The organism is Micromonospora sp. NPDC048839, assembly GCF_040649915.1.
Taxonomy (GTDB): domain Bacteria; phylum Actinomycetota; class Actinomycetes; order Mycobacteriales; family Micromonosporaceae; genus Micromonospora.
Genome location: NZ_JBEZGL010000024.1, coordinates 1 through 57,671, shown reverse-complemented (window position 1 = coordinate 57,671; position 57,671 = coordinate 1). Strand labels below are relative to the sequence as shown.

General features: G+C 71.6%; 47 protein-coding genes and 1 pseudogene. 15 read left to right on the top strand and 33 right to left on the bottom strand.

Annotation, left to right across the window (positions count from 1 at the left end):
• Positions 1 to 426 precede the first annotated feature (426 nt).
• The 9 genes from AB0C25_RS31755 to rimP all read right to left on the bottom strand — a co-directional run bounded on the left by AB0C25_RS31755 (position 427) and on the right by rimP (position 8,415).
• Positions 427 to 636 carry a DUF6186 family protein gene (locus AB0C25_RS31755; RefSeq protein WP_357248036.1) on the bottom strand — a complete coding sequence of 70 codons (210 nt, stop codon included), beginning with the start codon at positions 634 to 636 and terminating at the stop codon, positions 427 to 429.
• On the bottom strand, positions 636 to 1,043 hold the full coding sequence (locus tag AB0C25_RS31750; protein WP_357378125.1) for a hypothetical protein: 408 nt from the start codon (positions 1,041 to 1,043) through the stop codon (positions 636 to 638). The genes AB0C25_RS31755 and AB0C25_RS31750 overlap by 1 nt, the downstream gene beginning before the upstream one ends.
• Positions 1,044 to 1,146: 103 nt before the next feature.
• Positions 1,147 to 2,148, bottom strand: a complete 1,002-nt coding sequence (locus AB0C25_RS31745; RefSeq protein ID WP_357378206.1) for a bifunctional oligoribonuclease/PAP phosphatase NrnA — start codon at positions 2,146 to 2,148, stop codon at positions 1,147 to 1,149.
• A 53-nt stretch (positions 2,149 to 2,201) separates the two neighbouring features.
• Positions 2,202 to 2,702 carry a 30S ribosome-binding factor RbfA gene (gene rbfA, locus AB0C25_RS31740; RefSeq protein ID WP_357378123.1) on the bottom strand — a complete coding sequence of 167 codons (501 nt, stop codon included), beginning with the start codon at positions 2,700 to 2,702 and terminating at the stop codon, positions 2,202 to 2,204.
• Positions 2,703 to 2,828: 126 nt separating this feature from the next.
• Entirely contained in the window at positions 2,829 to 3,125 is a 297-nt protein-coding gene (locus AB0C25_RS31735) for a DUF503 domain-containing protein (protein WP_030489481.1), read from the bottom strand.
• Between the two features lie 91 nt (positions 3,126 to 3,216).
• Positions 3,217 to 6,243: a translation initiation factor IF-2 gene (gene infB / locus AB0C25_RS31730; protein ID WP_357378121.1), complete on the bottom strand. Its 3,027-nt coding sequence runs from the start codon at positions 6,241 to 6,243 to the stop codon at positions 3,217 to 3,219.
• Between the two features lie 93 nt (positions 6,244 to 6,336).
• Positions 6,337 to 6,669, bottom strand: a complete 333-nt coding sequence (locus tag AB0C25_RS31725; protein WP_357378119.1) for a YlxR family protein — start codon at positions 6,667 to 6,669, stop codon at positions 6,337 to 6,339.
• Positions 6,670 to 6,685: 16 nt separating this feature from the next.
• On the bottom strand, positions 6,686 to 7,729 hold the full coding sequence (nusA, locus tag AB0C25_RS31720; protein WP_357247291.1) for a transcription termination factor NusA: 1,044 nt from the start codon (positions 7,727 to 7,729) through the stop codon (positions 6,686 to 6,688).
• Positions 7,726 to 8,415, bottom strand: coding sequence for a ribosome maturation factor RimP (rimP, locus tag AB0C25_RS31715; RefSeq protein ID WP_357378204.1), 690 nt, complete (start codon positions 8,413 to 8,415; stop codon positions 7,726 to 7,728). Before rimP ends, nusA begins: the two co-directional genes overlap by 4 nt.
• Positions 8,416 to 8,570: 155 nt before the next feature.
• Between rimP and AB0C25_RS31710 the strand changes: the two genes are divergently transcribed.
• The 7 genes from AB0C25_RS31710 (at position 8,571) to AB0C25_RS31680 (ending at position 15,098) form a co-directional block, all read left to right on the top strand.
• On the top strand, positions 8,571 to 9,083 hold the full coding sequence (locus tag AB0C25_RS31710) for a hypothetical protein (RefSeq protein WP_357378117.1): 513 nt from the start codon (positions 8,571 to 8,573) through the stop codon (positions 9,081 to 9,083).
• The gene (locus tag AB0C25_RS31705) at positions 9,080 to 9,517 is read left to right on the top strand and encodes a ferritin-like domain-containing protein (protein WP_357378115.1); all 438 of its coding nucleotides are present in this window, start codon (positions 9,080 to 9,082) and stop codon (positions 9,515 to 9,517) included. The genes AB0C25_RS31710 and AB0C25_RS31705 overlap by 4 nt, the downstream gene beginning before the upstream one ends.
• A gap of 52 nt (positions 9,518 to 9,569) precedes the next feature.
• On the top strand, positions 9,570 to 10,172 hold the full coding sequence (locus tag AB0C25_RS31700; RefSeq protein WP_357247285.1) for a PadR family transcriptional regulator: 603 nt from the start codon (positions 9,570 to 9,572) through the stop codon (positions 10,170 to 10,172).
• Complete coding sequence (locus AB0C25_RS31695) at positions 10,169 to 10,903, top strand: ABC transporter ATP-binding protein (RefSeq protein ID WP_357247282.1); 735 nt, start codon at positions 10,169 to 10,171, stop codon at positions 10,901 to 10,903. Before AB0C25_RS31700 ends, AB0C25_RS31695 begins: the two co-directional genes overlap by 4 nt.
• Complete coding sequence (locus AB0C25_RS31690; protein ID WP_357378113.1) at positions 10,900 to 13,683, top strand: FtsX-like permease family protein; 2,784 nt, start codon at positions 10,900 to 10,902, stop codon at positions 13,681 to 13,683. Before AB0C25_RS31695 ends, AB0C25_RS31690 begins: the two co-directional genes overlap by 4 nt.
• Before the next feature lie 84 nt (positions 13,684 to 13,767).
• Positions 13,768 to 14,268, top strand: a complete 501-nt coding sequence (locus tag AB0C25_RS31685) for a nitroreductase/quinone reductase family protein (protein WP_357378111.1) — start codon at positions 13,768 to 13,770, stop codon at positions 14,266 to 14,268.
• 92 nt (positions 14,269 to 14,360) lie between these two features.
• On the top strand, positions 14,361 to 15,098 hold the full coding sequence (locus tag AB0C25_RS31680; protein WP_357378109.1) for a nucleotidyltransferase domain-containing protein: 738 nt from the start codon (positions 14,361 to 14,363) through the stop codon (positions 15,096 to 15,098).
• Between the two features lie 6 nt (positions 15,099 to 15,104).
• Here the strand turns inward: AB0C25_RS31680 and AB0C25_RS31675 are convergent, their stop codons facing one another.
• The gene (locus AB0C25_RS31675) at positions 15,105 to 15,818 is read right to left on the bottom strand and encodes a VIT1/CCC1 transporter family protein (protein ID WP_357247272.1); all 714 of its coding nucleotides are present in this window, start codon (positions 15,816 to 15,818) and stop codon (positions 15,105 to 15,107) included.
• Positions 15,819 to 15,932: 114 nt separating this feature from the next.
• On the bottom strand, positions 15,933 to 16,790 hold the full coding sequence (map, locus tag AB0C25_RS31670) for a type I methionyl aminopeptidase (RefSeq protein ID WP_357378107.1): 858 nt from the start codon (positions 16,788 to 16,790) through the stop codon (positions 15,933 to 15,935).
• Positions 16,791 to 16,885: 95 nt separating this feature from the next.
• On the opposite strand from map, the gene AB0C25_RS31665 reads away from it, so the two are divergent.
• The gene (locus tag AB0C25_RS31665) at positions 16,886 to 17,200 is read left to right on the top strand and encodes an STAS domain-containing protein (protein WP_357247266.1); all 315 of its coding nucleotides are present in this window, start codon (positions 16,886 to 16,888) and stop codon (positions 17,198 to 17,200) included.
• Between the two features lie 31 nt (positions 17,201 to 17,231).
• Here AB0C25_RS31665 and AB0C25_RS31660 read toward each other — a convergent pair whose 3' ends face one another.
• The 11 genes from AB0C25_RS31660 to pcaF form a co-directional block, all read right to left on the bottom strand.
• Positions 17,232 to 20,891 carry a SpoIIE family protein phosphatase gene (locus AB0C25_RS31660; protein ID WP_357378105.1) on the bottom strand — a complete coding sequence of 1,220 codons (3,660 nt, stop codon included), beginning with the start codon at positions 20,889 to 20,891 and terminating at the stop codon, positions 17,232 to 17,234.
• 194 nt (positions 20,892 to 21,085) lie between these two features.
• Positions 21,086 to 21,637 carry a pyridoxamine 5'-phosphate oxidase family protein gene (locus tag AB0C25_RS31655; protein WP_357378103.1) on the bottom strand — a complete coding sequence of 184 codons (552 nt, stop codon included), beginning with the start codon at positions 21,635 to 21,637 and terminating at the stop codon, positions 21,086 to 21,088.
• A 41-nt stretch (positions 21,638 to 21,678) separates the two neighbouring features.
• Positions 21,679 to 22,389 (bottom strand): gamma-glutamyl-gamma-aminobutyrate hydrolase family protein, encoded by a 711-nt coding sequence (locus AB0C25_RS31650; protein ID WP_357378101.1) that lies wholly within the window; start codon positions 22,387 to 22,389, stop codon positions 21,679 to 21,681.
• Between the two features lie 174 nt (positions 22,390 to 22,563).
• Positions 22,564 to 23,331 (bottom strand): 3-oxoacyl-ACP reductase, encoded by a 768-nt coding sequence (locus AB0C25_RS31645; RefSeq protein WP_210784710.1) that lies wholly within the window; start codon positions 23,329 to 23,331, stop codon positions 22,564 to 22,566.
• A gap of 5 nt (positions 23,332 to 23,336) precedes the next feature.
• Positions 23,337 to 24,683 (bottom strand): aldehyde dehydrogenase family protein, encoded by a 1,347-nt coding sequence (locus AB0C25_RS31640; RefSeq protein WP_357378202.1) that lies wholly within the window; start codon positions 24,681 to 24,683, stop codon positions 23,337 to 23,339.
• A gap of 27 nt (positions 24,684 to 24,710) precedes the next feature.
• Positions 24,711 to 26,075, bottom strand: coding sequence for a glutamine synthetase family protein (locus tag AB0C25_RS31635; protein WP_357378099.1), 1,365 nt, complete (start codon positions 26,073 to 26,075; stop codon positions 24,711 to 24,713).
• Between the two features lie 114 nt (positions 26,076 to 26,189).
• Complete coding sequence (locus tag AB0C25_RS31630; RefSeq protein WP_357378097.1) at positions 26,190 to 27,776, bottom strand: amino acid permease; 1,587 nt, start codon at positions 27,774 to 27,776, stop codon at positions 26,190 to 26,192.
• Between the two features lie 310 nt (positions 27,777 to 28,086).
• The gene (locus AB0C25_RS31625) at positions 28,087 to 28,587 is read right to left on the bottom strand and encodes a DUF456 domain-containing protein (protein WP_357247241.1); all 501 of its coding nucleotides are present in this window, start codon (positions 28,585 to 28,587) and stop codon (positions 28,087 to 28,089) included.
• A gap of 40 nt (positions 28,588 to 28,627) precedes the next feature.
• Positions 28,628 to 30,778: an EAL domain-containing protein gene (locus AB0C25_RS31620; RefSeq protein WP_357378095.1), complete on the bottom strand. Its 2,151-nt coding sequence runs from the start codon at positions 30,776 to 30,778 to the stop codon at positions 28,628 to 28,630.
• Between the two features lie 5 nt (positions 30,779 to 30,783).
• Entirely contained in the window at positions 30,784 to 31,596 is an 813-nt protein-coding gene (locus tag AB0C25_RS31615; RefSeq protein ID WP_357247235.1) for an SAM-dependent methyltransferase, read from the bottom strand.
• A 101-nt stretch (positions 31,597 to 31,697) separates the two neighbouring features.
• Positions 31,698 to 32,903, bottom strand: a complete 1,206-nt coding sequence (gene pcaF / locus AB0C25_RS31610; RefSeq protein WP_357378093.1) for a 3-oxoadipyl-CoA thiolase — start codon at positions 32,901 to 32,903, stop codon at positions 31,698 to 31,700.
• 105 nt (positions 32,904 to 33,008) lie between these two features.
• Between pcaF and AB0C25_RS31605 the strand changes: the two genes are divergently transcribed.
• From AB0C25_RS31605 to AB0C25_RS31590, 4 genes are all read left to right on the top strand, one after another.
• On the top strand, positions 33,009 to 33,974 hold the full coding sequence (locus AB0C25_RS31605) for a glutathione S-transferase C-terminal domain-containing protein (RefSeq protein WP_357378091.1): 966 nt from the start codon (positions 33,009 to 33,011) through the stop codon (positions 33,972 to 33,974).
• A complete protein-coding gene (locus AB0C25_RS31600) occupies positions 33,967 to 34,641 on the top strand; it encodes a DUF998 domain-containing protein (protein ID WP_357378089.1) in 675 nt (224 codons plus the stop codon). Before AB0C25_RS31605 ends, AB0C25_RS31600 begins: the two co-directional genes overlap by 8 nt.
• 200 nt (positions 34,642 to 34,841) lie before the next feature.
• Positions 34,842 to 36,134, top strand: a complete 1,293-nt coding sequence (locus AB0C25_RS31595; protein ID WP_357378200.1) for a dicarboxylate/amino acid:cation symporter — start codon at positions 34,842 to 34,844, stop codon at positions 36,132 to 36,134.
• A gap of 68 nt (positions 36,135 to 36,202) precedes the next feature.
• Positions 36,203 to 37,267, top strand: a complete 1,065-nt coding sequence (locus AB0C25_RS31590; protein WP_357378087.1) for an NADH:flavin oxidoreductase/NADH oxidase — start codon at positions 36,203 to 36,205, stop codon at positions 37,265 to 37,267.
• A gap of 47 nt (positions 37,268 to 37,314) precedes the next feature.
• On the opposite strand, the gene AB0C25_RS31585 is transcribed toward AB0C25_RS31590, so the two are convergent.
• Positions 37,315 to 40,923, bottom strand: a complete 3,609-nt coding sequence (locus tag AB0C25_RS31585) for an ABC transporter ATP-binding protein (protein ID WP_357378085.1) — start codon at positions 40,921 to 40,923, stop codon at positions 37,315 to 37,317.
• A 728-nt stretch (positions 40,924 to 41,651) separates the two neighbouring features.
• On the opposite strand from AB0C25_RS31585, the gene AB0C25_RS31580 reads away from it, so the two are divergent.
• Positions 41,652 to 42,215, top strand: a complete 564-nt coding sequence (locus AB0C25_RS31580; protein WP_357378083.1) for a hypothetical protein — start codon at positions 41,652 to 41,654, stop codon at positions 42,213 to 42,215.
• 371 nt (positions 42,216 to 42,586) lie between these two features.
• Here AB0C25_RS31580 and AB0C25_RS31575 read toward each other — a convergent pair whose 3' ends face one another.
• Positions 42,587 to 43,426, bottom strand: coding sequence for a GNAT family N-acetyltransferase (locus AB0C25_RS31575; RefSeq protein ID WP_357378081.1), 840 nt, complete (start codon positions 43,424 to 43,426; stop codon positions 42,587 to 42,589).
• 442 nt (positions 43,427 to 43,868) lie between these two features.
• On the opposite strand from AB0C25_RS31575, the gene AB0C25_RS31570 reads away from it, so the two are divergent.
• Complete coding sequence (locus AB0C25_RS31570) at positions 43,869 to 44,462, top strand: PadR family transcriptional regulator (protein ID WP_357378078.1); 594 nt, start codon at positions 43,869 to 43,871, stop codon at positions 44,460 to 44,462.
• 87 nt (positions 44,463 to 44,549) lie between these two features.
• Here the strand turns inward: AB0C25_RS31570 and ispG are convergent, their stop codons facing one another.
• The 9 genes and pseudogenes from ispG to AB0C25_RS31525 all read right to left on the bottom strand — a co-directional run bounded on the left by ispG (position 44,550) and on the right by AB0C25_RS31525 (position 56,535).
• Positions 44,550 to 45,722, bottom strand: coding sequence for a flavodoxin-dependent (E)-4-hydroxy-3-methylbut-2-enyl-diphosphate synthase (gene ispG / locus AB0C25_RS31565; protein WP_357378076.1), 1,173 nt, complete (start codon positions 45,720 to 45,722; stop codon positions 44,550 to 44,552).
• A 9-nt stretch (positions 45,723 to 45,731) separates the two neighbouring features.
• Complete coding sequence (locus tag AB0C25_RS31560; protein ID WP_357378074.1) at positions 45,732 to 46,982, bottom strand: site-2 protease family protein; 1,251 nt, start codon at positions 46,980 to 46,982, stop codon at positions 45,732 to 45,734.
• Positions 46,982 to 48,193 (bottom strand): 1-deoxy-D-xylulose-5-phosphate reductoisomerase, encoded by a 1,212-nt coding sequence (gene dxr / locus AB0C25_RS31555; protein WP_357378072.1) that lies wholly within the window; start codon positions 48,191 to 48,193, stop codon positions 46,982 to 46,984. Before dxr ends, AB0C25_RS31560 begins: the two co-directional genes overlap by 1 nt.
• Before the next feature lie 258 nt (positions 48,194 to 48,451).
• Entirely contained in the window at positions 48,452 to 49,108 is a 657-nt protein-coding gene (locus AB0C25_RS31550; RefSeq protein WP_357378070.1) for a Uma2 family endonuclease, read from the bottom strand.
• Between the two features lie 246 nt (positions 49,109 to 49,354).
• Positions 49,355 to 50,131: a hypothetical protein gene (locus AB0C25_RS31545; protein WP_357378068.1), complete on the bottom strand. Its 777-nt coding sequence runs from the start codon at positions 50,129 to 50,131 to the stop codon at positions 49,355 to 49,357.
• Between the two features lie 836 nt (positions 50,132 to 50,967).
• Positions 50,968 to 51,078: pseudogene (locus AB0C25_RS31540) on the bottom strand (DUF397 domain-containing protein); the annotation flags it as partial.
• Positions 51,068 to 51,499: a Scr1 family TA system antitoxin-like transcriptional regulator gene (locus AB0C25_RS31535; protein WP_357378198.1), complete on the bottom strand. Its 432-nt coding sequence runs from the start codon at positions 51,497 to 51,499 to the stop codon at positions 51,068 to 51,070. The pseudogene AB0C25_RS31540 and the gene AB0C25_RS31535, both read right to left, overlap by 11 nt.
• A 70-nt stretch (positions 51,500 to 51,569) precedes the next feature.
• On the bottom strand, positions 51,570 to 55,538 hold the full coding sequence (locus AB0C25_RS31530; RefSeq protein ID WP_357378066.1) for a CARDB domain-containing protein: 3,969 nt from the start codon (positions 55,536 to 55,538) through the stop codon (positions 51,570 to 51,572).
• Positions 55,539 to 55,983: 445 nt separating this feature from the next.
• Complete coding sequence (locus AB0C25_RS31525; protein WP_357378064.1) at positions 55,984 to 56,535, bottom strand: GNAT family N-acetyltransferase; 552 nt, start codon at positions 56,533 to 56,535, stop codon at positions 55,984 to 55,986.
• A gap of 51 nt (positions 56,536 to 56,586) precedes the next feature.
• Here AB0C25_RS31525 and AB0C25_RS31520 point away from each other — a divergent pair, with 51 nt between their 5' ends.
• Positions 56,587 to 57,474: a YhjD/YihY/BrkB family envelope integrity protein gene (locus AB0C25_RS31520; RefSeq protein WP_357378062.1), complete on the top strand. Its 888-nt coding sequence runs from the start codon at positions 56,587 to 56,589 to the stop codon at positions 57,472 to 57,474.
• The last annotated feature ends 197 nt before the right edge of the window (positions 57,475 to 57,671 follow it).

The window sequence follows — 57,671 nt, the reverse complement described above, 5'->3', positions numbered from 1 at the left end:
GCTTACGCCCTCGGTGGGCCGCACCCGGATTCGTCGACGCCGAGCGTCACCGCCGGACGGGTTGGCTCACTGCCGGGTGTCCATCGAGGTCTGCAGCGCGCGGCGGGCCTGCTCGCGGGCGTCGTCGGTGGTCTCGGGCTTGGGCTTGTTCGGCATGGTGGTGGTCCTTCCAGGGAGCGAGCCACCGACACGCGGCGGCCCTCGCGGGCGATCGTGCTGCGCGCCCCACGGCGGTCCGGGATTACCGGAGCAGCCGACTGGGCAGCGTGAGCCCGGGTCGATCCGACCCTGGAGGGAGGCAGCACGAGGTGTGGCGCCACCACCCATGACCTGCACCGCTACGCGGCGTCCGGCCTTCTCCCAAGTTATCGTTCAGGTCCATATGCTGCTCTCGGTTCCCGCCATGTGGACAAGCGGCGACCCGGCTCAGCGGGCCAGGAAGTGCCAGCCCAGCCACCACCAGAACCCGAACAGACCGATCCGGCCCACCGGCACCGAGCCGACCTCGTAGCGCATCACGTACGCGCAGACCTCGCCCAGGGTGGGGATCCGGGAACCCTCCCGCCGGGCCATCCACTCGACCACCGCGAAGAGCACCAACGCGGTGAGGAAACCGCCGATGGCGAACGCCCGCATCATCGACGCACCAGCCCCCAGAAGGCGGCCAGCCAGGCGAACCACACCGCCGACCGGGTCAGATGATCCTCCAGGAGAGGATCGGCCAGCCGGGAGAAGGTGGGAAAGTCGTCACCGGCGGCCATCACGAACGTCACGCCCTCGAAGACCCCGAAGACCACCACCGGCACCGCCCACCAGACCGCTCCCGAGCCCAGCCGGCGCGGTGCCGGTCGGCGGGGCACCCGATTGCTCAGACCGAGCCAGATCAGCACCCCGCCGGTGCCAATGGTGAACAGATTCGCCTCGGTGGAGAACGACGCGAACCGACCACCGACGAGCGACAGGCAGACGAGGACGGGAACGGAGACGGCGGGCCGGTCCCAGGCACGGGGGGCCTCCACGGTGAGGTCGTGCGGCTGCTCCATCCCGCAATTCTTCCCGGTCTCACCGAGCGCGGGAAGACCGACACTCCCCGGAGTTGACCCTGATCCTTCCGGACGGGGCTATCGATGAGGACGAACGTAGCCGTCAGGCGTCGGGGTGGAGCAACGCCGCGTCCAGTTGGCCGCGGATCGACTCGACCACCTGCTCGACGGTGCCCCGACCGGTGAACCCCGCCGCGAACCGGTGGCCACCACCGCCCAGCGCCACCGCGACCCGGCTCACGTCCACCGCGCCCTTGCTGCGCATCGACACCGCCCACTCGCCGGGCGTGGTCTGCTTGACCACACAGCTCACATCCGCCTCGGCCGTGCAGCGCACCGAGTCGATCAGCGCCTCCAGGACGTACGGCCGCTGGTCGTGCCGGGCCAGATCCTCGAGCGTGGCGAAGGTCCAGACGAACCCCCGGCCGCCGGCGGCCGCCGGCTCCAGCCGTGCCCGGCCGAGTACCTCACCGAAGAGACGCACCGCACCGAAGGGCCGGGTGTCGAAGACCCGGCGGGAGATGTCTCCGGGCGAGATGCCGGTGGCCAGCAACCGGGCAGCCATCTGGTGCACCGCCGGGGTGGTCGCCGCGAACCGGAACGAGCCGGTGTCCGTGGTCAGGGCCACGTAGAGGCACTCCGCGATGGCCGGATCCACCACGACTCCGAGCCGGGTCAGCAGTTGCTCCGCCACCACCGACGTCGCCGCAGCGCCCGGGTCCACGAGGTTGACAGTGCCGAAGCCCTGGTTCGAGGCGTGGTGATCGAGCACCAGCGCCGCCCCCGCCGACGACAACCGCCCGGCCAGCTCACCCAGGCGCGACTCGCTCGCCGCGTCGAAGCAGATCACCAGGTCCGGTGCCGGGTCGGCGGCGTCCGCCGGGACCAACAGCTCCAACCCGGGCAACCCCCGGAACGGTTCGGGCACCTCCGGCGGCCCGGGGAAGGTCGCCTGCACCTCGCGGAGGCCGAGCTGCCGCAGGCCCAGCCCGAAGCCGAGCATGCTGCCCAGCGCGTCACCGTCCGGGTTGATGTGGCAGATCAGCAGCACCCGGCCACCCGGCGGGACAGCCCGCACCAGCGCCTCGGCCGCAGCCCAGTCCATCTCGGCCGGGCCGACCCCGGCCGCCCCGGCGAGCGGGACGCTGGCGGTGCTCGTCACCGCGTTTCCCCACCCCGCGCGGTGTCCGTCACGTCGGTGGCCGCATCGGCCTCGTCCGCGTCGTCGCCCTCATCGGTCTCGTCGTCGACCCGGTACGGCTGCGCCTCACCCGCGTACTTCGCCTGGGCGGCCAGCCGCTGCACCTCGGCGTCGGCGTTACGGGCGGCGGCGAGCAGGTCGTCGATGTGCTTGACCTGGTCCTGCACGTCGTCGAGGACGAACGTGAGGGTCGGCGAGTGGCGCAGCCCGAGGGCCTTGCCGACCGTGCTGCGTAGCAGCCCCTTGGCGCTCTCCAGCGCCGCGGCGGTGTCCGCCTGGGCCACCGCGTCACCGAGCACGGTGTAGAAGACCGTCGCGTCGCGCAGGTCCGCGGTGATCCGGGCGTCGGTGATGGTGATCATCCCGAGCCGCGGGTCCTTGATCTGGCTCCGCACCACCGACGCGACCAGCTCACGCACCCGTTCCGCGTGCCGGCGTACCTTGGCCGGATCAGACATCTCGCCACCTCCACGGCGTCCTGCTCCCGGTCGACCCGGCGACCCGGGGGTCACCGGCCGACCGGCCAACATCTCGAACACTACCTTCGCGGCCGCACCGGTCGCCCGGCACAGCCGGCTCCGGGGTCAGTCGTCGTCCACGCCGTACAGCCGGCGCCGAACCGACAGCAACTCGACCTCGGGGCGACCGGCCACGAGGCGCTCACAGGAGTCGAGCACCTCGCGGACGTGCGCCGTCTCGGCGGCCACCACGGCCACCGCGAGCTGCGCTCGACCATGCAGGTCGAGCGCACCCACCTCGGCGGCCGACACCTCGAAGCGGCGCAACGCCGCCACGATCGGCCGTACATATGATCTCTTGGCTTTGAGCGACCGGGAGTCGCCCGGCAGCAGCAGGTCGAAGACCGCGGTTCCGGTGAACATCGCCCCGGACGATACCGCCAACCCACCCCGCATGATCAAGGGGTTTACGCCGAAACGGCGTAAACCCCTTGATCAGCGTGTCACTGCCGGATCAGGCGCGAACCTTCTCCCGCATCTCGAAGGTCTCGATGACGTCGCCGACCTGGACGTTGTTGTAACCACCCAGGGTCAGACCGCACTCGAAGCCCTCGCGGACCTCGGTGGCGTCGTCCTTGAACCGCTTGAGCGAGGTGATCGTGAGGTTGTCCGCCACGACCGTCCCGTCCCGAAGCAGGCGAGCCTTCGCGTTGCGTCGGATGACGCCCGACCGGACGATGCAACCGGAGATGTTGCCGATCTTGGACGAGCGGAAGACGTCGCGGATCTCCGCGCTGCCCAGCTCGGCCTCCTCGTACTCCGGCTTGAGCAGGCCCTTGAGCGCTGCCTCGATCTCCTCGATGGCCTGGTAGATGACGGTGTAGTACCGGATCTCCACGCCCTCGCGGTCGGCCATCTCACGGACCTTGTTCGAGGCCCGCACGTTGAAGCCGATGATCGTGACCGGCTCGGACGAGGCGCTCGCGAGCATGACGTTGCTCTCGGTGATCGCGCCGACGCCCCGGTCGAGGACCTTGAGCTGGACCTCCTCGGGAATGTCGAGGTTGAACAGCGCGTCCTCCAGGGCCTCCACCGAACCGGAGACATCACCCTTGAGGATGAGGTTGAGCGACGTCTTCTCGCCCTCCTTGAGCTGCTCCATGAGCGTCTCAAGAGTGGCCCGACCACGGGAGTTGGCGAATGCCGCCGCCCGCCGCCGTGCCTGCCGCTGCTCGGCGATCTGTCGCACCGTGCGGTCGTCCGCCGCGGCGAGGAACGTGTCACCCGCACCGGGCGGCGCGGTCAGACCCAGAACCATGACCGGACGCGCCGGCCCAGCCTCGGAGAGCTGGTTGCCGTTCTCGTCGAGCATGGCCCGGACCCGGCCGTGGGCCCCACCGGCGACGATCGAGTCGCCGGCCCGCAGGGTGCCCTTCTGCACGAGCACCGTCGCCACCGCACCGCGGCCCTTGTCCAGGTGTGCCTCGATGGCCACACCCTGCGCCGGCCCGTCGATCGGAGCGGTCAGCTCCAGCGACGCGTCGGCGGTCAGCAGGACAGCCTCGAGCAACTCCTCGATGCCGATGCCCGGCTTGGCGGCCACGTTGACGAACATGGTCTCGCCGCCGTACTCCTCGGCGACCAAGCCGTACTCGGTCAGCTGCTGGCGGACCTTGTCCGGGTTGGCCTCCGGCTTGTCGACCTTGTTGACCGCGACCACGATCGGCACGTCGGCCGCCTTGGCGTGGTTCAACGCCTCGATGGTCTGCGGCATCACGCCGTCGTCGGCCGCGACGACCAGGATCACGATGTCCGTCACCTGGGCACCACGAGCACGCATGGCGGTGAACGCCTCGTGACCCGGGGTGTCGATGAAGGTCACCGCGCGGTCCACACCATCGTGCGGAACGTGCACCTGGTACGCACCGATGTGCTGGGTGATGCCACCCGCCTCACCGGCCACGACGTTCGCCTTACGGATGGCGTCGAGCAGCTTGGTCTTACCGTGGTCGACGTGACCCATGACGGTCACCACCGGCGCACGGCTGACCAGACGCTCCTCGGCCACCTCCGCGTCGAGGTCGATGTTGAACTGCGCGAGCAGCTCGCGGTCCTCGTCCTCCGGGCTGACGATCTGGATGTCGAAGCCCAGGTGCTCACCCAGCAGCTGCAGGGTGTCATCAGAGCAGGACTGGGTCGCGGTGACCATCTCGCCCAGGTTGAACATCTCCTGGACCAGCGAACCCGGGTTGGCGTTGATCTTGTCGGCGAAGTCCGACAGCGAGGCGCCACGGGAGAGCCGCACGATCTGACCCTGACCCCGGGGAGCACCCGAGCTCATGGTCGGAGCCGACAGGTTGTCGAACTCCTGTCTGCGCTGCTTCTTGGACTTGCGACCGCGCGTCGGCCGGCCACCCGGACGCCCGAAGGCACCCGCGGCGCCGCCGCCACGGCCACGACCACCCGCACCGGGACGACCGCCGCCACCGGAGGGAGCACCCGGACGGAAACCGCCACCGGGAGCACCGCCACCGCCGCCGGGACCGCCACGGTAGCCACCGCCACCGCCGGCACCCGCGCCGCCACCAGGGCCACCGCGGTAACCGCCACCGCCGCCGGCGCCACCGCCGGGACCGCCACGGAAGCCACCGCCGCCGCCACCACCGGGACGACCGGCGCCACCGCCACCGGGGCGACCAGCGCCACCAGGACCGGGGCGACCGGCAGCCGGACGCTGGCTCGGCATGGAAGCCGGGCTGGGCCGCGGAGGCATGGAGTTCGGACTCGGCCGCGGCGGCATGCCCGCCGGGCTGTTGGGCCGGGGACCGCCCGCACCGGCGGCCGGGGGCCGCTGCTGCTGGCCACCCTGGATGCCGAACGGGTTGTTACCGGCGCCGCGCGCCGGTGGGCGACCACCGGGACGCGCACCCGGACCCGGAGCCGGCGTGCTCGGACGAGCGGCCGGCGAACCCGGACGGGGCGGCATCGCGGCGGGACCCGGCCGAGGACCGGGACGGTTGCCGCCGTCGGCCGGAGGCTCCCGGCGAACGGGGTTGTCCCGCTGCTGCTGGCGGGCGGCCTGTGCGGCCTTGACCGCGGCCTCCTGCTCAGCCTTCAGCGCGGCGGCACGCGCCTCGGCGGCCGCCACCTCGATGTCGTGGGCACTCGCCGGCTTGGCGACCGGAGCCGCGGGCTGCGGCGCACCAGGCACCGGGCCCTTCGGCTTCGGGCCGGGAGCCGGCGCGGTCGGCCGCCGGGGCGGCATCGGCTTGGCCGAGACCCGGGGCGCGCCCGGGGTCGGGGACAGCGTCGGGGTCGGGTTGGAAGCCGGCGTCGACGCGGGCGCCGACGGAGCGGCGGCCGGTGCCGGAGCACCAGCGGACGCGACGAATGCGTTACGCAGCCGCCGGGCGACGGGCGCCTCGACGGTGCTCGACGCGGACTTCACGAACTCGCCCATTTCCTTCAGCTTGGCGAGAACGGTCTTACTCTCGACCCCGAGCTCTTTTGCAAGCTCGTGTACGCGGGCCTTGCCTGCCACTGCACTCCTCACTCCGAGGTCGTGCGGGCAGCACCCGCAGCGACCTCACTCGTGCACTTGAAGCCTGGTCATTTCAGGGACTTCATCGTGTGCTCATGTCGGTCGTCCTACCCTGCTAGCGACCCTCGCCCGGTCGGGCTGACCGGACGTAGTGGTTGGCGCATCGACGTGCTCCGCCAGCTCACCGTGGTCAAGGACCTCGGTGATGCGCAGCGCACGCCCGAAGGCGCGGCGACGCACTGCCAGCGCGAAGCAGGCCGGATCCGGGTGCATGTTCGCTCCCCGACCCGGCAGCCTGCGGCGCGGATCAGGTCGGAGACTGAGACCAGCCTCGTCCCGAACCGCGATGATCCGCAGCAATTCGCTGGCCGGCGCACGTTGCCGGCAACCCACACAGGTGCGTTCCGGCGTTGCGCGTCGTACCACTGGAAGAAGTCTACCCCTAGCTGCCCGAGATCGCTCCGCCCGGCTCCCGCACGTGATCAGCTGCCGCACGCGCGGCGGGGGCGGTCTGCTCCGCATCGGACCGAATGTCGATCCGCCAACCGGTCAATCGGGCCGCGAGTCGGGCATTCTGCCCCTCCCGGCCGATCGCGAGGGAGAGCTGGAAGTCGGGAACCGTCACCCGGGCGGCCCGACCGGCCAGGTCGACCACCTCGACCCGAAGCGCCTTGGCGGGCGACAACGCGTTACCGACAAAGGTGGCCGGGTCATCCGACCAGTCGATGATGTCGATCTTTTCGCCGTGCAGTTCGCTCATCACGGCGCGCACCCGCTGGCCCATCGGGCCGATGCAGGCGCCCTTGGCGTTCACCCCGGGGGTGGTGGAGCGGACGGCGATCTTCGTACGGTGACCTGCCTCACGGGCGATCGCCCCGATCTCCACTGTGCCGTCGGCGATCTCCGGCACCTCCAGCGCGAACAGCTTCTTGACAAGCGCCGGGTGCGACCGGGACAGGGTGATCTGCGGCCCGCGCATGCCCTTGGCGACGTGCACCACGACGCAGCGGACCCGCTCACCGTGCGCGTACCGCTCGCCGGGCACCTGCTCGGACTGCGGCAGCACGCCCTCCAGCTTGCCGAGGTCGACGCTGACGATGCCCTTTTCGGTACGCGTCTCGTGGGCCTGCACCACGCCGGTGACCAGGTCACCCTCGCGGCCCACGTACTCGCCGAAGTGCACCTCGTCGGTGGCCTCCCGCAGGCGCTGGAGGATCACCTGCTTGGCGGTCATGGCGGCGATCCGGCCGAAGTCGTGCGGGGTGTCGTCCCACTCCCGCACCAGGCTGCCGTCGGCGTCCATCTCCTGCGCGTACACCAGGGCGGCGCCCGACCTGCGGTCGATCTCCACCCGGGCGTGCGGCTCGGCGCCATCGGTGTGCCGGTAGGCGGTCAGCAACGCGGTCTCGATCGCCGCGAGAATCGTGTCGAACGGGATCTCCCGCTCGCGCTCGAGTGCGCGCAGCGCCGCGAGGTCGATGTTCACCTCTCCTCGTCCTCCACATCATCTTCGTCGTCGATGTCGTCTGAATCGTCGATCTCGTCGGAATCGTCCGCGTCGTCGAACTCCTCGTCCACCTCGCCAAGCTCGGCGAGCCGGGTGAACTCGACCTGGACGCGGCCGGGGCCGAGCTGGGCGTACGCCCAGGATGTTCGGCCGTCCTCGGTCTCCAGCTGCACGCCCTCGTCGTCGGCCGCGACCACCCGGCCGGTCAGCTGACGGTCTCCGGTGGGCTGCTCGCCGCGCTGGCCGGGCAACGCGGCCGCGCCCCGGGCGGTGACCTTGACCAGCCGGCCCACGTTGCGCCGCCAGTGGCGGGGCAGGGTGAGTGGCCGGTCGACGCCCGGCGAGCTGACCTCGAGCTGGTATTCCCCGGCGACGATGTCGCCGCCGGTCTCCTCGGCGGCGTCCAGCGCGGCCGAGACCGCGCGGGAGACGACCGCGACGGCGTCCAGGTCGATCCCGCCGTCGGCGTCGACCATCACCCGTACGACGTGTCGGCGACCGGCCCGGGAGATCGACAGGTCCTCCAGGTCGTAGCCGGCGTCGTTGACCACGGGCTCGATCACGGCCCGCAACCTCGTGCGTCGCGCTGCGAGATCACCACCGCGGGGACCCGCCGCATCGCGGGGTCGCCCCGTCGACCTGGTGGCACGGCCACGCTGCGTCATCTCCGCACCCTCTCCCTGGTCGACGGTGATCGGTCGTCCCGACATGCCGGCGCACCACCGGAGCGGACGCGCCGGTGGCTGCGCAGAGCGTAACGCGCCTGCCCGGCGGCGGGCCGGGCGGCGCACCGACGTCGGTGGTCCCCGGACCGGTGGGGATGGTGTTGACTTGCCGGGTGGGGACCGGCAGAACGACACAGCGCGACCAGGCATCCAGACATTCCCGGCGAAAGCTCCTGCGCGCCGGGGCACTGCTGGCGCTCGGCGGTGCCGCGGTGCCGCTGACCGGCTGTGATCTTTTCGACCGTGACGACGAGCCGGCACCACCACCGGACCCGCTGCGGCCGATGGTAGACGAGGCACTCGGGCTCGCCGCCGCGTACCAGAACCACGTGGCCGCGCATCCCGACCTGGCCGACCGGCTCGGCCCGATCGCCGAGGCACACACCGCGCACGCCACCGAGCTGGCCCGGGTGATCGGCGTCGCCCTGCCCACCGCGGTCGCCGCTCCGGCGATCGACCCGGTGAACACGCTCGCCCCCCTGCGCGCCCTGGAGAAGGCCGCCCAGAAGTCCGCCACCGCCGCCTGCGCCGCGGCCAGCGCGGACCGGGCCGCACTGCTCGGGTCGATCGCCGCCGCCCGCGCCACCCACCAGGAGGCACTGAAGTGAGGCAGCCGTCCGCCGGAGAGGCGCTCGCCGCCGCCCTGTCCGCCGAGTACGCGGCCATCTACGCCTACGGGCGGATCGGGGTCCGACTCACCGCGGCGGCACGGGAGACCGCCCACCAGGCCGAGGCCGCGCACCGCAGCCGACGCGACATGCTCGTGGTGCAACTGAGCGCGGCGGGTGGCGTCGTGCCGCCGGACCGCGCCGGCTACGCGCTGCCGTTCCCGGTCACCGACCGGGCCAGCGCGCTGCGGCTCGCCGCCGAGGTGGAGGAGCGCACGGCCGCGCACTGGCGGGCGGCTCTGGCGTCCACCACCGGCGCCGACCGGGACCAGGCGTTGGCCGCCCTCGTCGAGTACGCGGTACGGGCCACCCGGTGGCGCAAGACGGCCGGGACGACCCCGCTGACTGTCCCATTTCCCGGTCGACCCACCTGAACCGTTGCCCTCCGGTTGCGGAGCGCATACCAGGTATGCATACTCCGTTGCCATGTCCATCCGTCACGGGTTGCTCGCCCTGCTCGAACGCGGCCAGATGTACGGCTACCAGCTGCGCGCCGCGTTCGAGGAGTCGACCGGCTCGACCTGGCCGCTGAACATCGGGCAGGTCTACACCACGCTGTCCCGGCTGGAACGCGATGGTCTGGTCCGCCCGCTGCCGGAGAGCGAGGCCGGGCAGCGCCCGTACGAGATCACCGACGCCGGCCGGGCGGATCTGGCGCTCTGGTTCGCCACCCCGGTCAGCCGCAACGATCGGCCCCGCGACGAGTTGGCGATCAAACTGGCGCTGGCGCTGACCACCCCCGGGGTGGATGTCCGCTCGGTGGTACAGGCCCAGCGCAGCGCGACGATGCGGGCGTTGCAGGAGCTGACCCGGTTGAAGTACGTCAGCAACCGACCGGAGGACCTGCCCTGGCGCCTCGTGCTGGACTCGATGGTGTTCCAGGCCGAGGCGGAGGTCCGTTGGCTGGACCACTGCGAGACAAGTCTGGTGCGGCACCAGCCCAGCGGCGCGGCACCTCCCCCACCCCGGCCGGGTGACGCCGACGCGCGGGACGCGTCCCGGTGGGCCGGCGAGGAGGCGCGACGGTGAGCGGATCGGACGACGCGGTGCTGGAGCTACGCGCCGTCCACCGCACCCACGGCGCCGGACCGGCGGCGGTGCACGCGTTGCGCGGGGTCAGCCTGGTCGTCCGGCCCGGCGAACTGGTCGCCGTGATGGGTCCGTCCGGCTCCGGCAAGTCGACGTTGCTGGCCCTCGCCGGCGGGTTGGACCGCCCGACCGGCGGGGAGGTCCGGGTGGAGGGGCAACCGTTGGGGGCACTGGACCGGCGCGGGCTGGCCCAGCTGCGCCGCCGCCGGATCGGCTACATCTTCCAGCAGCTCAACCTGCTGGGCAGCCTGAGCGCGCTGGAGAACGTGGCGCTTCCCCTGGAACTCGACGGTGCCGGCGGACGCCAGGCCCGGGCGCTGGCCATGGCCGCGCTCACCGAGGTTGGCCTGCCCGCACTGGGCGACCGCTTCCCCGACCAGCTCTCCGGCGGGCAGCAGCAGCGGGTGGCCATCGCCCGCGCACTGGTGGGCGACCGCCGGCTGGTGCTCGCCGACGAGCCCACCGGTGCCCTGGACTCGCAGACCGGCGAGGCGGTGCTGCACCTCCTGCGCCGCCGGATCGACGCGGGAGCCGCCGGAGTGCTCGTCACCCACGAGTCCCGACACGCCGGCTGGGCCGACCGGGTGGTGTTCCTTCGCGACGGCGTACTCGTCGACACGACCGCGCCGCTGGGCAGCGTCGAACAGCTGCTGTCCGGTAGCGAGCGGTGACGGTCCGGCGTACCCGGCGGGCACCTGCCCGACCCGACACCGCCGCGTCGGGACCGGGCGCGCCACCGGTGCGGGTCGGTCGTCGTCGCCTCGCCGAGCTGACCGGCTCGTGGCGGGCGGCGTTGCGGATCGCCCGGCGGGAGTCCCGGCGGGCGCGGCGCCGGACCGCCCTGGTGCTCGCGATGATCGCCCTCCCGGTGGCGGTGCTGGCCTTCCTTGCCGCCAGCTACGACATGGCCACGTTGACTCCCCAGGAACAGGTGGATCGCCGACTCGGCGTGGCCGACGCGGAGCTGTGCTGGATCTCCGACACCCCGGTGGAACAGGACGAGTGGGGGGACAGCTGGTCCACCCGGGACAGCGAGCAGCCACCCGTGGCCCGAGCCACCTCCGCCCAGGTGAGCGCTCTGCTCGGTCCGGGCAGTCGGGTCACCGAGGTGCGCACCGGCATCCCGCTGACCCTGCGGGGCCGACACCGCGACGAGGACGTGCAGGGGCGGGTGCTGGACCTCGGCGACCCGTTGGCCCGAGGGCTGGTGCGCTTCCGGGCGGGCCGGGCGCCCGAGCAGCCCGGCGAGGTCGCGGTCAGCCCGGCGGCGCTGCGCCGTCTGGACCTGCGCCTTGGTCGCGCCGTGGCCCTCGCCGACGGGAGCAGGGCGTTCACCGTGGTGGGGGTGGTCGAGTTTCCCGACGATCTCGGCCCGGTGGTGGCGCTGCATCCGGGTGCGGTGCCACGGACCGGTCCCGAACCGGAGAGCAGCTGGCTGGCGGACGTGCCCGGCACCATCGATGCCGCGCTGGTGTCCCGGCTCAACGACCGGGGTGTGCTGGTCGCCATCCGTCCTCCGACCGACTCGGCCGACGAACGGAAGCGGACCTGGTTCGGCCCCGTCGACCGGGGCGACACCACCGACCTGGGCACCAGCGTGCTGATCGCGGGCCTCGGGCTGCTGGAGGTGGTGCTGCTGGTCGGGCCGGCCTTCGCGGTCGGCGTCCGTCGCCGTCGGCGGGATTTGGCGCTCGTCGCGGTGGCCGGCGGGGATGCCGCCCAGCTCCGTCGGGTCGTGCTGGCCGACGGCGTGGTGCTGGGTGTGCTGGGCGCCGCCACCGGTCTGCTGGTCGGCGTCGGCGCGGCGTTCGCCGGTCGTCCGCTGATGGAGCAGTACGTCTTCGACGCCCGCTTCGGTGGGTACCGCTGCTGGCCGATCGCGCTGCTGCTGCTCGGTGGGGTCGCGGTGCTGGCCGGGGTGCTCGCCGCGCTGGCGCCGGCCTGGACCGCCGCGCGGCAGGATGTCAGCGCCGGCCTCGCCGGGCGACGCACTCCCCCGGTGTCCCGGATCCGCTGGTTGGCCTTCGGGCTGTCGCTGGTGGCCGTCGGGGCCGGGTTGGCGGCGTTCGGGGCAGCCCGTACCTCCACGGTGGTGATCCTCACCGGCCTGATCCTCGGCGAGTTGGGCCTGGTGTGCTGCACGCCCACGCTCATCGGCGCGCTCGCCCGGCTCGGCCGGGTGCTGCCGTTGGCACCGCGCATCGCGTTGCGCGACGCCAGCCGCAACCGCGCCTCCGCCGCGCCCGCCATCTGCGCCGTGATGGCAGCGGTCGCCAGCAGTGTGGCGCTCGGCGGGTTCCTGGCCAGCAGCGACGCGCGTACCTCGCAGGCCTACCGGCCGATGCTGCCGACCGGCCATGTGCTCGTCTACGCGGGCGAGTCGGTCCGGCAGCCCTCGCCGAACCAGCTCGCCGCCATGGCCCGGGACGAGCTGGGTGCCGACCGGATCGCCCCGGTCAACGCGGTGAGTTGCGCACCCGCGGCGGCGGGTTACTGCGACGTCGCGCCGGTGCTTCCGCCCGCACAGATCTGCCCCTGGCAGCCCGGGGACAACCTCTCCGCCGCGGACCGTCGGCAGGCGCGGGCCGACCGGCGTTGTCGGATCGGCCCGCTGAGCTACGACGGCGGCTACGTGCAGGCGGGCGTGGACGACGGGACCGCACTGCCGTTGCTCACCGGTGCGGACCCGGCGACGGCAGCCGCAGCCACCGCCGTGCTGCGCGCCGGGGGTGTGGTGGTGACCGACCCGCGTTACCTGCACGGCGGCCTGGTGACCGTCCGGGTGAACCAGGTGGATTCCGGGACGGACCGGCCGGGCGCCGCCGCCAACTTCCCCGGGTACGCGTTGAGCGGGGCGGTCGGCCAGTCCCGGCTGCTGCTCTCCGCGTCCGCCGCCCGGCAGCTCGGGCTGACCTGGTCACCGGCCGGATGGGTGCTCGGCGCCTCCATCCCGCCGGACCGGCAGCAGCGGGAACGGTTCGCCAGCGCGCTGCGACCCTTCGGCACGTTCTCGATGTCCGTGGAGTACGGCCGTGATCCGCAGGACATCTCCCCGCTGCTGCTGCTGCTCGCGGCGGCGGCCGGCGTCATCACGATGGGTGCGGCCGGGATCGCCACCGCACTCGCCGCCGCCGAGGGACGCGGCGAGCTGACCACCCTCGCGGCCGTCGGCGCGGCACCGGCGCTACGCCGGATGCTGGCGATCTGCCAGGCGGGGGTGATCGCCGGCCTGGGCTCGGTGCTCGGCATCGTGGCCGGGCTGGGCACCGCCGCGATCGTGCTGTTCTCGGCCAACCGGCAGTACGCCAACGACTGGCCGGTACCCGACCCGTACCCGTTCGTGGTGCCGTGGCCCGCGCTCGGGGTGCTGGTCCTGGTGCCGATCGTGGCGATGCTCGGGGCGGGCCTGTTCACGCGCGCCCGGCTGCCGATCGAACGCCGGTTGGACTGACCCCGGAGGCGTGACCGCGCGGTTGGCGAGCCGGGCGCGTACGGGGGGTGCCGGCGGGGGCCGGCAGCCGGCACACTGATCCGCGTGTCAGTGCTCGGAACCCTCACCCGTCGGGTCGGTCACCATCGTTGGTTCGGCGCCGCCGCACGTCTGCTGGTCCCCGCCGACCGGGTGGTCGGTCGACTCACCCGGGGGCGGGTGGTCGCGCTCGGCCTGATCCCGTCCCTGGTGATCACGACGACCGGCCGCCGCTCGGGCAAGCCCCGCAGCAACCCGCTGCTCTACGTGCCCGACGACGACGCCTACGTGGTGATCGGCTCCAACTGGGGGCAGACCCACCACCCCGGCTGGGCGATGAACCTGCTCGCCGATCCTGCCGCCGAGGTGCGGTTGAAGGGCCGGCTGATCCCGGTCCGGGCCGAGCGGGCGTCCGGTGCCGAACGGGACCGGCTGTGGCAGCTGCTGGTCACCGAGTGGCCCGCGTACCACACGTACGTGCGGCGGGCCGGCGGCCGGGAGATCCACATCTTCCGGCTCGTGCCGGCCGGGCGCGGCGCGCCGGCCGGTCCTCCGTCGGCTGGCTAGGCTGACGCGCAGTCGCGAACAGAGGCGGGTCCCGTGAGCGCGAGCAGTGAGCCGGGGTGGCGAGCCCCGCGGTCGCGCACGGTGGCGGCCGGATGAGCGCGGGCGATGAGCGGGCCGAGGTCGGTCGGGGCCTCGACGACAGTCGGTGGGCGGTCGCGGAACGGGTCGGCGAGGCGGTCCGTCGGCGTTTCCCGGCCGACGTGCTCGCGGTCGCGGTGCACGGGCCGCTGGCGCACGGTGACGACGACGGCGGCGGGGACCGCGAGGCGGGCCTGCTGGTGGTCACGTACCGACCCCAGGCCGGCCCCCGGCCGGCGACCCGGCGGGTGGACGGGGTCCTGGTGGATCTGACCGTGGCCGCCGCCGAGGACTACCTGGCCCAGGCCCGGGTGATCTCCCCGCTCTGGCCGCTGACCGCCGACCGGTATGTCACCACCCAGCCGTTGCACGATCCGACCGGCTGGTTGCGGAAGCTGCGCGACGAGCATCTCGGCCGGCTGGCACGTGCCCGGCCGGCGGAGTTCAGCATCGCGGCCCGGCAGGCCTGGTATCGGGGCAGCGCGGCGCACTCCCGGGCCGCCCGGCTCGCCGAGTGGTACGAGACCGACCAGGCCCTGCTGATGCTCGGTGAGGCCCGGCTGGCGGCGGCCACGGTGACGGGCCTGCTGAGCCGCACCTACTACCGGGATCCCGGTGACGCCGTACGGCGGACCGGGCTGGCCGGCGCGGACATGACCGAGGTGGGTGTGGTGCTCGGTCGACAGGCCGAGGACCTGGCCGCCCGTGGTCGGGCGGTCGACGGCACGATCGACGACCTGCTCAGCGGTTGAGCGGTGTCACAGCCCGGCGGGTACGCCGATCAGCGTGCCGACCAGGTAGGTGGCGGCGGCGGCAGCGGCGCCCAGCAGCAGTTGACGCAGCCCGCTTGTCCACCATGGGCGTTGGGTGAAGCGGGCCACCACCGCCCCGGCGGCGAAGAGCCCGAGCCCGCCCACGCCGAGTGCCAACCACAGCTCGGTGGCGCCGAACAGGTAGCTCAGTAGCGGCACCAGCGCGCCCACCGAGAAGAACAGGAACGACGAGATCGCCGCGGCCCACGGGCTGGGCTGGTCGTCGGGGTCGACGCCCAACTCCTCGCGGACGTGCACCCGCAGGGCCTCCTCCGGGTCGCGCCGCACCGCCTCGGCGACCTGGGTCGCCAGGTCCCGGGGAAGACCCCGGGCCACCCAGGCGTCGGCCAACTCCCGGGCCTCCGCCTCGGGGTGCCGTTCCAACTCGCGCCGCTCCTTGGCCACCTCGGCGGCGACCTGCTCGTTGGCGGAACGCACGCTGGTGTACTCGCCGAGCCCCATCGAGATGGCGCCGGCGACCAGGCCGGCGGAGCCGGTGAGCACGATGCTGCGGGGTGACACTCCGCCGCCGCCGACGCCGGCGATCAGGGCGATGTTGGTGACCAGACCGTCCATCGCACCGAAGACGGCCGGGCGCAACCACCCGCCGGAGACGTCCGCGTGGTGCGCCTCACGCAGCGCCGCTGGGGTGTCGGTCACGGCGCCTGCCCTTCGTTCGCGACTGCGGGACTCCGCTTCGCTGCGTTCCTCGCGCTCACGGCGTCTGCCCTTCGTTCGCGACTGCGGGACTCCGCTTCGCTGCGTTCCTCGCGCTCACGGAAGGGTCAGGATCTCGTGGCCGTCGTCGGTCACCACGATGGTGTGCTCGAACTGGGCCGTCCACTTCCGGTCCTTGGTCACCACGGTCCAACCGTCGTCCCACATGTCGTACTGGTAGGTGCCCAGGGTGATCATCGGCTCGATGGTGAACGTCATGCCCGGCTCCATGATGTCGGTGGGCCGCGGGCTGTCGTAGTGCGGCACGTAGAGCCCGCTGTGGAACGCCTCGCCGATGCCGTGACCGGTGAAGTCGCGCACCACGCCGTAGCCGAACCGCTTGGCGTACGACTCGATGACCCGGCCCACCACGTTGATCTGGCGGCCCGGGGCGACCGCGCGGATGCCGCGCATCATCGCCTCGTGGGTGCGCTCGACCAGCAGCCGGGCCTCCTCGCTGACCGCGCCGACGCAGAAGGTGGCGTCGGTGTCCCCGTGCACCCCGCCGATGTACGCGGTCACGTCGACGTTGATGATGTCGCCGTCCTGCAACACGGTGGAGTCCGGGATGCCGTGGCAGATGACCTCGTTGAGGCTGGTGCAGCACGACTTCGGGAAGCCCTTGTAGCCGAGCGTCGACGGGTACGCGCCGTGGTCGCAGAGGAACTCGTGCACCACCCGGTCGATCTCGTCGGTGGTCACGCCGGGCTTGCAGTGCTCGCCGGCGAGCTGGGTCGCCTGGGCGGCCAGCCGGCTGGCGACCCGCATCTTCTCGATGGTCTCCGGCGTCTGCACGTGCGAGCCGCGCCACTGGACGGGGCGCTCCTTGCCCACGTACTCCGGTCGGGCGATCTGGGACGGCACCGGACGCATCGGGGAGAGCGTGCCTGGTGTCAGCGGCGGACGGACGGTCATGCCGCCAGCCTATCGCCGGGGCCGCTGGTGACCCGCGCCACGGGCGCTCCGAGGGGGTTGTTGCCCCGCCAGGTCGGCTGTGCCATGGTGACAGCGTGGATCAAGGGGGAGCACCACCCGTCTTCTCTGCCAGCGCGGAGATCGACGGTGACCACCTCCAGGTGGTCGTGGCCGGTGAGGTCGACATGGCCACGGCCGACACCATGCTCCAGGCCGCGCTGCGCGAGCCCGCCGAGCGGATCACCCTCGACCTGAGCGCCGTCACCTTCTTCGACTCGGCCGCCATCCACGCCCTGGTCCGGCTCGCCCAGCAGTTCTCGGGCGCGCTCACCGTCCTGCCGTCGCGGCAGGTCCGCCGGGTGCTGGAGATCTCCGGCCTGGGCGAGCAGAACTGGCTCCGGCCCACCTGAGCCGACGACCCTGCCGCCGCCGGTCGCACGCTCAGCTCCGCAGCTCCCGGCGCAGGGTCACCTCGGTGCCCTCATCGGTACGCCGCACCGACAGCTCACCCAGCGCCCTGATCAGCGCCAGGCCACGCCCCCGGAACCCGGAACCGGTCGACTCACGCCACTGCCCGCTGTCGCGCACGGTGGCCGTCACCGTCCGATCCTCGATGGCCACCTCCACGCTGATCACCGCCTCGGCGGGGTGCACCGGATGCTCGATGGCGTTGGCCGCGGCTTCGGAGACCGCCACGGTCAGGTCGAACACGTCCGTCTCGTCGACCGCGTGCGCGACGAGGAAGTCCTCCAGGCGCTTGCGCAGCACGCTGAGCCGGGTGGGGTCCGCCGGCAGCCGCAACGCGAAACGGTTCAGCTCGGCCGCTTCGAGGGCGAGGACCGCCACGTCGTCGCGGCGCGGACGCCCGTCGACCCGCTCGACGACCGCGTCGATCAGGTCCGCCACGTGCTCGCTGGGGGTCGCCGCGTCGACGCAGAGCTGGGCCAGCGCGGCATCGATGCCGAGCTGACGGTCCTCGATCAAGCCGTCGGTGTAGAGCACCAGTCGGTCGCCGGGCGTCAACTCGCCCTCGACCGCCTCGTACGTCGCCCCGGGGATCGCGCCGACCGGTGGGCCCAGCGCGCGGTCGTGCAGGAACGTCACCTCACCCGCCCTGATCAGCAGCGGGGACGGGTGGCCGGCGCTCGCGTACCGCAGCCGGCCGGTGCGCGGGTTGAACAGCAGACAGACCACCGTCGCGAAGGAGCGGGCCTCGGTGGAGCCGACCAGCCGGTTGAGCCGGGTCAACGACTCAGCCGGGTCGTAACCCTCCAGCAGGTACGCCCGCAGCGCGTTGCGTAGTTGCCCCATCGCCGCGGCGGCCTGGACGCCCTTGCCGACCACGTCGCCGATGACCAGCACCAGATCGTCGTCCTCGACGTTTATGGCGTCGTACCAGTCACCGCCGACCTCGACGTCGGCGGTGCCGGGCAGGTACCGGCTGGCCACCACCGCTCCGGGTAGCTGCGGCAGCGACCGGGGCAGCAGGCTGTGCTGCAGGGTGGTCGCGATGCGGTGTTCGGCTTCGTAGAGTTGGGCGTTCTCCAGGCGGACCCCGACCAGCCGGGCCAGTTGGGTCAACGCGGCCTCGTCGACCTGTACGCCGTCGCCGGCCGGACGCCAGACCCGCAGCTCGCCGAGCGGCTCGCCGGCGGTGCCGGTCAGCTCGGCCACGAAGGACGGGTCGGTGGCGGTGGCGCCCCCGGTGTCCGCCTCGGACCGGGCTCCGCTGGTGGTGACCACCACCCGCGCGGCCTCGACGAGGCTCAGCGCGTGCCGGGCGGCGACCTGGAGCACGTCGGCGGTGGACCGGGCGGTGTTCACGGCCACCGCCGCGTCGGCCAGCGCCCGGAGCCGGCGGATGATCTGGCCGCGGAGCTGCCCCAGCTCGACGTTGGCCCGGACCCGTGCGATCAGCTCCTGGCCGGAGAACGGCTTGGTGAGGTAGTCGTCGGCGCCGGCGGCGAGGCCGGCGACGGCCTCCGCGGAGCCGGCTCGGGCGGAGAGCAGCACGATCGGCACATGCCGGGTACGCGGGTCCGCCCGCAACGCGCTCACCAACCCGAATCCGTCCAGTCGGGGCATCATCACGTCGCTGAGGACCAGGTCGAAGCCGCCCTCGCGGGCCAGTGGCAGGGCGACCAGCCCATCGCTCGCGGTGACCACCTCCCAGGTCGGGGAGAGCAGTCTGGTGACGTGCTCGCGCAGGTCCACGTTGTCGTCGACGACCAGGATCCGGCCGGCCGGAGCGCCGTCCGTCGGCCGACCGTCGGGGCCGGGTGCCGGCGCGACGCCGGTCCACAGCGCGGTTTCCGCCACGTAGAGCCGGGCCTGCTCGGGCTCGCCCGGGGGCAGCGGGTCGAAGGCCGCGACCCGGTCCGCGGGCAGGTGTGCCGAACCGAACGGAACGCTCACCGTGAAGGTGCTGCCCTCGTCGACCTGACTGGTCAGACCGACCGTGCCGCCGTGCATCTCGACCAACTCCCGGACCAGCGCCAGGCCGATACCGGTGCCCTCGTGGGTGCGGGCGCGCGCCCCCGGCACCCGGTGGAACCGCTCGAAGACGTGCGGCAGCTCGTCCGGCAGGATGCCGATGCCGGTGTCGGTCACCTCAAGGCAGGCCACGCCGTCCACGGCCCGGACCCGCACCCGGATCTCGCCGTCGAAGGTGAACTTGACCGCGTTCGACACCAAATTGAGGACGATCTTCTCCCACATGTCCCGGTCGACGACGACCGGCGCCGGCAGCGGTGGGCAGTCCACCACCAGCCGCAACCCGGCCCGTTCGGTGGCCGAGCGGAAGGTGCTGGCCAGTCGGGCCGTGTAGCTGGCGAGGTCGGTGGGCTGGTAGCGGGCGGCGAGCCGACCGGACTCCAGTCGGGAGAAGTCCAGCACGGTGTTCACCAGTTTGAGCAGGCGCAGCGCGTTGCGGTGCATCATGGTGAGTCGGTCGGTGTCGGCCGCGGACAGGGCCGGGTCGGCCAGCATGTCCTCCAGGGGGCCGAGCACCAGGGTCAGCGGGGTGCGGAACTCGTGGCTGACGTTGGCGAAGAAGTTCGTCTTCGCCAGATCGAGCGCCGCCAGCTCGGCGGCACGGGCCCGTTCCTGTTCGTACGCCCGCTGGGTGCCGACCGCCCGGGAGATCTGGGCCGCGACCAGCTCCAGGAAGTTGCGGTAGTCGTCGCTGAGCGGAAGCTGGCGGGCCACGCCGACGACAAGCGCGCCGACCGTCTGGTTCGTCGCCGTGAGGGGCAGCACGAGGGCCTGGTCGGCGGCGTCGGCCGGCGGCGGATCGAGCAGATCGGCCACCTCGACGGTCGCGGGCGCGGTGTCGGCGGTGACCCGGGCCAGCAGTTCGGCGGTGTCGCCGAGCGCGGCCGGGGCGGTGCCGGTGGACCCGGCCAGGGCGAGCTGCCCGCTCTCGTCGGCCAGGTAGATCAGGGCGAAGGGCACGTCCGCCCGGTGCCGGCCGAGCACCTCGGCGGCGGTCCGACCGAGTTCGGCAGCGCTGCCCGTGTCGGTCACCTCGGCACCCATTTCGGCAAGTGCCCGTAGCCGGCGCTCGCCGAGGACCCGTCCGGTGGTCTCGTTGACGACGCAGTAGACGCCGGTGACCGAGCCGTCCTCACCCCGGATCGGGTCGTACGAGACGTTGAAGTAGGTCTGCTCGACGAAGCCGTGCCGGTCCAGCAGGAACGGGTGGTCGTCACCCCGGTAGGAGCGCCCGGTGCTCCGTACGCCTTCGAGCAGCGGGCCGAGCACCGCCCAGGTCTCCGCCCAGTGCTGGCGGGCCGGTTGGCAGAGCACGTCCGGATGTTTGCTGCCGATTGTCGGTCGGTAGGCGTCGTTGTAGAAGGCGAGCTGCTCGTCGCCCCAGAACATGACGATCTGCGCGCTGGAGGCGAGCATCATGCCTACCGCGTTGGAGAGCGCCAACGGCCAGCGGCCGGGCTCGCCGAGCGGTGCGGTGGACCAGTCGAAGCGGCTCAGCCGCTCCCCCATCTCGCCACCGGCCGCGAACGCCGCCGCCAGCATCGGAGGAGCCTTCGGGCCGGGCGCGACGGACTGCCCGATGTCCGCACCCCCCTGGGCCGAGCTCATACAGCCTCCCGCTCCGGCCGGCACCCCGCGACCGTTGATCTTCACCCGCCGTGCTTCGACTTGTACCCCAGCGGACCAGCAACGTAACGCAAGACGACGGTTCGGCGCTGTTGACGTCCGCCCGAGCCGTCGGGCACCGGACCGTACGCGGGGCGCGCCGGCGTCGAAAGGCCGTCGTCAGCGGCCCCGGCGGGTCAGAAGACCGGCAGCCCGTCGATGCTCGCCGCGTTTTTGGTGGCCCGGTAGACCGCCAGGTCGTCGGCGGTACGACGGGAGTGTGAGGTGATTAACAGGTCGCGTTCGGCGCGGAAGTCCAGCAATGGCACCGCGTAGCCGCAGGAGTCGCTGACCCGTTCCACCTCGACGGTGATCACGGACCGGACGCCGTGCACGTCCGGCGGCTCCGGAAACTCGGCGAGCCGGTCGACGAAGCCGTCCTCGGCCACCGAGACGCTGCGGCCCCGGCCCTGCAACCGGACGATCTTCGGCGGCCCCTCGAAGGCGCAGAACATCAGCGTGATCCGGCCGTTGTCCCGCAGGTGGGCGATGGTCTCCGCCCCACTGCCGTGATAGTCGAGATAGGCCACCCGGTGCGGGCCGAGGATCACGAACGTGCCCCGCATGCCCTTCGGGGAGACGTTGACATGCCCCTCGGCGCCGGACGGCGCGGTGGCCACGAAGAAGACCGGCTGGTCGGCGATGAAGTCACGTAGCCGACCGTCGATCTCCGGATAGACCTTGCCCATGCGGCGATCCTCCCATCGCCCCCACCACTCGTCGGGGCGACCTAGCTCACACCGCTGCCCACCCGCTCAGCGGCGGCCCGGACCAACGCCGTGATGGGCCGCGGCTCCTCCTCGTTCTCCGGATGCCACTGCACGCCGAGCAGGAACGGCAACGCCGGGTCCTCGACGGCCTCGATCACGCCGTCCTCCGCCCACCCGGTGACCGCGAGTCGACCGGGATCGGCGACCGCCTGGTGGTGGTACGAGTTGACCCGGTCCACCCCGGCCAGCACCCTCGCGGCCAGGCTCCCCGGCGCGAACCGTGCCGGGTGGGTCCCGTAGACGCCGGGCGCCGGACGGTGCCCGTCGTGACCGACCACCTCGGGCAGGTGCTGGTGCAGGGTGCCGCCGTAGGCGACGGCAAGCACCTGCATTCCCCGGCACACCCCCAGCACCGGCAGCTCGGCGGCGAGCGCGGCGGCCAACAACACCAGCTCACCGGCATCCCGGTCCGGCCGATCCTCGGTACGCGGGTGGTGCCGCTGGCCGTAGCGCCCCGGACCCACGTCCGCGCCACCGGCCAGCAGCAGCCCGTCGAGGACGGCCACCACGTCCGCGTCCACGTCGTCCGGCGGCAGGACCACCGCCCGGCCACCCGCGGCCGTCACCGCCCGCGCGTACGCCTCCGGCACCAGCACGGCCCGCACGCCCCGCCAGACCGCCCAGTCGGCGGGCTCGACGTACGCGCTGATCCCGATCAACGGCCTCCGCACAGGGCCGACTCCGGTTCGCGACTGCGGGGCTCGCAAAACCGGCTCACTCCTCGCGCTCACAGGGCCGACTCCGTTCGCGACTGCGGGGCTCGCAAGACCGGCTCACTCCTCGCGCTCACAGGGCCGACTCCGTTCGCGACTGCGGGGCTCGCAAAACCGGCTCACTCCTCGCGCTCACAGGGGTGTGACGTACGCGCCCGTGATGCCGCCGTCGACCACGAACTGCGCGGCGGTCATGAACGAGGCGTCATCGCTGGCCAGGAACGCCACCGCGGCGGCGATCTCCTCGGGTTGCCCGAAGCGCCCCATCGGCACGTGCACGAGCCGGCGGGCGGCCCGCTCCGGGTCGGCGGCGAACAACTCCAGCAGCAACGGGGTGGCCACCGGCCCGGGACAGAGCGCGTTGACCCGGATGCCCTCGCGGGCGAACTGCACACCCAGCTCCCGGGTCATCGCCAGCACCCCGCCCTTGCTCGCGGTGTACGCGATCTGCGACGTCGCCGCCCCCATCAGCGCCACGAACGACGCCGTGTTGATGATCGAACCCTTGCCCTGGCGGCGCATGTGCGGGATCGCGTACTTGCAGCAGAGGTAGACGCTCGTGGTGTTGACCCGCAGCACCCGCTCCCACGCGTCGAGGCCGGTGTCCAGGATGGAGTCGTCGTCCGGGGGTGAGATCCCGGCGTTGTTGAACGCGATGTCCACCCGGCCGTGCCGGTCGGCCACCCCGTCGAACAGGTCGCGTACCGCCGACTCGTCGGCCACGTCGGTGGCCACGAACTCGCCGCCGCACTCCTCGGCGGCCCTCGTGCCCGCCGCCGCGTCGATGTCCACGCAGACCACCCGGGCCCCCTCGGCGGCGAAGCGCCGCACGGTGGCCAACCCGATGCCACTGCCCGCTCCGGTGACCACGGCCACCCGGTCCTGCAACCGACCCTGCACAGGCGTCACTCCTCTGTCGCGATGAACACGTTCTTGACGTCGGTGAAGGAGTGCAGCGCGTCCGGGCCCAGCTCACGGCCGAGCCCGGAACGCTTCATCCCGCCGAACGGGGTCCAGTAGCGCACCGAGGAGTGCGAGTTGACGCTCAGGTTGCCCGAGTCGACGGCACGGGCCATCCGCAGCGCGCGTCCGACGTCCCGGGTCCAGATCGAGCCGGAGAGGCCGTACTCGGTGTCGTTGGCGAGCCGGACCGCGTCGGCCTCGTCGTCGAACGGCAGCACCGAGACCACCGGGCCGAAGATCTCCTCCCGCCAGTGCCGGTCGGCCGGAGAGTCGGCCAGCAACACCGTGGGCGCGTGCCAGAAGCCGGGGCCGTCGGGGCAGGAGCCGGTGAAGGCGACCCGCGCGTCGGGCAGGTAGCCGGCGACCCGGTCCCGTTGGGCCGCCGAGATCAGCGGCCCCATCTCGGCGGTGTCCCGGGACGGGTCCTCCACCCGGAAGGCGCGTACCGCCGGTTCGAGCAGTTCCAGGAAGCGGTCGTACACCGGACGCTGGACCAGGATCCGCGACCGTGCGCAGCAGTCCTGGCCGGCGTTGTCGAAGACCGCGCCCGGCGCGGTCGCGGCGGCGCGTTCCAGGTCGGCGTCGGCGAACACGATGTTCGCGCTCTTGCCGCCCAGTTCCAGGGTGAGTCGTTTCACCTGGGCCGCGCAGCCGGCCATGATCCGGGTGCCGACCTCGGTGGAGCCGGTGAAGCAGATCTTGCGGACCGCCGGGTGGCTGACGAACCGCTCCCCGACCACCGATCCCTCACCCGGGACGACGATGAACACGTCGTCGGGCAGGCCCGCCTCGCGGGCCAGCTCGGCCAGGCGCAGCGCGGTGAGCGGGGTCAACTCGGCGGGCTTGAGCACCACGGTGTTGCCGGCGGCGAGGGCCGGGACGAAACCCCAGGCGGCGATCGGCATCGGGAAGTTCCACGGCACGATCACGCCGACCACGCCGAGTGGCTCGTGGAAGGTGACGTCCAACCCGCCCGGCACCGGGATCTGCCGCCCGGTGAGTCGCTCGGGCGCTCCGGCGTAGTAGTCCAGGACGTCGCGGACGTTGCCGGCCTCCCACCGGGCGTTGCCGATGGTGTGACCGGAGTTGCGCACCTCCAGCTGGGCCAGCTCGTCGAGATGCGCGTCGACGACGGCGGCGAACCGCCGCAGCAACCGCGCCCGATCCCCCGGTGCCACCCCCCGCCACGCCTCGAACGCCAAATCTGCCCGCGAGATCGCCGCGTCGACGTCGGCCACCGACGCTCCGGTGACCTCCCGGAACCCGACCCCGGTAGCCGGATCCACCACGCTAGTCACGCCCACCACCCCAGCCCGTCAGAGGCGTTCGAAGCCACGCTTCAGCTCCCAGTCCGTCACCGCGGCGTCGAAGGCCGCCAGCTCCACTCGTGCCTGGTTGGCGTAGTGGGCCACCACCTCGTCGCCGAACGCCTCCCGGGCCACCGTCGACGCCTCCCACAGGGTCAGGGCGTCGCGCAGGGTGCCGGGGACACGCTCGGCCTCCGGGTCGTCGTACGCGTTGCCGGTGCACTCCGCGGCCAGCTCCAGCTCCCCGTCGATGCCGTGCAGCGCGCCGGCGACCAGCCCGGCGATCGCCAGGTACGGGTTGACGTCGGCTCCGGGGACGCGGTTCTCCACCCGCATGCCCTGCCCGTGCCCGACCACCCGCAGCGCGCAGGTGCGGTTGTCCACACCCCAGCGCAGCGCCGTCGGGGCGAACGAGCCGGGTTGGTAGCGCTTGTAGGAGTTGATGTTGGGGGCGAACAGCAGGCTGAACTCCCGCATGGTGGCGAGCAGTCCGGCGAGCACCCGCTGCCCGGTCGGCGACAGGTGCGCCGGCCCGTCGCCGAGCATCGCCGAGTCACCGCTGGCATCGCGCAACGAGAAGTGGATGTGACAGGAGTTGCCCTCCCGCTCGTTGGGCTTGGCCATGAAGGTGATCGCCATGCCCTCCTGGGCGGCGATCTCCTTGGCGCCGTTCTTGTAGATCACGTGGTGGTCGGCGCAGGCCACCGCCTCGTCGTAGCGGAAGGCGATCTCGTGCTGCCCGAGGTTGCACTCGCCCTTGGCGCTCTCCGGGGTGAGCCCGGCAGCGGCCATCTCGGTGCGGATCCGGCGCAGCAGCGGCTCCACCCGGGCGGTGCCGAGCAGCGAGTAGTCGACGTTGTACTGGTTGGCCGGGGTCAGGTCGCGGTAGCCGCGCTGCCAGGCGTCCTCGTACGAGTCGCGGAACAGCACGAACTCCAGTTCGGTGCCCGCGTACGCGGTCAGCCCACGCTCGGCCAGCCGGTCCAGTTGCCGGCGCAGGATCTGCCGGGGCGAGGCAACCACGTCACCCGACCCGTCGAGCCAGGTCAGGTCGGCCAACAGCATCGCGGAGCCCGGCTGCCAGGGCGTCCGGCGCAACGTGGCGAAGTCCGGCACCATCGCGAAGTCGCCGTAGCCGCGCTCCCAGCTCGACATCGCGTACCCGTCGACGGTGTTCATGTCGACGTCCACGGCGAGCAGGTAGTTGCAGCCCTCGCTGCCGTTGGCCACCACCTGGTCGAGGAAGAACGGCGCGTGGAACCGCTTGCCCTGGAGGCGGCCCTGCATGTCGACGAGGGCCAGCACCACGGTGTCGATCTCGCCGGCCTCGACGGCGACCCGCAACTCTTCCAGCGTCAATGGCGTTCTGCTCATGAGCGGGCCTCCATCACCAAGGTCTACTGGCAAACCGGATCACCGTCAATGCCCCCGGCGGCACCTGCGGCAAACCCGGCGGGACGGGCGCGGTGCCCGCCCCGCCGGTCGGTGTCAGACCGGGTCGTCGGCCGGCGCCGGGTCGGCGGTGGCGACGGGTTCCTCGACGGTACGGACGGGACCGGCGAACCACTTCCGGGCCGAGGCGTACCACCAGACGGCGACCACCAGCAGCACCCCGCCGACGGCGAGCGGCGCGTAGTTCACCGCCGACCAGGTGAACCCGTCGTTGCCGGGCACCCCGGCGGGCACGATCGGCAGCACGAAGTAGACGGCGATGACCGCGATCTCGATCACCGCGATCCAGCCGAGCAGCTTGTACTTGCGGCCCAGCGTCCACGGGCCGGGCACGAACCGGTCGCCCATCCGCAGCCGCAGCGCGATCGGGATGAGAAAGGACAGGTACAGCCCGAGCACCGCCACGGAGACCACCGCGTAGAACGCGATCGGGATGCCGGCCGAGCTCTCGTAGAGCGCCGGCAGGGTCAGCACCAGGCCGGCCAGGGTGGCGCCGATGATCGCGTTGACCGGGGTGCCGTTGCGGTCGACAGTCGACCAGAGCCGCCAGCCCGGCACCGCCCGGTCCCGGCTGAACGCGTAGGCCATCCGGCTCATCGACGTCACGCAGCTCATGCCGCAGAAGAACTGCCCGATGGTCGAGATGATGATGACGATCTTGAAGAAGACCGGGGTCAGCGCGGACTCGAAGATGGCGCCGGAGAAGCCGCCGGCCGCGTTGACCGCCTCGACGTCGGTGGCCGCGAAGAGGAACGCCAGCAGCAGGATCCACCCGCCGACCGCCGAGTAGAAGATCGACTGCCAGAGCCCGCGCGCGGCGGCCTGCGACGCGCCCCGGGTCTCCTCGGAGACGTGCGCGCAGGCGTCGAAGCCGGTGATCGTGTACTGGGTCAGCAGGAAGCCCAGCGGCAGCACGTAGAACCAGAACGTCAGCCCGCCGACGTCACCGTCACCGAAGCCGGAGTTGTTGAAGCGCTCGGTGAACACGAACTGGAAGCTCTGGTGGTTGTCCGGCACCAGGACCAGGATGGCCACCACGACGGCCGCGCCGGCCACGTGCCACCAGACCGAGACGTTCTGGAGTACGTCGATGATCCGGTGCCCGAAGATGTTGATCAGCCCGTGCAGCACCAGGATGACCACGAAGAGCAGGAAGGCCTGCCGCAGCGTCCCGGCCCAGCCGTCGAAGAGCGCCGACAGGGTGAGGTTGAGAAACGTCGCGCAGCCGTAGTCCACCGAGGCGGTGACCGCCACCAGACCGATGAGGTTCAGCCACCCGGTGAACCAGCCGTGCACCGGGCGACCCATGGTGGCCGCCCACCAGTAGATCCCGCCCGCGGTCGGGTACGCCGACACCAGCTCCGCCATGCAGAAGCCGATGATCAGGATGAACAGCGAGATCAGTGGCCAACCCCAGGAGATGGCGACCGGCCCGCCGTTGTTCCACGCCTGACCGAAGGTGGTGAAGCAGCCGGCCAGGATCGAGATGATCGAGAACGAGATGGCGAAGTTGGAGAAGCCACTCCACTTGCGGCGCAGCTCCTGTTTGTAGCCGAGTTCGGCGAGCCGTCGGGCGTCGTCGTCCATCGGTTGCTCGGCGGTCGGCACGGGCGTCGTGGCCACTGCACACCTCCCTGAGGTGGTTCCGCGTGCGAGTGCGCAAAGTGTCGTCCCGGCTGATCAAGGCGGTCAATACGTCCGGGGTGGCAATCTCACCGGCGGAGGGCTAATTGCGTTGCCGTCCGGCCGCTCCCACCCGCATCCTTGACCCTGTGACCAGGCCCGATCCACGGGCCACTCCCCGGGCACTCGGACCGCCCGGACCGCGGCGCGGGGCACACCTCTCTCTCACGTACGGCTCGTCGCCGTACCCGAAAAGTGCCCCGCGCCCTCTCCAACGCCGCCGCGCCGCGGGCGCGTCACGCCGCAATGATCAGGTCAGGAGGAGACCGGTCACCCAGAGCGCCGCGACGGTCAGACCGGCCAGGAACTCCACAAGCATCGACAGGCCGACCGCCTTGATGGCCTGCACGGTGGACGGCCAGGCGAGCCGGTTGCTGCCCAGCCGCAGCCGCTCCGCCGCCCACACCCCGGCGACGAAGCCGAGCACCAGCCCGACGACCGGCACCACGAAGAACCCGATGACGCCGAGCACCCCGCCGGCGAGCAGCGTGGACATCGGCACGCCGGTGTTCTTCAGGTTCCGGCCCGGCCACGCGTACTTGATCACCGTGCCGCCCGCCGCGACGACCGTGGCGGCGGCGAACACCGCCCACCCGCCCATCCCGGCACCGCCGAAGATCGCCCAGACCAGTACGCCGCCCCAGCACAGCGGTAACGCCGGCAGACCGGGCACCACCACGCCGGCCAGCCCGGCCAGGATGGCCAGCCCGGCCACCACGGTCACCGCCGTCTGTGAATCTGTCAGGTCCACGCCGTCACCTTCCATCGCCGCCATCCGAACCGATTCCCGCTCACGCCGCCCCGCCCCGTAGCCGCGCGGTGATGGCGTCGGCCGGGACCGGGGCGCCGAAGTATCGGCCCTGCCCGGTGTCGCAGCGCAGCGCCCGCAGCCGTTCGGCCTGAACCCCGGTCTCGACCGCCTCGGCGGTGACCCACAGCTCCAGGGCGTGCGCCAACCGGACCAACGCGTCGACGATCCGTTCGTCGCGGTGGTCGGCCGCGACGTCGGTCCCGTCGGCGCGGATCCCCTCCACGAACGGGCCGGCGAGTTTCAGCGAGTGGATCGGCAACCGCCGCAGGTACGCGAGGTTCGAGTAACCGGTGCCGAAGTCGTCCACGGCCAGCCGGACGCCGAGCGCGGCGAGCCGGTACAGGCTGCGCAGCGGCTCACCGGCGCTGCCCATCACGGCGCTCTCGGTCAGCTCCAACTGGAGCAGGTCGGCAGGCAGTCCGGTGCTGTGCAGCACGTCGGCAACCGTGTCCACGATCGCCGGGTCGTCGGCCTGCCGCGCGGCCAGGTTGACGCTGACCACCAGCCGGGCGTCGGGGAACTCCCGCCGCCACCGCTCGGCGTCGTGACAGGCCCGCCGCAGCACCCACTCGCCAAGCCGGACGATGAGGCCGGTCTCCTCGGCCAGGCCGATGAACCGGTCCGGGCCGATCAGGCCCAACTCCGGGTGCTCCCACCGGACCAACGCCTCCACCGCGAGCATGGTGCCCTCCAGCAGCGACACGATCGGCTGGTAGTGCAGCACGAACTCGCCCCGGTCCAGTGCGGCGGGCAGCCCGGCGACGAGTGCCGACCGCGCGATGTCCCGGGCACTGCGCTCCGGGTCGTAGACCGCCCAGCGGCCCCGGCCCGCCCTCTTGGCCCAGTAGAGGGTGGTGTCCGCCGCCTTCATCAGCTCGGACGCGGTGGTCTCCGCCGCCAGGAACTGCACGATGCCCACGCTGGCTGACACGGCCAGCTGGTGGTCACCGACGTGCACCGGGGCCGCGACGGCAGCCAACGCGGACTCCGCGACGGCCACGGCGTCGTCGATGTCGTCCCCGCCGTCGACCAGGATCACGAACTCGTCGCCACCCATCCGGGCCACCAGGTGGCCATGGTCGGCCACGCACGCGGCCAGCCTGCGGGCGATCATCACCAGCAGCCGGTCGCCGAGGTCGTGACCGAGGCTGTCGTTGATCGCCTTGAAGCCGTCCAGGTCGAGGAAGCACACCCCGACCCGCCGCCCGGCACCCGCGGCGGCGAGGACCCGGCCCAGCGTCTCGAAGAACAACGTCCGGTTGGGCAGCCCGGTCAGCGGGTCGTGCAGCGCCTGGAAGCGCAGCCGCTGCTGGAGTTCGGACCGCTGGGTGATGTCCTCGACCATCGCGACGGTGAACCGGGGACGCCCGTCGCCGTGCCGGATCAGCGAGACGGCCAGATCCGTCCAGACCACACTGCCGTCCTTACGGTGATAGCGCTTCTCCACCCGGGCGGCGTCGTGCTTACCGTCGATCAGCTCCTCGTACAGCTCCCACATCCCGGCGGCGTCGTCGGCGTGGAACAGCGCCGCCACGTTGCTGCCGCGCAACTCCCCGATCGAGTAGCCGAGCATGTCGGCGAACGCCTGGTTGACATCGATGATCTGACCGTCCACGCCGGCGATGCCGATGCCGATCGCGGCGCCGCTGAAGACCGCCCGGAACCGGGCCTCGCTGTCGCGCAGTGCCTGCTCGACCCGGTCACGTGCCTGCCAGGCGGAGCGGGCGATCTGCTCCTGCTGGCTGAAGGTGCGGTCGCGCAGCGCGCGTGCGAACCCGGCCGCCAGCCCGCCCTGCATCGCGGCGATCCGCTCGGCCAGGTTCGCCGGCCGGTCTTCGGTGGGGAGCACCCGGCCCGGGAAGTCCGTACCGAGGGCGCGCAGCGACCAGTCCAGGGCCTGCGGTGCGGTGAGGTGCGCCTCGACCAGCGCCCGACCGACCTCCTCCGCCGGGTCGGCACTGAACGGTTCGGCCCGGACCGCCCGCGCCAGCCGGATCGTGTGCGCCAGCAGCAGCCGCTCGGTCTCGGCCACGCTGAGTGGCACGAAACCGAGACGGCGGATCGCGCGGGCCCAGTCGGCGGCGTACCCCTGGGCGTCGGCCCGGCCGACAGGATCCGGGACGGCGGTCATGTCGATCAGCCGGCGGGCTGGTCGTACCGGGCGACACCGCCGAAGGCGCCGAACCGCTCCGGGTGCTCGTCCACGTCGGACGGTGAGTCCGGTCGCCAGAGCGGCATGTGCACCACACCCGGCTCCAGGACGGTCCAGTCGCCGAAGAAGCCGGTGACCTGCGCGCGGGAGCGCAGGGTGATCTCGGTTGCGGTACGGGCGGAGAGGCGCTGGGCGTCCAGCATCTCCTGTGGCTGATCCTCGAAGGTGGAGTGCGAGACGACCAGGAAGCTGCCCGGCGCGGCGGCGGCCCGCAGGGCGGCCAGGATCTCCTCGGGCCGGTCGCCGTCCGGGATGAAGTGCACCACCCCGGCCAGCAGGATGCCCATCGGCCGGTTGAAGTCGATCAGCCCGAGCTGCCGGGTCTCGGCGAGGATCCGCTCCGGCTCGCGCAGGTCGGCGTGGATGACCCCGGTCAGCTCGTTGCCGGCGAGCAACTCCCGGCTGTGCGCGACCGCCACCGGGTCGATGTCGACGTACACCACCCGGGCCTTCGGGTTGACCCCCTGGGCCACCTCGTGCACGTTGCCCACGGTGGGAATTCCGGAGCCGATGTCGAGGAACTGGTCGATGCCGGCGTCGAGCAGCACCCGGACGGCCCGGCGCAGGAACTCCCGGCCGGCACGCATGGTGGCGGCGAGATTCGGGGTCATGCTGGCGATCTGCTCGGCCAGTTGCCTGTCGATCTCGAAGTTGTGCGCCCCGCCCAGGAAATAGTCGTACACCCGGGCCGCGCTCGGCCTGGTCAGATCGATCTCGGTCGGCAGTCCGTCCGGCATCAGCGTGCTCCCCAGTTCATCGCCGCGGCGCGGGGCGGCACCGGCGTCGACGGGCGTGCGCGAGCACCGGCCGACCCGCGGGTCGTGTGGTGTGCACCACTCTAGGCGGCTGACTCCAGCATCAGCGAGATGCCTTGACCGACGCCGATGCACATGGTGGCCAGAGCCCGGCGGCCACCGCGGCGGCGCAGCTCCAGGGCGGCCGTCAGCGCCAGCCGCGCGCCGCTGGCACCGAGCGGGTGTCCCAGCGCGATGGCCCCACCGTTCGGGTTGACGTGGTCGGCGTCCACGGGCAGCCCCAACTCCCGCAGCACCGCCACGGACTGCGCCGCGAACGCCTCGTTCAGCTCCACCACGTCCACCGCGCCCATCTCGACGCCGAGGCGGCCGAGTAGCTTGCGGGTGGCCGGCACCGGGCCGATCCCCATGATCCGGGGCGGCACGCCGGCCGCCGCCGCACCGACGATCCGGGCCAGCGGGGTGAGACCGTACCGGGAAACCGCCGCCTCGCTGGCCACCAGCAGCGCGACCGCGCCGTCGTTGACGCCCGAGGAGTTGCCCGCGGTGACCGTGCCGCCGTCGCGGAACGGGGTGGGCAGCGCCGCCAACTTCGCAAGCGTGGTCTCCCGGGGGTGCTCGTCGACCTCGACCAGCCGGGTCTCGCGCCGACCGGCCGGCGCGGACACCGCAACGATCTCCTCGGCGAACCGGCCGTCGGCCTGCGCCCTGGCCGCGCGCTGCTGCGAGCGGTACGCGAAGGCGTCCTGCTCGGCCCGGCTGACGCCGTACTCGGCGGCCACGTTCTCCGCCGTCTCCGGCATCGAGTCGACCCCCCACCCGTCGCGCATCAACGGGTTGACCAGCCGCCAGCCCAGAGTGGTGTCGTACACCTCGGCCGAGCGGGAGTACGCCGACGTCGCCTTCGGCAGGACGAACGGCGCCCGGCTCATGCTCTCCACCCCACCGGCGATCATCAACTCGGCATCGCCGGCGATGACGGCCCGGGCGGCGGTGGCGAGGGCGTCCAGGCCCGAACCGCAGAGCCGGTTGACGGTGCTGCCCGGCACCTCCTCGGGCAGGCCGGCGAGCAACGCCGCCATCCGGGCCACGTTGCGGTTGTCCTCGCCGGCCTGGTTGGCGCAGCCGAGCACGACGTCGTCCACCCGCGCCCAGTCCACCGACGGGTGCCGGGCGACCAGTTCACGGATCACGTGCGCGGCCAGGTCGTCGGGGCGGACGGCGGCCAGCGCGCCCGCGTACCGGCCGATCGGGGTGCGGACACCGGCCACCAGGTATGCCACGGTCATCGCAAGTCCTTCGGGGTGCAGACGGCGGGGGTGGGGCACACCCACCGGGTCGCGGGGGCTGCCGGGCGCCAGGATATCCGCGCGGGCAACGGATAGGTTGACGGCATGGCCCGGGCCCAGTTCAGCGCAGAGACCAGCGGCGGCGGCGCTTTCGTCCGTCAACCCAACCGGTTCACCGGTCGGGTCACCGCCGACTCGACCTCCCCACCCGGCGGCGGCCCGGACGAGCAGGACCGCTGGCCCCTGGAGGCCGGCCGCTACCGGCTGATCTGGTGCCGGGCCTGCCCGTGGGCGCACCGGGCGAGGATCGTGCGGGGCCTGCTCGGGCTGGACGACGCGATCTCGCTGGGCACCGTCGACCCGATCCGCGACGAGCGGGGCTGGGCGTTCGCCCTCGACCCGGACGGCTTCGACCCGGTCCTCGGCGTGAGCTTCCTCTCCGAGGCGTACCTGGCCACCGACCCGGACTACACCGGCCGGGTGACCGTGCCGGCGCTGGTCGACACCCGGACCGGCCGCGTGGTCACCAACGACTACCCGCAGCTCACCCTCGACTTCTCCACCGAGTGGCGGTCGCTGCATGCGCCCGACGCGCCGGACCTGTACCCGGTCGCGCTGCGCCCCGAGCTGGACGCGCTGATGGCCGAGATCCACACCGACGTCAACAACGGCGTCTACCGGTGCGGGTTCGCCACCTCCCAGGAGGCGTACGACGAGGCGTTCCGGGGGCTCTTCGCCCGGCTGGACGCGCTCTCCGAGCGGCTGGCCGGGCAGCGGTACCTGATGGGTGACGCGATCACCGAGGCGGACGTGCGGCTGTTCACCACGCTTGTCCGCTTCGACGCCGCGTACCACGGGCACTTCAAGTGCAACCGGCAGAAGCTGACCGAGATGCCGGTCCTGTGGGCGTACGCCCGGGATCTGTTCCAGACTCCCGGCTTCGGCGAGACGGTCGACTTCGACCACATCAAGCGGCACTACTACGGCACCCACCGGGAGATCAACCCCAGCGGCATCGTGCCGCTCGGGCCGGACGAGTCGGGCTGGCACACGCCACACGGGCGTGGCTGAGCCGGGCCGTTCCGGCACCACGTCCGCGCCGAGGAGCGGCGCGGACGTCGCCCGTCGGGCCGCCGGTTCCGCCGCGGCGGGTTGCGCGCTGGCCGGTGCGGTGGCGGTGACGGTCGCCGTGGTCGCCGGTCCCGGTCCAGGGCTCACCGGGTACGTCAGCGAGGCCGGCATCGCCGGCAGTGGACACGCCGCGACGTACCGGATCGGGGTCCTCGCCCTGGCCGCCGCGTTGCTGTTGCTCGGTGCCGCGCTGCCTCCCGGGGTGTGGGCGGCAGCGCCGGCGCTGCTCGCCACCGGTGCCGTGTTGACGGCCGTGTCCGGGGCGGTGACCTGCTCCGCCGGCTGTCCGTTGCCGCCGTTCGAGCGAGCCACGACCGCTGATCTGGTGCACGGCGGAGCGAGCATCGCGGCCACCGCGTCAGTGGTCTTCGCGATGCTCGCGCTCACCGTGTCCGGGTCGGCTGGCCCGGCGGTGCGTCGGCTGGCCGGCGTGACCGCCGCGCTGGCCCTGCCGCTCTGCGCGACGGTCGGGCTGGCCATGCTCGTCGTCGGCCGGGGCGCGGTGGTGGGTGTGCTGGAGCGGCTGGTCCTCGTGCTGCTGGCCGCCTGGGGTCTCGCCACCGCCACCGCACTGGCCCTGAACCGCGGGCAGGCGAGGCCCATGTAAGGAGCCTCACGTCGACCGCTCCTTGCGATACCCGACCAGCGGCGTATCGTCGCCTAGCGATGACCAATGTCTGGGGCCTCACTGTCCGCCTGTATGTCGATCTCCGACTACAGGCCAGTGGCATCTGTCCGGGCTAGCTGCGTTTCCACGCCTGCCCCGATCAGACCGGACAATTGGATAGATTCCTCATGCCCTTCAGCCTGCGCAAAATTCCCTTCTCCGTGCAGATCCTGCTCGGCCTCGTGCTCGGCGTCGCGCTGGGCTTCCTGGCCCGCGCCAACGACCTGAGCTGGCTGACCAGCACCCTGCACACCGTCGGTGGCCTCTTCATCCAGCTGCTCAAGCTGGCCGTACCGCCGCTGGTCTTCACCGCCATCGTGGTCAGCGTGGTCAGCCTTCGCGGTGTGGCCAACGCCGCGCGGCTCGCGCTCAAGACCCTGATGTGGTTCGGCATCACCGCGCTGATCGCGGTGAGCATCGGCATCGGCCTCGGCCTGCTCATTAACCCGGGTAGGGGCGTGTCCCTCGACCTGGGTGGTGCGACGCCGCCGAAGAACACCGGCTCGTGGACCGACTTCCTCACCGGCATCGTGCCCACCAACCCGGTCGGCGCGTTCGTCGAGGGCAACGTCCTGCAGATCGTCTTCCTCGCCCTCGTCGTCGGTGCGGCGGCCCTGCTGGTCGGCGACGCCGCCGAACCGTTCGTGGCGCTGAACCGATCCCTGCTGGAGATCGTCCAGAAGGCGCTCTGGTGGGTCATCCGCCTCGCCCCGATCGGCACCCTCGGCCTGATCGGCAACGCCGTCGCCTCGTACGGCTGGGACCTGCTGGCCCCCCTCGCGAAGTTCACCACCGCCGTCTACATCGGCTGCGCCATCGTGCTGTTCGTGGTCTACCCGCTGGTGCTGATCCTCGCCGGCCGCCTCAACCCGCTGCGCTTCTTCGCCGGCGCCTGGCCGGCGATCGAGCTGGCCTTCGTGTCCCGCTCCTCGGTCGGCACCATGCCGGTGACGCAGCGCTCCGTCGAGCGGCTCGGCGTGCCCCGCGAGTACGCCTCGTTCGCGGTGCCCTTCGGCGCCACCACGAAGATGGACGGTTGCGCCGCCATCTACCCGGCACTCGCCGCGATCTTCGTGGCCCAGGTCTTCGGTGTGCACCTCGGCGTCACCGACTACCTGCTGATCGCCTTCGTCTCGGTGGTCGGCTCGGCGGCCACCGCCGGCCTGACCGGCGCGATCGTGATGCTCACCCTGACCCTCAGCACGCTGGGCCTGCCGCTGGCGGGCGCCGGCCTGCTGCTGGCCATCGACCCGATCCTGGACATGATCCGCACCGCCACCAACGTGGCCGGGCAGGCCCTGGTGCCGACCGTGGTCGCCGCCCGCGAGGGCACCCTCGACCGGGCCGCGTACGAGTCCGCCGGTCGTCGCGACCTGATCGAGCCGGAGCCGGTCGCGGAGACCCGGCCCGAGCTGACCCCGGTTCCCGCCTGACCAGAGCACACCGACGGCGACAGGCCCTCCCCCGGGGGGCCTGTCGCCGTCTCGGAGAGGATGGCCCCATGAGTTCCCTGTTCACCCCCCTGGCGCTGCGCGCCGTCACCCTGCCCAACCGGGTCGCCATGGCACCGATGTGCCAGTACTCCGCCGGCCCGGACGGTCTGCCGACCGACTGGCACCTGATCCACCTGGGCAGCCGCGCGGTCGGCGGCGCCGGGCTGGTGCTGACCGAGGCGACCGCCGTGCTCCCCGAGGGCCGGATCAGCCCGCAGGACACCGGGCTGTGGTCCGGCGCGCACGTCGACGCGTGGCGACCGGTGACCGCGTTCGTCGCCGCCCACGGCGCGGTGCCGGCCGTGCAGCTCGCGCATGCCGGGTTCAAGGCCTCCACCTACCGGCCGTGGGCGCCGGAACGCGGCGGGGTGCCGGACGCCGAGGGCGGCTGGACGCCCACCGCGCCCGGTGCGGAGCCGTTCACCGCCGGCTACCGGACGCCGACCGCCCTCGACGAGGCCGGCATCACCGGTGTGGTCGAGGCGTTCGCGACGGCCGCCGAACGCGCGCTGGCCGCCGGCTTCGCCGCCGTGGAGATCCACGCCGCGCACGGTTACCTGCTCAACGAGTTCCTCTCGCCGCTGACCAACCACCGCACCGACGGCTACGGCGGCGACCGGGCCGCCCGGATGCGACTCACCCTGGAGGTGGCCCGCGCGGTACGCGCCGCGGTCGGCGAGGACGTGCCGGTGCTGACCCGCATCTCCGCCACCGACTGGGTCGAGGGCGGTTGGACGATCGAGGACAGCGTGGTGCTCGCCGGTGAGCTGGCCGGCGTCGGCGTCGACCTGGTCGACGCGTCCTCCGGTGGCGTCAGCACGGACCAGCGCATCCCGCTCGGCCCCGGCTACCAGGTGCCGCTGGCCGCCCAGATCCGCCGCGAGGCCGGCGTTCCCACCGGCGCGGTGGGCCTGATCGTCGAGCCCGAGCACGCCGAGCAGATCATCGCGGGCGGCGAGGCTGACCTGGTGCTGCTCGGCCGGGAGTTGCTGCGCGACCCGTACTGGCCGCGCCGGGCCGCCGCCAAGCTCGGTGTCGTCTACTCCGGGCCGCCGCAGTACGCCCGCGCCTGATTCCCGCCCGTCGGACGGCTGCCGGTCCCGGGCAGCCGTCCGACGGGTCAGCCCGCCAGGTGCGACCAGTCCCCCTCCAGGTCCTGCCAGCTGCCCTGGGCCGCCACCGTGCCACCGATCAGCACCACCACGTGGTCGGCGCGGACCAGCGCGGCGCGCTTCGCGGTCGAGCCGACCACTGTCACCCCGTGTCCGCGCAACGCCTGCCACAACGCCAACTCGGTGGTGACGTCCAGCGCCGACGACACGTCGTCGGCGACCAACAGTTCGGTACGCGGTGCCAGTGCCCGGGCCAGCGCCAACCGCTGCAACTGCCCGCCGGAGAGCCGGGTGCCCTTGTGCCCGATGAGCAGACCCAGCCCACCGCCGGCGGCGGCCAGGTCGTGGTCGAGCTGGGCGGTGCTGACCGCGCCGGCCGCGTCCACCTGGTGCCCGAGCGCGATGTTGTCGGCGACCGTGCCGGACAGCACCCGGGGCAACTGGCCGACGTAGCCGACCTGGTTGGGCCGCAGGAACAGCTCCGGCTCGGTGACCGGGTCGCCGTTCCAGGCCAGCTCACCGGTGTGGTGCACGATCCCGGCCAGCCCTCGCAGCAGCGAGGACTTGCCCGACCCCACCGGCCCGACGACAAGCACCAACTGCCCCCGCCGCACGGTCAGGTCCACGTCGCGGACGGCCACCGTGCCGTCGGAGTGCACCACCCCGAAACCGCGCAACTCCAACCGTCGCAGCGGATGTCGCGGCGCGGGTGTCGGCGCGGGCGCCGTCCCGGCCGCCAGGTCGACCGCGGCAACCCCGGCGGAGTACGTGCTCACCCCGGTCATCGCCACCGTGCGCCGCGTCCACACCCGCGCCGACGGTAGCTGGGAGATCAACGAAGCGGTGGTCCAGGCGAACCAGCGTGCCGCGCCCAACGTGGACACGGCCACCAGCACCGCCCCGGCGGAGAGCGAGCCGCTCAGGTAGAGCGCCCACGCGCCGATCGGCAACAGCCCACTGGCCATCGACGGCGTCGAACGCGCCCACACCTGCACCGAGATCTCCCGCCGCTGCCGGTCGCTGCGCAGCACGTCCAGACCCGCCAGGTGGCGCAGCACCGCCGTGGTCGCGCCGGCGAGCTTCACCGTCCGTGCCGCGGAGAGCGCGGAGACCAGAGCCGTGGCGAAGGCGGCCCGCGCCGCCACCGTCGCCTGGGCGGCACGTTCGAGTTTCGGCCCGAACAGCGTCGCGGCCAGCCCGGAGACCACCATCGTGCCGAGGAAGAACAGCCCCGGTACGACGCTGCCGGTGACGGCCGTCATGGCGACCACCAGGACCAGCGCGACGGCCTGATCCAGCACGTTGTCGGCGAGCTGCACCACCCGCTCGGTGTCACCGCCCTGCGCCACGACCTCCGCCGGGGTGTGCGAGCTGACCCGGCGCGGCCCGGTCTGGCCGTGCACCAGACGCAGGCTGATCCGCAGCATCTGCCGCACCCACCACTGCGGGAACCAGACGTGGGTGTAGAACGGCAGCGGCAGGGTGATCAGCAGCCCGGCCACGATCCCGACCGCCGGCAGGTACGGGTTGCCGGTCCCGTCCACCAGGTCGGCCCAGAGCCAGGGCAGCACCGGACCGTCCAGCCCCAGCAGACTGAGCCCGAGGAACAACCCGATCGCGGCCAGCCCGTACCGGGGATCGTTGGTGCAGAGCCGGAAGATCTCCCGCAGGGTCCGGGCCGGCGGCACGGGCGGCAGCGGCGGTGGGTCGGCCCGCGGCGCTGCCACCGTGCCCTGCGTGCTGTCGGGCGATGTCTCCCGTGTGGCCAGCTCATTCGGCTCGGCCCGCGTGGGCGCCGGCCCACTCGGCCAGGCGTTGACCTGCTCGTTCGGCTCGGCTCGCGCAGGCGTCGGCACGCTCGGCCAGGCATCGGCCGGGTCGGGGCCGACCAGCAGGTCGGTGCCCGCGCCGGCACGGCCCATCGGTGCCACCGCGGCGTACGCGGCGGCGTGACTGGTCGCCAGCAGCTCGGCGAAACGCGTCGACGTCTCCAGTGGACCGGCCTCGACCACCGCGCCGTCGGCCAGCACCACCACCTCGTCACAGCGGCGCACGGAGGAGAGCCGGTGCGCGATGACGATGCCGATCCGGTCGCGCAGCAGTCGTTCGGTGGCCCGCTGCACCCGCGCCTCGGTCACCGGATCCAGACGCGCGGTGGCCTCGTCGAGGATCACCACGTGCGGGTCGCGGACCAGGATCCGGGCGAACGCCACCAACTGCTCCTGGCCCGCGGAGAGCACGTGCCCGCCCTCCCCGAGCCGGGTCGCCAACCCGTCCGGCAACTCGGCGATCCAGCCGGCCAGGCCCAACTCGTCAAGCGCCTTCGCCGCGGCGTCGAGCAGCTCCGGGTCGTAGAGCGCGACGTTCTCCGCGAGAGTGCCGGCCAGGATCTCGGTACGCTGCGGCACCAACGCCACCCAGCGGCGCAACTGCTCGACGTCGAGGTCGCAGAGGTCCGTGCCACCGAGGAAGACACTGCCCGACGGCACGTCGACCGCCCTGGTGAGCACCTTCGCCAACGTCGACTTGCCCGAACCGGTCCGTCCGATGAGCGCGTACGAGCGTCCGCGCTCGAAGGTGAGGCTGAGCCCGCGCAACGCGGCCCCCCGGCCGCTCTCGGGGCCACTCACCTCGTACTCGAAGGTCAGGTCGCGGATGCGGAGGTCACCCTCGGTCGGGCTGCCGCCGCCGACGGGCTCCTGCCGGGCCTTGTGCAGCAGCCGCACCCGTGCCCACGCGCCCAGGGCCTCCTGGATCTCCGGCACCATCCGGCTGACGTGTTCCGCGGTGGCGCCGAAGGCCAGGGCGAGCAGCCAGATGGCGGTGAGCCGGGCGGCGTCGATCCGGCCGGTGGCCAACGCCCAGGCCCCGCCGAGCACCACCGCGCCGATGCCGCCCCGGATCGTCGCGGTGGCGGCCGCGGCCACCCGGGCGGACAACACCCAGACCAGGCTGCCCCGGGACAACACGGCGGCGGCCCGCCGGGCGTAGAGCCGCAGCACGTACGGCCGGGCCAGGCTGGTGCGTACGTCGTCCTGGCCGTGCACCGCCTCCTCCATCACCGCGGCCAGGTCGGACCACGCCTCCTCCTCGCGCATCCGGGCCGGGGCGATCCGTGCCGTGGGCCGCCGCAGGCCGGCGGCGAGCAGCACCGTGAGCAGCAGCATCGCGACCCCGGCCGGCCACCAGACGGCCAACGCCACGATCATCGACAACAGGCCGACGCAGAGGCCCTGGGCGAGCCGGGTGCCCTGGTTACGGATCGCCGAGGCCACCTGGTAGACGTCCCCGTCGATCCGGTCGAGCAGCTCACCCACCGGGGTGGTCTCCAGGGTGGGCAGGTCCTGCCCGAGAGCGACCCGGCAGAGCCGGCGGCGTACGTCGGCGGACCAGTCCGCGGTCACGCCGGCCATCAGCAGGCTCACCGCGAGGTCGCTGAGCACCACCGCGACCAGCGCCGCGGCCAGCACGGCGAAGAAACCGGACGATCGGTGCACCAGGACCGCACCGGCCAGCGCCGAGGCGCCCGCCTGGCCGGCGGCGCCGAGCACGATCAGGACGGCCACGACCGTCATCCGACGTGCCGAGGTGCCCCACAGATCACGGAGCAGGCGCATGGAAGTCCTCCGGACGTGGGGTGGCGGAGACTTCAGCCTGGCGGCGACGACGCCCAGATTCAACCGAATTTCCGGCCCTGAGCAGGACATCAGCCTCCGCCGATCCCATGATCAACTCGGCTTCCGTAATGTCGGGGGGTCAGCCCGTCCCGGACACCCCGATATCCGTGATGTCGAGTGGATCATCCGGTTTGGCGGGCGATGGTCACCGGAGCGCGCGGTACCCAGCGCCGCACATGCCCCCGGCGTGGCGGTTGACGCGAGGTTTGTCCGATTCAGGGAGTCGTTGGGTGGTGACCGACCGCACCCGTGGGGCGGAATGCTGGCCGGGGCGGGGTCGTTACACACCCTGACGATCGCAGCACCACCACCCCGCCGCCCCGCCCACCACGGTTGGAATGCGGGACCCGGTCCGGTCGTTGCAGTCCCCGCAAACGACCGCCCCGGCCACCGCCTCCACGTGGGTGCCGATGGGCCGCCCCCGGAATTACCGCGGCCCCCCGGTCGTTACACCTGGACCCCGGCACCGCAAGCCCCCGCACAGCGGTCGCCGACCTTGGCATGGCCTTCCACTCGCGTGTCGCCGCACCCCCGGGCGCCGCGAGCCCGTGGCCCGCCGAACCCCAAACTTTTCCCCTTGTTTGTGCAGCGCCGGACGAGGTGCTCACACCCTGCCGCCGTTCCCCCTGTTGGTGGTTGGGTGTTCTACCCCCGAAGGAGCTACCCCCATGAACACGATCATGCGTAAGAGTGTGTTGTCTGTTGCTGGTCTCGCGTTCGCCGGTGGTGTGTTCGCCGGTCCGATCGCCGCCCACGCCGCCAACCCGGTCGAGGGCAAGCCCGTCGCGGCCGCCGTGCAGACCGCGGCGCCGAAGCCGCAGGGCGACCAGTCGCACATCGACCTCAACGACGAGAAGACCGCCAACGTCAAGGCGATCATCGCCGCCACGAAGAAGGCCGGCCTGCCCGAGCGGGCCGCGGTGATCTCGATCGCGACGAGCCTGCAGGAGTCGAAGCTGGACAACCTGGGCCACCTCGGCGACGCCAACGACCACGACTCGCTGGGCCTGTTCCAACAGCGCCCGTCCAGCGGTTGGGGCACGCCGGAGCAGATCACCGACCCGGCCTACTCCACCACCGCGTTCCTCAAGGGCCTCAAGCAGGTCGACGGGTGGCAGGACATGCCGCTGACCGAAGCCGCGCAGACCGTCCAGGTCTCCGCCTACCCGGACGCCTACGCCCAGTGGGAGCAGCAGGCCACCGACCTGGTCGCCCAGTACTGGAACAGCTGACACCAGCACCACCGCACAACCGCACCGCACGGCACCACGACACCGACCGCTGGCCGGCACCCGCAACCCGGGGTGCCGGCCAGCGGCGTCTCCGCCGCCTGGTCGGGGCTAGCGGCTGTGTGGTGAGGTGCCCGACGCACCCCTCGGGCGTGCCCGGGAACTGATGGCCGACCGCCGCTGCGCGACCGCCGACCGCCCACCTGAGCAAGATCGTGCTCGATCCTGGTTGTAGTCCCCTCGGTCGGCAACGGTGGCCACTACAACAAGGATCGAGCACGATCTTGTAAGCAAGGGCACGCAGCACGCGGCACGCGGCACGCAGCACGCGGCACGCGGCACGCAGCACGCGGCACGACCGCACGCAGCAGGGGTCAGAAGAGGACGGTGGCGAGGGTGCCGATCGGCTGGAAGCCGCAGCGCTCGTAGACCCGGCGAGCCGGGAGGTTGAAGTCGTTGACGTACAGGCTGACGGTCGGTGCGACCCGCAGCAACGCGTCGTGGACCACGGCTGCCATGGCGGCCGTCGCGATCCCCCGGCCCCGCCACTCCGGTGCCACCCAGACGCCCTGGACCTGCGCTGTCCGCTTGGTGACGACGGCCAGCTCGGCCTTGAACACGACCTTGCCGTCGACGAAGCGGGCGTACGCCCGACCGGCCCGGACCAGGTCGTTGACCCGTCGGCGGTAGCTGCGCCCAGCGTCCTCGGCCAGCGGGGAGACGCCGACCTCCTCGGTGTACATGGCCACCGCGGCCGGGAAGAGCCGATCGACCTCGCCGGAGCGGACCTGGCGTACCTCCGGGTCGGCCGGTACGGGTGGCAAGGTGTCGGTGGCCAGCAGTGGCTGGTTGGGGCGGACGTCTCGCGCTGGCCCCCAGGTGTCCGAGAGCCGGTCCCACAGCCCGAGTACCGCATCGGCTCGGCCGACGATGGAGGAGCAGAGCCGCTCCTCGCCAGCGAGCAGGTCGGCGAAGGCGGCCACCGCGGCGTCGGTCGCCAGCACCGGTGTGAGGTTGCCACCGAGCCAGCACAGCGATTCGAGGTTGCGGCGCGCGCCGTACCCCAGGATTCTGCCCTCGGCCCGCCACCAGGAGAGCCCGCGCGCGGCTATCCGCTCGGCGACCTGCGCGCCCGCGAACGGGTCATGGTCGAGTAGACGCTCGACCGCGCGGCGCTCCGATTCCCCCAGTTGGCGTACCGGCACCGTCAGCACGCCTACCAGCCTGCCAGATCGACCCCCCGCTCCGCCGGTCGAGTGGCAAGGCCGGCACCGGCTCGACCGGCCCGCTGGTCGGGTGGGTCCGCCTGGCCCACCGTACGACCGGGAGCACAGTGCCCAGAGCAGGATAAAAGGGCATCAGCCGGCGGCGGAGTGCCGCAGCTCCCCGGTCGGGCCGCCGGCATCACCTCCCGGAACGCCGCCGACAGGGCGAGCACCCCCACGGCGAGCAGCCACCGCGCCAGTCGCCCAGGGGACTTGTCGGCGCAGCCACCGCGCCAGTCGCCCAGGAGGCTTGTCGGCGCAGCCACCGCGCCAGTCGCCCAGGGGGCTTGTCGGCGCAGCCACCGCGCCAGTCGCCCAGGAGGCTTGTTGGCGATGCATTGCCGATATATCGTTGATGCATCAGCGATAGTCCTACGGAAGGAAGAACCCGATGAGGTTCCACCGACAGCACCACCAGATGCACGAGGCCCGGATGCGAGGATTCGGCTTCCCGCCGGTCCCGCCCGGTCCGCACGGTCATGGCCACGAGCACGGACACGGCGGCCCCTGGGGCGGTCGAGGCCGTGGCCGGGGTCGGGGCCGACGCCCCAACGTCCGCGCCGCCGTGCTGGCTCTGCTCACCGAGCGGCCGATGCACGGCTACGAGATGATCCAGGAGATCGACTCGCGCACCGGCGGTGCGTGGCGGCCGAGTCCGGGCTCGATCTACCCCACCCTCCAACTGCTGGAGGACGAGGGTGTGATCGTCGCCAGCACGGAGGAGTCCGGCGGCGGGCGGAAGCGGTTCACGGTCACCGAGGCCGGCCGGGCCGAAGCCACCGAGGCGGCGCAGACCCCGGCGTGGGCGGACGTCGCCCAGGGCACCGTGACCAGTTGGCACGACATCCGCGACTCCGGCGCGCAGGCGATGAACGCCCTGCGTCAGGTGATGATGAACGGCACCGACGACCAGCGTGAGCGGGCCGCCCAGGTGCTCGACGAGACCCGGCGCAAGCTGTACGCGATCCTCGCCGAATCCGAGTGAGCCGGGGCGCGCGACAAGCGCCACCCGAAGCGACGAAAGCGGCCGTCTCCCCGAGGGGAGGCGGCCGCTTTCCGCAGGCAGCGGAGATCAGTGCACGGTCACGGTCGGGCCGGTCACCAGCCCCCGCAGTTCCTCGGGAAGCTCGGCGCCCATCTCGTCGGCGATCCGCAGCGCCTCCTCGATCAGCGTCTCCACGATCTGCGCCTCGGGGACGGTCTTGACGACCTTGCCCTTGACGAAGATCTGGCCCTTGCCGTTGCCGGAGGCGACGCCCAGGTCGGCCTCGCGGGCCTCACCGGGACCGTTGACGACGCAGCCCATCACGGCAACCCGCAGCGGCACCGGCAGCCCTTCCAGGCCGGCGGTGACCTCCTCGGCGAGCTTGTAGACGTCCACCTGGGCGCGACCGCAGGACGGGCACGAGACGATCTCCAGGCCCCGCTCACGCAGGCCCAGCGACTCCAGGATCTGGTTGCCGACCTTGATCTCCTCCACCGGCGGGGCGGACAGCGACACCCGGATGGTGTCGCCGATCCCCTCGGCGAGCAGGGCACCGAAGGCGACGGCCGACTTGATGGTGCCCTGGAAGGACGGGCCAGCCTCGGTGACACCGAGGTGCAGCGGGTAGTCGCACTGCTCGGCGAGCTGCCGGTACGCGCGGATCATCACGACCGGGTCGTTGTGCTTGACGGAGATCTTGATGTCGCGGAAGCCGTGCTCCTCGAACAGCGAGCACTCCCACAGCGCCGACTCGACGAGCGCCTCGGCGGTGGCCTTGCCGTACTTGCTCAGCAGTCGCTTGTCCAGCGACCCGGCGTTGACGCCGATCCGGATCGGCACGCCCGCCGCGCCCGCGGCGCGAGCGATCTCCTTGACCTTGTCGTCGAACTGTCGGATGTTGCCCGGGTTGACCCGGACGGCCGCACAGCCGGCGTCGATCGCGGCGAAGACGTACTTGGGTTGGAAGTGGATGTCGGCGATCACCGGGATCTGGGACTTCTTGGCGATCGCGGGCAGCGCCTCGACGTCGTCCTGCGAGGGCACGGCCACCCGGACGATCTGGCAACCGGACGCGGTCAGCTCGGCGATCTGCTGAAGCGTGGAGTTGATGTCGGAGGTGAGGGTCGTGGTCATCGACTGCACGGACACCGGCGCACCGCCACCGACCGGCACCGAACCGACCATGATCTGGCGGCTGGCCCGGCGGGGAGCGAGTGGCGGGGGCGGCACGGCGGGCATACCGAGACTGATAGCTGTCACTTCAGGCACTCACCTTGAGAAGAGCGTGATGGGGTTGACGACGTCCGCGGCGATGGTCAGCAGCGTGAACGCGCCACCGATCAGGATCACCACGTACGTGAAGGGCATCAGTTTGAGGTAGTCCACCCGGCCGGGGTCGGTCCGGCCGATCCGCGCGTAGACCCAGGAGCGGGCCCGTTCGAACCAGGCGATGGCGATGTGGCCGCCGTCCACCGGGAGCAGCGGCAGCAGGTTGAACACGCCGATGAAGAAGTTCAGCGACACGAAGAGCATGAAGAAGACCAGCCAGGCGTTGTTCTCCACCGCCTCGCCGCCGAGCCGGCTGGCGCCGACCACGCTGATCGGGGTGTCGATGTCGCGTTCGCCGCCGGTGAGCGCGGTCCACAGGGCGGGGACCTTCTGGGGGAGGCGTTGCAGCGCCTGTACGGTGCCGACGGCCAGGTCACCGGTGAAGTCGGCGGTCGCGCCGAAGGCTCCGACCGGCCCGTACGTCACCCGGGTCGGGGTGCTGGGGACGAGCCCGACGCCGAGCGCGGCCACCGGCACGGCGGTACCGGTCGGGTCGTCCAGCGGCGGACGCTGGGTCTGCGCGAGCACCGTGCTGGTGCTGCCCGGCTGCCCGTCCCGGACGTACTGGATCTGCGCGGTCTCCCCCGGCTTGAGCGCGCGCAGGGTGGTGAGCAGGTCGCCGTAGTTGCCGATCGAGGTGCCGTTGATCGAGGTGATCCGGTCACCGTTGCGCAGCTGGCCCTGGGCCGCCGGGCTGGCCGCGTCGGTGGAGGTGCACGCCCGCACCGCGTTCTCCGGCACCACGCACTGGCTGAGCTGGATCACGGCGGGCTCCTTGCGGGCCTCCGTGTCGGTGGTGGGAAAGTCCGGGTTGGGCAGGCCTGCGGAGACGGCGAGGATCCAGATGGTGACCAGGGCGAGCGCGAAGTGGGTGATCGAGCCGGCGGCCATCACGATCGTGCGCTTCCACACCGGGTAGCGCCACATCACCCGCGACTCGTCGCCCGGCTCGACGTCGTCGTCCTGCGGGGTCATCCCGACGATCTTGCAGAAGCCGCCGAGGGGGATGCCCTTGAGGCCGTACTCGGTCTCACCCCGGCGGAACGACCAGATGGTGGGGCCGAAACCGACGAAGTACTTGGTGACCTTCATCCCGAACATCTTGGCGGTCAGCAGGTGCCCCGCCTCGTGCAGACTGACCGAGACGAGGATGGCCAGGGCGAAGAGGACCACCCCGAGCAGGTACGACATCAAGCTCCTTCCACCGAACCCGCGATGATCTCCTGCGCGTGCGCGCGTGCCCACGACTCAGCCGTGAGCACGTCCTCGACGGTACCTGGTTCGTCGAAGTCCGGAGCGTCCTCCAACACGCGTTCCAGGGTGTCGACGATGCCGAGGAACGGTAGTCGCCCCGCCACGAACGCCGCCACGCACTCCTCGTTCGCCGCGTTGTAGATCGCCGGCCGGCAGCGCCCGGCCTCCCCCGCGGCCTTGGCCAGCGCGACGGCCGGGAACGCCTCGTCGTCGAGCGGCGCGAACTCCCAGGTGTGCGCAGCCGTCCAGTCGACCGCCGTGGCCGCCTCGGGCACCCGGTCCGGCCAGCCGATGCCGAGCGCGATGGGCAGCCGCATGTCCGGTGGGCTGGCCTGGGCGATCGTCGACCCGTCGACGAACTCGACCATCGAGTGGATCACCGACTGCGGGTGCACCATGACGGTGATGTCGGCGTACGGCACGTCGAACAGCTCGTGCGCCTCGATCACCTCGAGCGCCTTGTTGACCATGGTCGCCGAGTTGATCGTGACGACCGGCCCCATGTTCCACGTCGGGTGCGCCAGCGCCTGCTCCGGCGTGACCTGCGTCAACTCGTCGCGTCGCCGACCCCGGAACGGGCCGCCGCTGGCCGTGACGATCAACCGACGCACCTCGCCACGCGTCCCGCTGCGCAGGCACTGGGCCAGCGCCGAGTGCTCCGAGTCGACCGGCACGATCTGCCCCGGCCGCGTCACCGCGCCCTTGACCAGGGGGCCGCCGGCCACGAGCGACTCCTTGTTGGCCAACGCGAGGGTACGACCACCACGCAGCGCGGCCAGCGTAGGAGCGAGGCCCAGCGAGCCGACCACCCCGTTCAGCACGATGTCGCACGGCCACTGGGCCAGCTCGGTCATGGCGTCCGGGCCGGCCACGATCTTGGGAAGTTTGAAGTCGCCGGTGGCCCACCCGCGCCGGCTCGCCTCCGCGTAGAACGCGAGCTGCAGGTCCTGCGCGGCGGACGCCTTGGCCACCCCGACCGCCTCGACGCCCAACTCGAGGGCCTGCGTGGCGAGCAGCTCGACGTTGCCGCCGCCGGCACCCACCGCGACCACCCGGAACCGGTCCGGGTTACGCCGGACGATGTCGATGGCCTGGGTGCCGATCGAACCGGTGGACCCGAGCAGGACGAGGTCGCGGGGGGAAGTCACGCGGCCATTCTCCCCCACCGTCACTGAACGCCCGCTGGGAGCCTCAGCCCTCCCCGCCCGCGCCGTGCGCGGCGCCCGACGCCCGACGCGCGGCGCCCGACGCGCGGCGCCCGACGCGCGGCGCCCGACGCGCGGCGCCCCGACGCCCCGACGCCCGGCGCCCGGCGCCCCGGCGCCCGACGCTTGATCAACTCGGCTTCAAGGAAGTCGGGCTATCCCAGGCACCTGGACACCCCGACTTCAACGAAACCGTGTCGATCAAGCGTTGTCGTCGGCCGAGTCGGTGAGCGTCGCGCCCGGCGCTTCCTCGTCGAGAAGTTCGGCCGGGTCGATGGCGAAGTCGAACGGCTCCCGCATGGTGAAGGTGCTGCCCGCCGCGGCGGCGGCCAGCGGCCGGTACTCCGCGTCGACCAGCTCGAACAGGGCAATGGTCGGCACCCGGTTGCGCAGGTCCACCCGGAGGAAAAACGGCACTCCGACGGCTGCGTACTCCCGCGGCCGGTCGATCACGTCCTTGCGTCGGTTACCCGGGGAAACGATCTCCCCCAGCAGCACCGCCTCGGCGATGGGAACCGTCGTGCGGCCACCGCCCGAGTTACGCAGCACAGCGATATCCGGGACGAAAAGGTCATCCCCGGAGATGACGTTGATCTCCGGGTAGACCCAGAATCCGGCCTTCCGCGCAGCACGGTGCAGCACGTACGGCAGCTCTCGCTCGACCGACTGATGATCGATTCCCGCGTGTGGTGTCACGATCACGCTTCCGCTCAGGACCTCAACCTTGGGGCCGTTGGTCTCCGGCAACAGGTCGAGGGCGAGCTGCGCGGTCCACGGCTCGTCGTGCCACCGCAGCACGTCGAACGACGGCTCGGTGTGCTGCGGTGGCGGCTCCGGCGCGAACGCGGCCTGGGCCATCCGGGCTCACCCCCTCAGCGGACCATCCTGGTCAGGCCAGCCTAGTCACCGCAGCCCCAGGAACGCGTCATCGCACACCCAGTCCGTCAGCGCCTTCCGCCGGCGACGGAGCTGCCCGGCTACCGGCACGTGGCACCTTGTACTGGCACCCCGCGACGGAGATCCTTCGGGTCATGGGCCGTTGGGCCGACTACAGCGCCCGCCGCTCACAGCGGTTGGGCCATTCGGCCCCGTGGGTCAGGCGAGTCAGGCGGCCACCTCGAACTCTCCCTGGAGGGCGTGAAGCTGATCCGAGCGCAGGTGACGCACCTCCCAGATCAGCTCCGCCACCTGACTCGTTCTGGCATCCGCGGGCGGGCAGGACTGCGGCAACTCGACATCGATCAGCGCGGCAAGATCCTCGACCCGGAAGGAGAGCACGGTCGCAAAACCGGACAGCAGCTCCGGACTCAGTTGCTTACGGCCGTTGCCCACCAGGTGGATGGTCGCCGCCGACAACGGCCCAATTCCGGCCAGTCGATACAGCGCTTTCGCCGAGTTCAGATTATTCAGATTTCGGTTGCGGAGCAGGCGCACGATCACCGCGCCCGGACCGTACGGGAACGGGTCGCGCTTCCGCGCGATCGGTGCGATCGGGGCCGGTGGCGACATCGACCTGGCTACTCCGAGCAGTTGTTGACACCGATCGAGGGGCAGACGAAGAGCAGTTCTCACCACCTGGTCCAGGATCGAGTCGGCGGGAGCAGCGAACGGTGCTAGGTCACTCGGCACATCAAGGCCGGCCAAGACGAAGAGATCCGCCGCATGCAGACCAAGCGCGGGAGCGAGTCGTCGCAGGACTGACGGATTGGACGCATCGCCCTTGAAGGCCGCCTCTAGCTCGGCTTGATCGACTTGGGCCGCACGCATCAAGCTGCCGACGTTCTGCCCCCGGTTCGCTGACAGCCGAGCCACCATCGCAACGACGTTTCCTGGGCCCGGCGCCCATTTCGCGGTTCGAGCACCCGGGAGGCCGTTACTCATCAGGGCCTCCCAGGCGACGTCCGGGCTCCCCCCTCAGCGGACCATCCTGGTCAGCTCGGCCTAGCCACCGCAGCCCCAGATGTAGGTCATCGCACACCCGGTGCGTCATTGAGGGCTACCCGAACTCATGACCTCCCGGCCTTTCGCGTATGACACCAGGTCGCCGACCCTCCAGCGCGCCGTGCCTGATCCCGCGGTGCCGGCGAAAGCGCATCCGAGACAGCCATTTGGAGGATAAGCATTCGAGTGGCCTCTTGATCGGAATCCTCGCGCCGAACCATCTCCATAGCCCACGTTGCGGCTAACTCCATCCAGTATGACTGTGCGGACTTCCACGCCGTCTCAACTGTCAGTTCGACGAGTTTTTCAGGGGTTGGAACGCCACCCTCGCTGAAAGAGTCCCACGAGCGAGAAAAATCGACCAAGCATGCAGCGAGGTCGCGCTCCAGATACGGCCACACGGGAACGAATCCCGATCTTTCAAGGGGAGGACCGGCCTTCTGACTCCACACCCACGCCGATCCGACCATCAGGCATGACCCCAATCGACGCCCCGTCCCCCGATACATCACCGGGATCCAGTTCCCCGTCTCAACCCCACGGCCTGTAGTCGAATTCAATCCCTCGATCGCTCATAAATTTCTGGAACTGCTGGCGAGTAGCATCCGTCCACCTACGGCCGAACACCGGACCTCCGGCAGATCTTGGAGGGAAAGCGCCCCTCCCGGGGCCGAATTCTTCCAAGATCTCGGTGAGCGAGGTCGCCGAGCGGCTCGACTGCTGTGCGCGGGTTGACGCGATGAAGGCGGCCCAGACCGTGGGGGTGAAGGTCAGCTCCGGTCCTTGCTGTCCCGCACCCCGATCGCGTCGGCGAGCCCCGCCACCTCGACACAGTTACCCTCGCCGCCGGACCGGGACGACGTGCGCCAGACTCCGTCACGCACCATCTGTCATCTCCTTCGCTATCGCTTCAATCAGCTCACGGGACTCGTCGGCGCTCAGCGCCTGCTCGCCGAGGGAGCGCCACGCGTCTTCGTAGATCTCGATCTCGTGGGTCTTGTCAAGGTAGACCGCGCCACACGGCCCGTCCATATAGATGGTGGTCGGCTCCGGATCGCGCACCTCGGCCGGGAAGTCGAGCATGGTGAAGGTGCCGGCCTGTGCCCAGCGCACCAGGCCCGCAGCGAGCGGCAACACCCGGATGCCGATGTTGTGCTGCCGCGACGACACCACCAGCGACTCCAGTTGCCGCGCCATCGCCGCCCGATCGCGCAGCGGACGGCGCAGCACCGCCTCGCTCAGGATGACGGTGCTGGCCGCTGCCGGCGGCTCGACGCCCACGACGGGCCTTGCGCTGCTGCCGATGATCCACTCGGGCTCACGGAAATCGGGGTGTCCGCATGCCGCGGACACCCCGACTTCTTGCAACGCGTGTGGATCAGGGAGTGATGACGAACTGCGAGCCCGGCTGGATGACGATGTTGCCGTCAGCCGAGTTGGTGATTGTCACGTTCGTCAGGTTGGCGTTGCCGCGCGCGCCGCTCATCGCGAGAATGCCGGCGCCGTTGACGGACTTGTCGATCCGGACGTTGGTGATCGCGAGGTTCGGTATGTTGCCGCCACCGTTCTTGAACTGGATGCCGTCGTACGTCGAGTCGATGATGTCGGTGTCCCGAATCGTGACCCCGACGATGTCCCGAGTGGCCGGGAAAATCGTGATGGCACCGAACTCCTGGTCCTCGTTCCAGAACGCGCCACCGGTGCGGTAGAGCCCGTTGTTGGCGATCAGCGTCGTGCCGGAGAACGGCAGCGGGTCGTGGTCGGTCGCCAGCATGATGCCCGGGTAGTTCGCGGTGTCGTAGATCAGGTTGTTCTCGATCGAGTTGTCGTAGCCGCCGTAGATGGCGATGCCGTTGGCCCGCCAGGGCAGCTGGACGGTGTTGTTGACGAAGTGGTTGTCGTGGGCGATGTCGACGTTGCGGTCCTTGACGTACGGGTTGGCCCAGACCGCGAGGGCGTCGTCGCCGGTGGTGCGGAAGGACGAGTTGAACACCCGTGAGTTACGCGTGCCGTTGCTGAAGTTGATGCCGTCGGCGTACGTGTTGCGGATCCGCATGCCGGTGAACTCCAGCCCGTCGGCCGGCCCCCAGAGGTCGGGGATGTTGTCGTAGTCGCGACCCACCCAGGCACCCACGTTGGCGTGCTCGATCCAGACGTTACTGATCTTCGTGCCGGTGCCGAAGCGACCGTTCAGACCCACGCCACCCTCGGCGTTGCCGTCACCGCCCCGGATCCGGCCGGAACCGAAGATGGCGATGTCGGAGATCTGGGTGTTCTTGTCGATGTCGAAGCCGAAGTTGCCCTCGTGCGGGTGGTTGATGCCGCCCACCACGTTCTGCGGCTCGGTCAGCGTGTAGAGCTGCGAGTGCCACATCCCGGCGCCCCGGATCGTGACGTTGCTGATGCCGACCTGGTTGTGCATGCCCCGGTTCAGCGGGTCGTCGGTCAGGATCTTCTGCTCCTGCCGCCACTGTCCGGCCGGGATCCAGACGCACCCGATGACACCGTTCTGGTCGTCGGTCACCGCCCGCTGGATGGCGGCGGTGTCGTCGAGCCCGTCGTTCGGGACCGCACCGTACGAGGTGATCGAGGTGCAGCCGGCCGGTTGACTCGCCGCCGGGGCGACCTGCTCCAAGTCGATCATGTCGATGACGTAGAAGGACGCGGTGTCACCCGAGTCGCGCTGCAACTTGAACCGGGTGCCGGCCGGGTACGACTGCGCCAGCAACGCGTTCGACTCGTCGAAGAGCCGTCGGGCGTCGGCCTGCGGGGTGTTGGTCAGCGCCTCCGGCCCGTCGGTGTTGCCGTAGAGCCAGCTGTGCTTGGACGACAGGGTCAGCTTGCGGGAGAAGACGTCGTTGACGTAGAGGCTGATGGTCGCCTCGATGCCCCCGCCACCTGGCGCGTCCGGGATGGAGTTGCGCACCACGATGGAGTTGGCCTGGTTGGCCGAGGTGAACTCGACGAACTGGCCGGTGCCGGTGAGCCGGACCGACTTGCGGCCGGAGGACTCGCTGGCGAAGTTGGTGTGCCCGAAGGTGCGCAGCGCGTCGGTCTCCAGCAGCGTGCCCTGGTAACGGCCGGCCTCCGCCTCGTAGGAGACGTACGGGACGGCAGCCCCGCGCCCGACCACGATCGACTGGCTGAACGCGTTGTTCGTCTCGTTGGTCTCGGTGACCGCGTTTGTGGCGTCGGCGGTGGCGGTGATGGTGGCGCCGCCGCTGGTGGCGGTCCAGCTACCACTGACGGCCACGGTGACCGTCGCGCCGGCCGCGATCGAGGCGGTGGTGGAGTTGAGCGTGGTGCTGCCCGCCACCAGCCGGGTGACGGTGGTCGCGCCGGTCGCGGTGGTGCCCCGGTTGCGCACCGTCACGGTGAAGGTGACGGACGCGCCGACGGCCGGGTTCGGCGGGTTCGAGGCGATGCTGAGCACCTGGAGGTCCGGGCCGGGGGCCTGCGCCACCACCAGCGGCGACGCCGCCGTGAAGCTGTTGTTGCCGTTGTTCTGCTCGACGATCGTGTTCGTCGGGTCGACCACCGCGGTGACGGCGTAGCTGCCCATCGGGCGGGTGCCCGCGTTTACCGACACGGTGGTCGAGGCACCGGCGGCGAGCGCGCCCACCGTGGCGCTGCCGACGACCGCGCCGGCCAGGCTGACGTTCAGGGTGGTGGCGCCCGCGGACGCCGACCCGATGTTCTGCACCACGGCCGAGAGGGTGATCGCGCTGACCTCGCTGGGCGAGGTCGGCGACCAGGTCACCGAGCTGACCACCAGGTCCGGGTTGGGTGCCGGGGTGCCGCACACCTCGAACTCGGCGACCTGGCCGGACGGGGCACCGGTGTTGCCGGTGAACCGCAACTGCACGTCCGCCGTGGTCGCGCTGACCGGGATGGTCACCGCGTTGCTGCCCTGCACGAACTGGTAGGCCGCCGAGGACACCAGACTGGTGTACGCGGACGACGCCTGGTCGCGGCCGAGGACCTGGATGGTCTGGGTACGGGTGCCCCACGACGAGTCCGGGTTGAGCTTCACGGTGACGCCGGAGATCGAGTGGTTGGCACCGAGCGCCACTGTCAGGTTCTGCGGGTAGCTCGCCGCGCCCTCCCAGTAGGTGCCGAGTTGCCCGTCGTTCGCCTTGTCCGGGGTGAAGCTGAAGGTGGAGCCGCTCGCCGTCATGCTCTTGCCCTGCGCCACGTTGGTGCAGGCGGGCGGGTTGCTGCCGGTCCGGGTGACGGTGTTGCTGGTGCCGGACAGGTTGCCGGCGCCGTCCCGGGCGCGGACGTGGTACGACACGGTCGCCGTCGCCGGTTGGGTGTCCTGGTAGGTGAGGACGCTGCCCAGCGTGGCGATCAGGCTGCCGCCCCGGTAGACGTTGTAGCCGGCCAGCCCGCTGCCACCGGAGTCGGTGGAGGCCCCCCAGGTGAGCGTGATCGTGCTGCCCGACGTGCTCTGCGACAGCGTCCCCGGGGTGCTCGGCGCGGTGGTGTCACCACTGCCGGTCCGGGTGACCGTGTTGCTGTTGCCGGAGAGGTTGCCGGCGGCGTCGCGGGCCCGGACGTGGTAGGACACGGTGGCCGTGGCCGGCTGGGTGTCGTTGAACGTGGTCACGTTGCCGACGGACTGGAGGAACGCGCCGTTGCGGTAGACGTCGTAGCCGGCGATGCCGCTGCCGCCCGCGTTGTCGGTCGACGCCACCCAGTTGAGGCTGATTGTGGTACCCGACTGGGTGTACGAGAGGTTGCCGGGGACGCTCGGCGCGGTGGTGTCCGGGGTGGTGCCGCCGCTGCCGTACACCTCCAGTTCGGAGAGCTGCCCGGCCGGCCAGCCGCTGTTGGCGGTGATGCTGATCCGGACGTAGCGGGTGGCGGTCTGGCTGACGTTGATCGTGACCGTGTTGCCGCTCGCCGGGTTGAAGGTGTACGTCTGCGACCCGACCAGGGTGCCGAACGACGAACCGTTGGTGCTGCCCTGCACGCTCAACGTCTGCGTCCGGGTCCCCCACCCGGAGGTCGGCAGCTTCAGCACGACCTGGTTGACGGACTGCGATGAGCCGAGATCGACCTGCACCCACTGCGGAAACGAGTTGTTGACGCTCTCCCAGTAGCTGCCCGCGTTGCCGTCGACGACCTTCGACGAGTCGTAGACGTCGGCGTGGCCACTGGACTGGGTGGGACGACCCTGGGCGAGGTTGGTGGCCGCCGCGGCGAACCCGCTGCTCGGTGCCGCTGCCGCCGGCTCGGCGGGGCGGGCGGCGGCCGGGTTCGCGACGGCTGTCGCTCCGACCGTGGCGATCAGCGCGGCGGCGGCCGTGGCCGCCACCATCCTGAACAGATTCGTTCGTCTCATCACTGTCCTTGTCGTCGGGGGACGGTTGCCCCGGTGGCGGGACCACCGGGTGGGGGTGCGGCGGTGCGGCGCCGGCCGACGCGCGAGGGCCGGTGTCGAGAGAGACGGGGGTCCGGGCGGCGCGGGGGCGCCGCTCGTCCTGGAACACCAGATGGGTACGACCATCAACGGGCCTCCCCAGGAGGCCCGTTGAATCTTCCGAGAGGGTGCACAGAACAGTGCACTTGTTTGTCAAAATCTTGCGTTACTTTGGCCAAAGGTTACTGACGTGCTACGGGAGCGTCAACACTTCGACCACCATGACTATTGACGGACTTGTCTGCCCCTGGAGCCACCACCAGGGCCGACCTGCCCACAATTTCGGGGAAGGGGCCACCTCCCGACGGCTGGAGGCGACACCTTCCCCGAAGTTGCGCGGATCTTGCGTCAGGTCGTGCGGGAACGATCAGGCATCTGGCGCCCTCAGCACGAAGGTCTCCAGCAGCTCCCCGCCGTACCAGTCGCTGCGCTGGCCCACCTGGGTCATGCCCAGCCGCCGCGCCACCGCCATCGACGGCTCGTTGCCCGGCGACACGACCGCGTAGATCTCCCGGGTACCGGCGGCGAACTCCCGCGCTACCGCCGCACGGGCCGCCTCGGTGGCGTAGCCGTGCCCCCACGCGTCCGGGTGCAGGTGCCAGCCCACCTCGATGTCGTCGGTCCGCACCGCCTCATCCCGGCCCGGCAGCGGCTTGAGCAACGCCGTGCCCACCACCTGACCCGTCTCGCGTACCTCGATCGCCCAGGTGCCGTACCGGCCGCCGTCGGCGGCGTGCCGCTCCTGCCAGCTCCGCAGTCGCTCGGCGGCCTGGGCCGGTTTGGTCATCGGCAGACCCGGCGCCGCGCCCAGGTATCGGCTGATCTCGGGACGCGAGTAGATGTCGTAGATCCGGGCCAGATCGGCCGGATCTTCGGTCCAATCGCGCAGGATCAGGCGTTCGGTGGTGAGAACAGTCATGACCGGCGATCTTAAGGAGTGACGGCCCCGACGACAGGGAAGGAGGACCCGATGGGCAACGGATGGCAGCGCACGAAACGGATCACCAGTGCCGCGTTCCGTCCGGTGCGCGGACGGGACCTGTCGCTGCACGCCGCCGCGATCACCTTCTACGGGGCGATCGCCGTGGTGCCGGTCGCGCTGCTGGCGATCTGGCTCACCGCACTGGTGGCCGGGGCCGACCGGGTACGCCGGCTCACCTCGTACGCCGTGGAAGCCCTGCCCACCGCGATCGGCGCACCCCGGGCGGTGGACGCGCTCGTCAACGCCGGGGTGGAGCTGACCCCGCTGCTGGCACTGGCCTCCCTCCTGCCCGCGTCGCTGTACGGCGAGGGTCTGCGCCGGGCGTTCGTCTCGGTCGCCGCACCCCGCTCCGACGAGCACCTGATCGGCTGGCGGGGCCGGCTGCTGCTGCTGCCCCTGCTCGCGCCGGCCCCCGCCCTGCTGCTGTCGATCCTGCTGGCGCTCCCGCTCACCACCCGGCTCGTCCGCCAGGGCGGCTGGCTCGGCGTGCTCGGCGTGGTGCTGTCGTTCCTCGCGGTCTGGCTGGTGCTCACGCCCGTACTGGTGTGGGTGTTCCGGGTGGTCGGTCCGGCGTCACCGGACTGGCTCTCCACACTCGGCATCGGGTCGTTCACCGCGGCGAACCTCTCCGGCTTCCTGCACGGCTTCGTGCTCTTCGCCTCGCTCCCGCTGGACCTGGGCGTGCCGTTCGGCGGCTTCGACGAGATCGGCGCCGGGGTGGCCGTACTCCTCTGGCTCTACCTGTTCCACGTGATCGTCCTGGCCGGCTACTCCGCCACCCTGGCCCTCTCCCGCTGGCGCACCACCCGCACCGCCCCCACCACCCCCACCACCCCCTCCCCCACCACCCCCACCCCACCCCGCCCCGCGCGTTGATCATGGAGTTATTGCCACTCGCCACGGCGTGTCGTCGCTATAACTCCATGATCACCGCGCAGGGGCGGGGCGGGCGGGGGCACCGCGGGGGTGGGGTGGGGTGGGTGGGGTTAGTCCCTGTCGCCTCTGGCGATGCGGCCCGTTCCGGGCTGAAAATCGTGTTGGTCGCTCGCTGACGTCGTATCTCCTTGGTCCGT

Coding starts and splice junctions, on each gene's coding strand:
- AB0C25_RS31530 (WP_357378066.1), bottom strand. CDS start 55,538: ATGAGACGAACGAATCTGTTCAGGATGGTGGCGGCCACGGCCGCCGCC.
- AB0C25_RS31585 (WP_357378085.1), bottom strand. CDS start 40,923: ATGCGCCTGCTCCGTGATCTGTGGGGCACCTCGGCACGTCGGATGACG.
- AB0C25_RS31745 (WP_357378206.1), bottom strand. CDS start 2,148: ATGGACTGGGCTGCGGCCGAGGCGCTGGTGCGGGCTGTCCCGCCGGGT.
- AB0C25_RS31580 (WP_357378083.1), top strand. CDS start 41,652: ATGAACACGATCATGCGTAAGAGTGTGTTGTCTGTTGCTGGTCTCGCG.
- pcaF (WP_357378093.1), bottom strand. CDS start 32,903: ATGACCGTGGCATACCTGGTGGCCGGTGTCCGCACCCCGATCGGCCGG.
- AB0C25_RS31710 (WP_357378117.1), top strand. CDS start 8,571: ATGGTGTTGACTTGCCGGGTGGGGACCGGCAGAACGACACAGCGCGAC.
- AB0C25_RS31620 (WP_357378095.1), bottom strand. CDS start 30,778: ATGACCGCCGTCCCGGATCCTGTCGGCCGGGCCGACGCCCAGGGGTAC.
- AB0C25_RS31550 (WP_357378070.1), bottom strand. CDS start 49,108: ATGGCCCAGGCCGCGTTCGCGCCGGAGCCGCCACCGCAGCACACCGAG.
- AB0C25_RS31590 (WP_357378087.1), top strand. CDS start 36,203: ATGAGTTCCCTGTTCACCCCCCTGGCGCTGCGCGCCGTCACCCTGCCC.
- AB0C25_RS31755 (WP_357248036.1), bottom strand. CDS start 636: ATGCGGGCGTTCGCCATCGGCGGTTTCCTCACCGCGTTGGTGCTCTTC.
- AB0C25_RS31700 (WP_357247285.1), top strand. CDS start 9,570: ATGTCCATCCGTCACGGGTTGCTCGCCCTGCTCGAACGCGGCCAGATG.
- AB0C25_RS31615 (WP_357247235.1), bottom strand. CDS start 31,596: ATGCCGGACGGACTGCCGACCGAGATCGATCTGACCAGGCCGAGCGCG.
- AB0C25_RS31680 (WP_357378109.1), top strand. CDS start 14,361: ATGAGCGCGGGCGATGAGCGGGCCGAGGTCGGTCGGGGCCTCGACGAC.
- AB0C25_RS31525 (WP_357378064.1), bottom strand. CDS start 56,535: ATGACTGTTCTCACCACCGAACGCCTGATCCTGCGCGATTGGACCGAA.
- AB0C25_RS31560 (WP_357378074.1), bottom strand. CDS start 46,982: ATGTCGTACCTGCTCGGGGTGGTCCTCTTCGCCCTGGCCATCCTCGTC.
- AB0C25_RS31545 (WP_357378068.1), bottom strand. CDS start 50,131: ATGAGTAACGGCCTCCCGGGTGCTCGAACCGCGAAATGGGCGCCGGGC.
- AB0C25_RS31655 (WP_357378103.1), bottom strand. CDS start 21,637: ATGGGCAAGGTCTATCCGGAGATCGACGGTCGGCTACGTGACTTCATC.
- AB0C25_RS31735 (WP_030489481.1), bottom strand. CDS start 3,125: ATGTTCACCGGAACCGCGGTCTTCGACCTGCTGCTGCCGGGCGACTCC.
- AB0C25_RS31605 (WP_357378091.1), top strand. CDS start 33,009: ATGGCCCGGGCCCAGTTCAGCGCAGAGACCAGCGGCGGCGGCGCTTTC.
- map (WP_357378107.1), bottom strand. CDS start 16,790: ATGACCGTCCGTCCGCCGCTGACACCAGGCACGCTCTCCCCGATGCGT.
- AB0C25_RS31750 (WP_357378125.1), bottom strand. CDS start 1,043: ATGGAGCAGCCGCACGACCTCACCGTGGAGGCCCCCCGTGCCTGGGAC.
- AB0C25_RS31520 (WP_357378062.1), top strand. CDS start 56,587: ATGGGCAACGGATGGCAGCGCACGAAACGGATCACCAGTGCCGCGTTC.
- AB0C25_RS31635 (WP_357378099.1), bottom strand. CDS start 26,075: ATGAGCAGAACGCCATTGACGCTGGAAGAGTTGCGGGTCGCCGTCGAG.
- rbfA (WP_357378123.1), bottom strand. CDS start 2,702: ATGTCTGATCCGGCCAAGGTACGCCGGCACGCGGAACGGGTGCGTGAG.
- AB0C25_RS31570 (WP_357378078.1), top strand. CDS start 43,869: ATGAGGTTCCACCGACAGCACCACCAGATGCACGAGGCCCGGATGCGA.
- AB0C25_RS31660 (WP_357378105.1), bottom strand. CDS start 20,891: ATGAGCTCGGCCCAGGGGGGTGCGGACATCGGGCAGTCCGTCGCGCCC.
- rimP (WP_357378204.1), bottom strand. CDS start 8,415: ATGACGCAGCGTGGCCGTGCCACCAGGTCGACGGGGCGACCCCGCGAT.